Source organism: Caenispirillum bisanense (assembly GCF_900230255.1).
GTDB classification, from domain to species: domain Bacteria; phylum Pseudomonadota; class Alphaproteobacteria; order Rhodospirillales; family Rhodospirillaceae; genus Caenispirillum; species Caenispirillum bisanense_A.
Genome location: NZ_OCNJ01000017.1, coordinates 1 through 55,455, shown reverse-complemented (window position 1 = coordinate 55,455; position 55,455 = coordinate 1). Strand labels below are relative to the sequence as shown.

General features: G+C 70.3%; 50 protein-coding genes and 2 pseudogenes (1 of these 52 only partly in view). 26 read left to right on the top strand and 26 right to left on the bottom strand.

All coding sequences use genetic code 11. From position 1 onward, the window contains the following. From CRP50_RS23250 to CRP50_RS23215, 8 genes are all read right to left on the bottom strand, one after another. Window positions 1-136, bottom strand: partial view of a nickel-dependent hydrogenase large subunit gene (locus tag CRP50_RS23250; protein ID WP_097281597.1) — the 5' end (the start) only. Its footprint begins 1,076 nt before the window's first position; only the first 136 of its 1,212 coding nucleotides appear in the window; its start codon is at window positions 134-136; its stop codon lies off the left edge, out of view. Beyond that, window positions 133-699, bottom strand: coding sequence for a [NiFe]-hydrogenase assembly chaperone HybE (gene hybE, locus CRP50_RS23245; RefSeq protein WP_141415236.1), 567 nt, complete (start codon window positions 697-699; stop codon window positions 133-135). The genes CRP50_RS23250 and hybE overlap by 4 nt, the downstream gene beginning before the upstream one ends. Further along, window positions 696-1,505, bottom strand: coding sequence for a hydrogenase expression/formation C-terminal domain-containing protein (locus CRP50_RS23240; protein ID WP_097281595.1), 810 nt, complete (start codon window positions 1,503-1,505; stop codon window positions 696-698). Before CRP50_RS23240 ends, hybE begins: the two co-directional genes overlap by 4 nt. 75 nt (window positions 1,506-1,580) lie before the next feature. After that, window positions 1,581-1,889, bottom strand: a complete 309-nt coding sequence (locus tag CRP50_RS23235) for a HypC/HybG/HupF family hydrogenase formation chaperone (protein ID WP_097281594.1) — start codon at window positions 1,887-1,889, stop codon at window positions 1,581-1,583. A gap of 11 nt (window positions 1,890-1,900) precedes the next feature. Further along, complete coding sequence (locus tag CRP50_RS23230; RefSeq protein ID WP_097281593.1) at window positions 1,901-2,506, bottom strand: HyaD/HybD family hydrogenase maturation endopeptidase; 606 nt, start codon at window positions 2,504-2,506, stop codon at window positions 1,901-1,903. Then, window positions 2,503-3,225, bottom strand: coding sequence for a Ni/Fe-hydrogenase, b-type cytochrome subunit (cybH, locus tag CRP50_RS23225; protein ID WP_097281592.1), 723 nt, complete (start codon window positions 3,223-3,225; stop codon window positions 2,503-2,505). Before cybH ends, CRP50_RS23230 begins: the two co-directional genes overlap by 4 nt. Window positions 3,226-3,241: 16 nt before the next feature. Next, window positions 3,242-5,032 carry a nickel-dependent hydrogenase large subunit gene (locus CRP50_RS23220; RefSeq protein ID WP_097281591.1) on the bottom strand — a complete coding sequence of 597 codons (1,791 nt, stop codon included), beginning with the start codon at window positions 5,030-5,032 and terminating at the stop codon, window positions 3,242-3,244. A 22-nt stretch (window positions 5,033-5,054) separates the two neighbouring features. Next, the gene (locus CRP50_RS23215; RefSeq protein WP_097281590.1) at window positions 5,055-6,176 is read right to left on the bottom strand and encodes a hydrogenase small subunit; all 1,122 of its coding nucleotides are present in this window, start codon (window positions 6,174-6,176) and stop codon (window positions 5,055-5,057) included. Between the two features lie 479 nt (window positions 6,177-6,655). Between CRP50_RS23215 and CRP50_RS23210 the strand changes: the two genes are divergently transcribed. From CRP50_RS23210 to CRP50_RS23195, 4 genes are all read left to right on the top strand, one after another. Continuing rightward, entirely contained in the window at window positions 6,656-6,964 is a 309-nt protein-coding gene (locus CRP50_RS23210) for a DUF485 domain-containing protein (protein WP_097281589.1), read from the top strand. 1 nt (window position 6,965) lies between these two features. After that, on the top strand, window positions 6,966-8,642 hold the full coding sequence (locus CRP50_RS23205) for a cation acetate symporter (RefSeq protein ID WP_097281588.1): 1,677 nt from the start codon (window positions 6,966-6,968) through the stop codon (window positions 8,640-8,642). Between the two features lie 180 nt (window positions 8,643-8,822). After that, on the top strand, window positions 8,823-10,652 hold the full coding sequence (locus CRP50_RS23200; RefSeq protein WP_097281587.1) for a putative nucleotidyltransferase substrate binding domain-containing protein: 1,830 nt from the start codon (window positions 8,823-8,825) through the stop codon (window positions 10,650-10,652). Then, entirely contained in the window at window positions 10,649-11,287 is a 639-nt protein-coding gene (locus tag CRP50_RS23195) for a 3'-5' exonuclease (RefSeq protein WP_097281586.1), read from the top strand. Before CRP50_RS23200 ends, CRP50_RS23195 begins: the two co-directional genes overlap by 4 nt. Here the strand turns inward: CRP50_RS23195 and CRP50_RS23190 are convergent. Further along, window positions 11,259-11,780, bottom strand: a complete 522-nt coding sequence (locus CRP50_RS23190) for a TIGR02444 family protein (RefSeq protein ID WP_097281585.1) — start codon at window positions 11,778-11,780, stop codon at window positions 11,259-11,261. The genes CRP50_RS23195 and CRP50_RS23190 overlap by 29 nt on opposite strands. A gap of 394 nt (window positions 11,781-12,174) precedes the next feature. Here CRP50_RS23190 and CRP50_RS23185 point away from each other — a divergent pair, with 394 nt between their 5' ends. From CRP50_RS23185 to CRP50_RS23155, 7 genes are all read left to right on the top strand, one after another. After that, entirely contained in the window at window positions 12,175-13,539 is a 1,365-nt protein-coding gene (locus CRP50_RS23185; RefSeq protein ID WP_176525318.1) for an OmpP1/FadL family transporter, read from the top strand. 156 nt (window positions 13,540-13,695) lie between these two features. Beyond that, a complete protein-coding gene (locus tag CRP50_RS23180; protein ID WP_245913663.1) occupies window positions 13,696-15,447 on the top strand; it encodes a long-chain-fatty-acid--CoA ligase in 1,752 nt (583 codons plus the stop codon). A gap of 143 nt (window positions 15,448-15,590) precedes the next feature. Then, entirely contained in the window at window positions 15,591-16,061 is a 471-nt protein-coding gene (locus CRP50_RS23175; protein WP_097281582.1) for a MerR family transcriptional regulator, read from the top strand. A gap of 67 nt (window positions 16,062-16,128) precedes the next feature. Beyond that, on the top strand, window positions 16,129-17,253 hold the full coding sequence (locus CRP50_RS23170) for a thiolase family protein (protein ID WP_097281581.1): 1,125 nt from the start codon (window positions 16,129-16,131) through the stop codon (window positions 17,251-17,253). Window positions 17,254-17,255: 2 nt separating this feature from the next. Next, window positions 17,256-19,586 (top strand): 3-hydroxyacyl-CoA dehydrogenase/enoyl-CoA hydratase family protein, encoded by a 2,331-nt coding sequence (locus CRP50_RS23165; protein WP_097281580.1) that lies wholly within the window; start codon window positions 17,256-17,258, stop codon window positions 19,584-19,586. 34 nt (window positions 19,587-19,620) lie between these two features. Continuing rightward, window positions 19,621-21,405, top strand: coding sequence for an acyl-CoA dehydrogenase C-terminal domain-containing protein (locus tag CRP50_RS23160; RefSeq protein WP_097281579.1), 1,785 nt, complete (start codon window positions 19,621-19,623; stop codon window positions 21,403-21,405). A 248-nt stretch (window positions 21,406-21,653) separates the two neighbouring features. Further along, the gene (locus CRP50_RS23155) at window positions 21,654-22,163 is read left to right on the top strand and encodes a thioesterase family protein (protein WP_097281578.1); all 510 of its coding nucleotides are present in this window, start codon (window positions 21,654-21,656) and stop codon (window positions 22,161-22,163) included. Window positions 22,164-22,372: 209 nt separating this feature from the next. On the opposite strand, the gene CRP50_RS23150 is transcribed toward CRP50_RS23155, so the two are convergent. Further along, the gene (locus tag CRP50_RS23150; protein ID WP_176525317.1) at window positions 22,373-23,008 is read right to left on the bottom strand and encodes a response regulator transcription factor; all 636 of its coding nucleotides are present in this window, start codon (window positions 23,006-23,008) and stop codon (window positions 22,373-22,375) included. A gap of 686 nt (window positions 23,009-23,694) precedes the next feature. Next, window positions 23,695-24,117 carry a hypothetical protein gene (locus CRP50_RS23145; protein ID WP_141415235.1) on the bottom strand — a complete coding sequence of 141 codons (423 nt, stop codon included), beginning with the start codon at window positions 24,115-24,117 and terminating at the stop codon, window positions 23,695-23,697. 278 nt (window positions 24,118-24,395) lie between these two features. Between CRP50_RS23145 and CRP50_RS23140 the strand changes: the two genes are divergently transcribed. The 4 genes from CRP50_RS23140 to CRP50_RS23125 all read left to right on the top strand — a co-directional run bounded on the left by CRP50_RS23140 (window position 24,396) and on the right by CRP50_RS23125 (window position 32,030). Next, window positions 24,396-28,289, top strand: a complete 3,894-nt coding sequence (locus CRP50_RS23140; protein ID WP_097281575.1) for a PAS domain S-box protein — start codon at window positions 24,396-24,398, stop codon at window positions 28,287-28,289. Between the two features lie 50 nt (window positions 28,290-28,339). Then, window positions 28,340-29,773 carry a protein adenylyltransferase SelO gene (locus CRP50_RS23135; protein ID WP_097281574.1) on the top strand — a complete coding sequence of 478 codons (1,434 nt, stop codon included), beginning with the start codon at window positions 28,340-28,342 and terminating at the stop codon, window positions 29,771-29,773. 50 nt (window positions 29,774-29,823) lie between these two features. Beyond that, window positions 29,824-30,753, top strand: a complete 930-nt coding sequence (locus CRP50_RS23130; RefSeq protein WP_097281573.1) for a class I fructose-bisphosphate aldolase — start codon at window positions 29,824-29,826, stop codon at window positions 30,751-30,753. A 149-nt stretch (window positions 30,754-30,902) separates the two neighbouring features. Beyond that, on the top strand, window positions 30,903-32,030 hold the full coding sequence (locus tag CRP50_RS23125) for a sensor histidine kinase (protein ID WP_217992112.1): 1,128 nt from the start codon (window positions 30,903-30,905) through the stop codon (window positions 32,028-32,030). A gap of 13 nt (window positions 32,031-32,043) precedes the next feature. Here the strand turns inward: CRP50_RS23125 and CRP50_RS23120 are convergent, their stop codons facing one another. Further along, window positions 32,044-33,018 carry a threonine dehydratase gene (locus CRP50_RS23120; RefSeq protein ID WP_097281571.1) on the bottom strand — a complete coding sequence of 325 codons (975 nt, stop codon included), beginning with the start codon at window positions 33,016-33,018 and terminating at the stop codon, window positions 32,044-32,046. 91 nt (window positions 33,019-33,109) lie between these two features. Here CRP50_RS23120 and CRP50_RS23115 point away from each other — a divergent pair, with 91 nt between their 5' ends. Further along, a complete protein-coding gene (locus CRP50_RS23115; protein WP_101614055.1) occupies window positions 33,110-34,462 on the top strand; it encodes a PLP-dependent aminotransferase family protein in 1,353 nt (450 codons plus the stop codon). 188 nt (window positions 34,463-34,650) lie between these two features. Further along, window positions 34,651-35,946 carry a hypothetical protein gene (locus CRP50_RS23110; protein WP_097281570.1) on the top strand — a complete coding sequence of 432 codons (1,296 nt, stop codon included), beginning with the start codon at window positions 34,651-34,653 and terminating at the stop codon, window positions 35,944-35,946. Window positions 35,947-36,019: 73 nt separating this feature from the next. On the opposite strand, the gene CRP50_RS23105 is transcribed toward CRP50_RS23110, so the two are convergent. From CRP50_RS23105 to CRP50_RS23095, 3 genes are all read right to left on the bottom strand, one after another. Next, window positions 36,020-36,253, bottom strand: coding sequence for a hypothetical protein (locus CRP50_RS23105; RefSeq protein ID WP_097281569.1), 234 nt, complete (start codon window positions 36,251-36,253; stop codon window positions 36,020-36,022). 60 nt (window positions 36,254-36,313) lie between these two features. Then, window positions 36,314-37,051, bottom strand: coding sequence for a DUF3750 domain-containing protein (locus CRP50_RS23100; protein WP_097281568.1), 738 nt, complete (start codon window positions 37,049-37,051; stop codon window positions 36,314-36,316). A 69-nt stretch (window positions 37,052-37,120) separates the two neighbouring features. Next, on the bottom strand, window positions 37,121-37,384 hold the full coding sequence (locus CRP50_RS23095; RefSeq protein ID WP_097281567.1) for an usg protein: 264 nt from the start codon (window positions 37,382-37,384) through the stop codon (window positions 37,121-37,123). Window positions 37,385-37,657: 273 nt separating this feature from the next. On the opposite strand from CRP50_RS23095, the gene groES reads away from it, so the two are divergent. Both groES and groL read left to right on the top strand, forming a co-directional pair. After that, the gene (groES, locus tag CRP50_RS23090) at window positions 37,658-37,972 is read left to right on the top strand and encodes a co-chaperone GroES (RefSeq protein ID WP_097281566.1); all 315 of its coding nucleotides are present in this window, start codon (window positions 37,658-37,660) and stop codon (window positions 37,970-37,972) included. Between the two features lie 48 nt (window positions 37,973-38,020). Further along, window positions 38,021-39,658, top strand: coding sequence for a chaperonin GroEL (groL, locus tag CRP50_RS23085; protein ID WP_097281565.1), 1,638 nt, complete (start codon window positions 38,021-38,023; stop codon window positions 39,656-39,658). A gap of 425 nt (window positions 39,659-40,083) precedes the next feature. Here the strand turns inward: groL and CRP50_RS23080 are convergent, their stop codons facing one another. The 3 genes from CRP50_RS23080 to arfB form a co-directional block, all read right to left on the bottom strand. Next, window positions 40,084-40,536 (bottom strand): response regulator, encoded by a 453-nt coding sequence (locus CRP50_RS23080; RefSeq protein WP_097281564.1) that lies wholly within the window; start codon window positions 40,534-40,536, stop codon window positions 40,084-40,086. Beyond that, the gene (locus CRP50_RS23075; protein WP_176525316.1) at window positions 40,533-42,536 is read right to left on the bottom strand and encodes a PAS domain S-box protein; all 2,004 of its coding nucleotides are present in this window, start codon (window positions 42,534-42,536) and stop codon (window positions 40,533-40,535) included. Before CRP50_RS23075 ends, CRP50_RS23080 begins: the two co-directional genes overlap by 4 nt. A gap of 137 nt (window positions 42,537-42,673) precedes the next feature. Continuing rightward, on the bottom strand, window positions 42,674-43,093 hold the full coding sequence (gene arfB, locus CRP50_RS23070; protein WP_097281562.1) for an alternative ribosome rescue aminoacyl-tRNA hydrolase ArfB: 420 nt from the start codon (window positions 43,091-43,093) through the stop codon (window positions 42,674-42,676). A gap of 104 nt (window positions 43,094-43,197) precedes the next feature. Between arfB and CRP50_RS23065 the strand changes: the two genes are divergently transcribed. Both CRP50_RS23065 and CRP50_RS23060 read left to right on the top strand, forming a co-directional pair. After that, a complete protein-coding gene (locus tag CRP50_RS23065) occupies window positions 43,198-43,641 on the top strand; it encodes a MaoC family dehydratase (protein ID WP_097281561.1) in 444 nt (147 codons plus the stop codon). A 67-nt stretch (window positions 43,642-43,708) separates the two neighbouring features. Continuing rightward, window positions 43,709-44,629 carry a hypothetical protein gene (locus tag CRP50_RS23060; protein WP_097281560.1) on the top strand — a complete coding sequence of 307 codons (921 nt, stop codon included), beginning with the start codon at window positions 43,709-43,711 and terminating at the stop codon, window positions 44,627-44,629. A gap of 4 nt (window positions 44,630-44,633) precedes the next feature. Here the strand turns inward: CRP50_RS23060 and CRP50_RS23055 are convergent, their stop codons facing one another. Both CRP50_RS23055 and CRP50_RS23050 read right to left on the bottom strand, forming a co-directional pair. Next, entirely contained in the window at window positions 44,634-45,284 is a 651-nt protein-coding gene (locus tag CRP50_RS23055; RefSeq protein ID WP_097281559.1) for a pyridoxamine 5'-phosphate oxidase family protein, read from the bottom strand. A gap of 126 nt (window positions 45,285-45,410) precedes the next feature. Then, window positions 45,411-46,967, bottom strand: coding sequence for a PLP-dependent aminotransferase family protein (locus tag CRP50_RS23050; RefSeq protein WP_097281558.1), 1,557 nt, complete (start codon window positions 46,965-46,967; stop codon window positions 45,411-45,413). A gap of 276 nt (window positions 46,968-47,243) precedes the next feature. Between CRP50_RS23050 and CRP50_RS23045 the strand changes: the two genes are divergently transcribed. Both CRP50_RS23045 and CRP50_RS23040 read left to right on the top strand, forming a co-directional pair. Then, entirely contained in the window at window positions 47,244-47,834 is a 591-nt protein-coding gene (locus tag CRP50_RS23045) for a TetR/AcrR family transcriptional regulator (RefSeq protein WP_176525315.1), read from the top strand. 65 nt (window positions 47,835-47,899) lie between these two features. Next, window positions 47,900-48,523 carry an NAD(P)H-dependent oxidoreductase gene (locus tag CRP50_RS23040; RefSeq protein ID WP_097281556.1) on the top strand — a complete coding sequence of 208 codons (624 nt, stop codon included), beginning with the start codon at window positions 47,900-47,902 and terminating at the stop codon, window positions 48,521-48,523. 1 nt (window position 48,524) lies between these two features. Here the strand turns inward: CRP50_RS23040 and CRP50_RS23035 are convergent, their stop codons facing one another. Further along, on the bottom strand, window positions 48,525-49,028 hold the full coding sequence (locus CRP50_RS23035; RefSeq protein ID WP_097281555.1) for an Lrp/AsnC family transcriptional regulator: 504 nt from the start codon (window positions 49,026-49,028) through the stop codon (window positions 48,525-48,527). Between the two features lie 180 nt (window positions 49,029-49,208). On the opposite strand from CRP50_RS23035, the gene CRP50_RS23030 reads away from it, so the two are divergent. After that, entirely contained in the window at window positions 49,209-50,276 is a 1,068-nt protein-coding gene (locus tag CRP50_RS23030; RefSeq protein WP_097281554.1) for a Glu/Leu/Phe/Val family dehydrogenase, read from the top strand. 39 nt (window positions 50,277-50,315) lie between these two features. Here the strand turns inward: CRP50_RS23030 and CRP50_RS23025 are convergent, their stop codons facing one another. Continuing rightward, window positions 50,316-50,894 (bottom strand): hypothetical protein, encoded by a 579-nt coding sequence (locus tag CRP50_RS23025; RefSeq protein WP_097281553.1) that lies wholly within the window; start codon window positions 50,892-50,894, stop codon window positions 50,316-50,318. Window positions 50,895-51,247: 353 nt separating this feature from the next. Here CRP50_RS23025 and CRP50_RS23020 point away from each other — a divergent pair, with 353 nt between their 5' ends. Together CRP50_RS23020 and CRP50_RS26585 are read left to right on the top strand one after the other, a co-directional pair. After that, complete coding sequence (locus CRP50_RS23020) at window positions 51,248-51,790, top strand: hypothetical protein (protein WP_141415234.1); 543 nt, start codon at window positions 51,248-51,250, stop codon at window positions 51,788-51,790. A gap of 74 nt (window positions 51,791-51,864) precedes the next feature. Beyond that, a pseudogene (locus CRP50_RS26585) lies at window positions 51,865-52,224 on the top strand (GNAT family N-acetyltransferase); the annotation flags it as partial. A gap of 100 nt (window positions 52,225-52,324) precedes the next feature. Here CRP50_RS26585 and CRP50_RS25850 read toward each other — a convergent pair. The 4 genes and pseudogenes from CRP50_RS25850 to CRP50_RS22995 form a co-directional block, all read right to left on the bottom strand. After that, entirely contained in the window at window positions 52,325-52,819 is a 495-nt protein-coding gene (locus CRP50_RS25850; protein ID WP_141415233.1) for a GNAT family N-acetyltransferase, read from the bottom strand. Further along, window positions 52,816-53,487 carry an MBL fold metallo-hydrolase gene (locus tag CRP50_RS23005; protein WP_097281550.1) on the bottom strand — a complete coding sequence of 224 codons (672 nt, stop codon included), beginning with the start codon at window positions 53,485-53,487 and terminating at the stop codon, window positions 52,816-52,818. Before CRP50_RS23005 ends, CRP50_RS25850 begins: the two co-directional genes overlap by 4 nt. 284 nt (window positions 53,488-53,771) lie before the next feature. Then, on the bottom strand, window positions 53,772-55,001 hold the full coding sequence (gene trpB / locus CRP50_RS23000) for a tryptophan synthase subunit beta (protein WP_416045221.1): 1,230 nt from the start codon (window positions 54,999-55,001) through the stop codon (window positions 53,772-53,774). Window positions 55,002-55,136: 135 nt separating this feature from the next. After that, a pseudogene (locus tag CRP50_RS22995) lies at window positions 55,137-55,455 on the bottom strand (IS5-like element ISSen2 family transposase); the annotation flags it as partial.

The following is a 55,455-nucleotide window of genomic DNA, read 5'->3' as shown; positions in this document are numbered from 1 at the left end:
CGAGGGCGTCCTGCACCGGCTTGCCTTCCAGCACGGCGGCGGCGGTGGTGGTACGGTCCGAAAGAATGTCGACCCGCTCGACCCGCTCCGGGCCGAGGCGCAGGCGAACGTCGATGCGTTCGCCGCGCGGTCTCATCGCGGCGTGCGCCCGCGCGGCGTGCGGCTCATGCCGAGGGCGGCGCGCCGACTGAGGTCCGGACCACCCATGGGGGCCGGGCCTTCGGTGCGGCGGCGGCGCGGCTCGGGCGCCGGCGCCTCGGCGGGCGGCGGCGTCAGCAGGTCGCCGAGGGCGAAGCGGGCGGTGATCATGGCGCCGTCGTGGTCGGCGAAGTCCTGCATGGGCGAGAACAGGGAACAGGTCAGCAGCGGGCCGACGCCCTCCAGCCGACCGGCGGTGAAGGTGACGCGACCGCACGGCAGGTCGAGGTCGTGCTTCGCCCCCTCCTCCAGGTCCGCCCAGCCGGAGGCCTCGGCGGGCAGCAGCACCACGTTCATGCACCACGGCGTCACCACGACGCCGAGCAGCGCCTGCCCGAACCCCGCCGCCTCCAGGTCCCACGGCCGGAAGCCGAGCGCTTCCACCCGCAGGGCGGCGTTGTGGACCGGCAGGCCGCGCATTGCGCCCTCCTCCACCCGCCGGTAGGCGTCTTCGAGGGCAACGGAACGCGCGAGAACGACGTCGGGGGACACAGCCGTCACGAGTAATAAGCTCCAAGAATGTCGTGCAGTCGTTCCGCACTGTCGGCCAAATCGTCCTGCGCGGCAAGGGCCGCCGCAGGCACGTCGCCGACTTGGAGAACATGCAGGATCATCTTGTCGTCGGCGTTGAAATACATGAGCCGCCACACATTGCGGATGCCGGTGGACACGATGCGGCAGTTGCCGTAGCCGCGCGACAGGATGTCCACCGGGCCGTCGCCGCCGAGCTGGGTTTCCAGCACCATGAGGTCGACGGGCGTCATGGGCAGCAGGGTCAGGTTCACCTCGTGCCAGCCGCCACCGGCGCGCGGGTCGTCGGCACGGGCGGCGGCGGCGTCGCGCAACTCGCCGAGCACCGGGCGGATGTTCATGGCGCCGCGCGGGATGCGGTCCTCCGCCGGCACGACCACGGCGGCCGGCAGCGGCCGCACCGCCTCGCGCACCACGGCGGGGATGTCGGCGACCTCGAGCCAGCTCGCCGCCGCCGTCTTCACCCGCCACAGGCCGGGCATGACGCTTTCCTGCACACGGGTGCCGTCGGCCAGCTTCACCTGCACCTCGCCCTCGCCGAGCACTTCGTCCACCAGCCGGGCGTCGGCCTCCGGCAGGGCGGAGAGGTCGATGCGCACCGGCGGGTCGGTGTCGATGCGGTGGCCGCGCAGGGCCGCCAGCGCCGCGTCCAGGGCGGCACGGCCCGCCGTCATGGCCGCCAGTTCGGCGTCCGAGAAGCCGCGCGGCCGCTGGTCGCCGTCGGGGTTGGTGGGGCGCAGCGCGAGGAAGGCGTCGCCGAGGCTGGGTCCGATCATGGCTCTGTCTCCTCCGATCCGTCGGCTGTCGACGGTGTTGCTTGTGCTGCGTGCCTCAGGTCCGTTGTCGCGGGCTCAGGCCGAGGCGTCCTTGAGGTGGTCGGGCAGTTCGGGCTCGCGGTCGATCAGGTCGGCGAACAGGTGGTCGATGCCCTCGCCGCGCTGCACCGCCGCCACCGCCTCCAGGGCGTCGGCGACCTGCGCCGCCTCCGCCGCCGTCAGCACCGAGCGGGCGGCGCCGAGGAAGGCGAGCACCCAGCCGCCCAACGGTTGCGGCCCGACGAGGCGCAGGTCCAGGCGCTCGACGTGGCGGCCGTCGCGGCTTTCGCCGAGGGCGGACTCGCCGTCGGCGGCCACCTCCGTCAGTCGCAGCGGGATGCCCATGCACACGACTGTCAGCCTCCGGTGGAGGCGCCGCCGGCCTCGTAGCTGTCGATGTCGAAGCCGTTGCCGACCAGCCCGGTGAGGCGGTCGAGCGGCCGGTCGCGTTCCGTCGCCGGGCGGCCCCAGCGTTCCAGTTCGGCGAGGCCGAGGGCGATGGCCTCGTCCATGCGGGCGCGCACCTGCGGCCGCAGCGATCCGCCCCAGTCGTCCAGCTCCACGGCCTGGATGCCCACCAGCACCATGTCCGACGGCCCGCCGCCCATGAGGGCGGCGGCCGCCAGCACGTCCTGGAAGCCGGTCTGGTGCAGGCTCATCTTGCGGCAGCCCATGAAGCGCGGCACTTCGTCGCCGCGCACCACACGGAGCGTACCAGGGTCGTCGCCCCAGTCGATGGCGTCGAACACCAGCAGGTTCCGCGCCCGCCGCACCCAGGGCTCCAGGTAGAGCCCCTGCGTGCCGCCGTCGAGCACCATGACGCCGGCGGCCATGGCGTAGCGGCGGTGGATTTCCTCCACCACCCGCACGCCGAAGCCTTCGTCGGCCCACAGCAGATTGCCGATGCCGAGGACGAGGGTGTCGTAGGACGGCCCCTCTTCCGCAGCCATGGGCGCGCTCATGGTTGATCGTCCTTGTAGCTGCGCAGGCCGTTGACCATGGTCGAGATCATGGTCTGGCGGCTCATGATGTCTTCGCGGATGGCGGCGTAGACGTGCACCATGACGAAGATCACCAGCACCCACATGCCCACGTGATGCCAGGTGTGGATGCTGTAGGTGTCGCCGAACAGGGCGATCACCCAGCCGAACAGGGCGTACTGCCAGCTGTCCATGCCCGTTCCCTCGGCATAGAGGGCGAAGCCGGTGACGATCATGAAGACGGTCGTCGTCACGAACACGCTGAACATGGCGAAGTGCGCCAGCGGGTTGTGGCCGACGTACTTCTTCGGGTCGCGTTCGAGGAAGGCGTACCACTTGGCCTCGAACACGATTTCCCGCCACCACTGGGCGTCCCACACCGGCACGTAGAAGATCTGCCGGGCGTGGCGGTTGCCGACGAAGGCCCAGTAGATGCGGCCGAGGAACCCGATGGCGAGCACGTAACCGGCGGCGAAGTGCACGAAGCGGATCGTCCCCATCAGGAAGTTGGCGCTCGCCTCGCCGGGCACGCTCGGCAGCGGGCTCGCGATGAACCAGCCGGTGACGGCCAGCACGGTCATGGCGAGCGCATTGACCCAGTGCCACAGGCGCACCGGCGCCTCGTAGACGTAGATGCTGGCCTGCCGCGCGCCGAGGGCTTCGACTTCCTTCAGCGCTTCCTTGCTCGTATAGGCGCTCATGGCGCGGCCCTCCCGGTCAGCGGACGGTGACGGTCACGTCGGAGCCGTCGGGGCTCATGACGTGGGTCGAACAGGCGAGGCAGGGGTCGAAGCTGTGGATGGTGCGCAGGATCTCCAGCGGCAGGTGCGGGTCGTGCATCTGCGTGCCGAGCAGGGAGGCCTCGAAGGCGCCGACGTTGCCGGCCGGGTCGCGCGGGCTGCCGTTCCAGGTGGTCGGCACGACGGCCTGATAGTTGGCGATCTTGCCGTTCTGGATGTGGATCCAGTGGCCGAGCGCGCCGCGCGGCGCCTCGGTGAAGCCCACCCCCTTGGCGTCGGCCTTCCAGGTTTCCGGCTTCCACTTGTCGGTGCTGGCGGTCGCCGTGTCGCCGGCCTTGATGGCGGCGATCAGCTTCAGGTGGAAGTGCTTCAGCTTCTCGGCCGCCCACTGGCATTCCAGACCGCGCGCCGCGGTGCGGCCGAGGGTGGAGAACACCGCCTCCAGCGGCACGTCGAGGTCGCGCAGCAGCTTGTCCACCGGCTCCTTGAACTCGGGGTTGCCCTGGACGTAGCCGAGGACGTAGCGCGCCAGCGGCCCCACCTCCATGGCGTGGCCCTTCCAGCGCGGCGCCTTGAGGAAGCTGTACTTGGAGGACTCGTCGAACTGCTCGATCTTGTCCTTGGTGCCCTTGAAGCCGGGGCCGGGGTCGAAGTTGACCTCGGTCACGCCGTCCCACGGATGCAGGCCCTTGCCCTCGTCGGCGTACTTGTACCAGGAGTGCGACACGAACTCCTGGATCTCCGACGGGTCGCGCAGGTCGACCTCGTGCACCTTGGTCAGGTCGCCGCCGATGATGGCGCCGCGCGGCAGCAGCAGGCTGTCGGCCGAGTAGTCGTTGGCGCGTTCCGGGATGTCGCCGTAGGACAGGATGTTGAGCGACGACAGACCACCGCCGATGGCGCCCCAGTCCTTATAGAAGGAGGCGATGGCCATGAGGTCGGGCAGGTAGACCTGTTCCACGAACTGCAGCGTGCGGTCGATGATGGAGCTGACGAGGTTCAGCCGCTCCATGGTGATCGCCCCCACCGCGCCCGTGGCGTTGACGTTGATGGGCGCCGGCACGCCGCCGACCAGCCAGTTCGGGTGCGGGTTCTTGCCGCCGAAGATGGCGTGGATCTTGACGATTTCCTTCTGGAAGTCGAGCGCTTCCAGGTAATGCGCCACCGCCATCAGGTTGGCCTCGGGCGGCAGCTTGTAGGCCGGGTGACCCCAATAGCCGTTCTTGAACGGGCCGAGCTGGCCGCCGTCGACGAACTTCTTCAGGCGCCCCTGAAGGTCGCGGAAGTAGCCCGGCGAGCTGAGCGGCCAGGCCGAGACGCTCTGCGCCAGTTCCGACGTCGCCTTGGGGTCGGCCGACAGGGCCGAGACCACGTCCACCCAGTCCAGCGCATGCAGGTGGTAGAAGTGCACCAGATGGTCGTGCACGTAGAGCGCCAGCTGCATGATGTTGCGGATGGTGTTGGCGTTCTCGGGGATCTGGATGCCGAGGGCGTCTTCCACCGCGCGCACGCTGGTCAGCGCGTGGGTGCCGGTGCAGACGCCGCAGATGCGCTGCACGAAGGCCCAGGCGTCACGCGGGTCGCGGCCCTTCAGGATCAGTTCGATGCCGCGCCACATGGTGCCGGTGGACACGGCATTGGTGATGACGTTGGCGTCATCGACGTTCACTTCCAGGCGCAGGTGGCCTTCGATGCGGGTCACCGGGTCGACCACCACGCGGCGGCCGGAGGCATCCAGGTTGGCGGCGTTGGGCGTCACCATGGTCATTGCTCTGTCTCCCCCTCGGCGCTCAGGCGTGGTCGCCGGTGCCGGACCCGTCCTGCGGGCGGCGGTCGTGCGTGGTCGGCTTCTGGACGATGCGCTTCACGGCGCTGGCGGCGGCATGGGCGGCGATGCCCGCCCCCACCGCCCCGGCGGCAGCGATGCCGATCTCGTCGGCAGTGCCCTCCACCCCGAAGCCCTCGATGGTCTCCAGGCGCGAGTAGAAGCTGCCCTTGTCCCAGAAATCCTCTTCCGAGCAGCCGAGGCAGCCGTGGCCCGACTTCACCGGCCACGACACGCCCTCGTTCCACTGCACCGAAGAACAGGCGTTGTAGGTGGTCGGACCCTTGCAGCCCATCTTGTAGAGGCAGTAGCCCTTGCGGGCGCCCTCGTCGTCCCATTCCTCGACGAACTGGCCGGCGTCGAAGTGCGGCCGGCGGTAGCACTTGTCGTGGATGCGCTGGCTGTAGAACATCTTCGGCCGGCCCTGGCGGTCGAGTTCGGGCAGCGTGCCGAAGGTGAGCATGTAGGTCACCACGCCCGTCATCACCTCGGCGATGGGCGGGCAGCCGGGCACCTTGATGACCGGCTTGTCGGTGATGACCTTGTGGATGGGGGTGGCCTGCGTCGGGTTCGGCTTGGCCGCCTGCACGCAGCCCCACGAGGCGCAGGAGCCCCAGGCGATGACGGCGCTGGCGCCCGCCGACATGCGCTTCAGCTTGTTGACGAAGGGCTCGCCGCCGGGAATGCAGAACACGCCGTCCTCGGCCAGCGGCGGGTTGCCCTCCACGGCCAGGATGTAGTTGCCGTAGTGCTCCTTCAGCGTCTCGTCGAGGATCGCCTCCGCCTGGTGGCCGGCGGCCGCCATGATGGTGTCGTCGTAATCGAGCGAGATCATGGACAGCAGTACGTCCGCCACCAGCGGATGGGCGGAGCGGATAAAGCTTTCCGTGCAGCAGGTGCATTCCAGGCCGTGCAGCCAGATCACCGGGATGCGCGGCTTGGTCTCCATGGCTTCCGCCATGCGCGCCGCCATGGTCGGGCCGAGCCCGAGGCTGGCCGCCGTGAGACTGCAGAACTTCAGGAAACTGCGACGGGACACGCCGCGGCGACGGATCACGTCGTAGAACGTCTCGAGGCGCTGGCCCATGGCGGCGCTTCCCCCTCTCTTGCTTGCTTGTCGAGTCGCCGGCCCGTGACCGCCCCTGCGACCGCCCTGTTCCGCCCCGCCGCTCCCCCGCGCCGGACCGCATGGCCACGGTTCCACTCACCGCTCATAACACGGCAGGAGGAACTACGCAAAAAATATGTAATATATCCCAGTGGTGAAGTAGGTCTTTACCGCTTCGGGCGGGCCGGGCGGCTACCCGAGCGGGTGGCTCGGGTATTTGCGGCTTTTCGCGGACATATCAGCCACTTCGCCCGCTTTCCCTAGGGAAACGCTCGGTTGCGGCGCGGTTTTTTTGGCTGAGACGCGGCGAATCCGCTTGGAGAATCGGGGTCCGGGGGATACGTTGCACCGCAAAAATAAGAACGCGACCCATGCGTCGCGGACATGGAAGAAACGTCTTGCCATGCACCGCCGGCATGGAGTGCGCGCCTTCGTCTAACGACAAGGGGGCCTCCATAATGAGCGCTGACATCAATGAAAAGGTGAGGCGGAATCCGAAGTTCCAGGAGCTGTGCCAGAAGCGCAGCACCTTCGCCTGGACGCTTTCGGCCGTCATGCTCGCCATCTACTACGGCTTCATCCTCGTGATCGCCTTCGCACCGGCCAGCCTCGGCACGCCGCTGTGGGAAGGGGCCACCACCACGGTCGGCTTCCCCATCGGGGTCGCCATCATCGTCTCCGCCTTCCTGCTCACCGGCGTCTACGTCAAGCGGGCCAACGGCGAATTCGACGACCTGACCCGCCAGATCATCGAGGAGGCGAAGTAAGATGAGCCGTCTTTCCACTCGCGTCCTCGCCGCGTCCGCCGGCGTGGCCGCCGCCGCCCTGCCCGGGCTGGCGCTGGCCGCCGGCGCCATCGAAGGCGCCGTGCAGAAGCAGGCGACCAACTGGGTCGCCATCGTCATGTTCCTGGCCTTCGTGGCCGGCACGCTCGGCATCACCTACTGGGCCGCGCGCCAGACCAAGTCCGCCAAGGACTTCTACACCGCCGGCGGCGGCATCACCGGCTTCCAGAACGGCCTCGCCATCGCCGGCGACTACATGTCGGCGGCGTCGTTCCTCGGCATTTCGGCGCTGGTGTTCGCGTCGGGCTTCGACGGGCTGATCTACTCCATCGGCTTCCTGGTCGGCTGGCCGGTCATCCTGTTCCTGGTGGCCGAGCGGCTGCGCAACCTCGGCAAGTTCACCTTCGCCGACGTCGCCAGCTTCCGCCTGCAGCAGAAGCCCATCCGCACCCTGTCGGCCTGCGGCACGCTGACCGTCGTCGCACTCTACCTGATCGCGCAGATGGTGGGCGCCGGCAAGCTGATCCAGCTGCTGTTCGGCCTCGACTACATGGTCGCCGTCGTCATCGTCGGCGCACTGATGATCGCCTACGTGATGTTCGGCGGCATGCTGGCCACCACCTGGGTGCAGATCATCAAGGCCGTGCTGCTGCTGTCGGGCGCCACCTTCATGGCCGTGATGGTGCTCTACAACTACGGCTTCAGCTTCGAGAAGCTGTTCACCGCCGCCACCGAAGTGCACGCCAAGGGCACCGCCATCATGGCCCCGGGCGGCCTGGTGAAGGACCCGCTGGACGCCATCTCGCTCGGCCTCGCGCTCATGTTCGGCACCGCCGGCCTGCCGCACATCCTGATGCGCTTCTTCACGGTGGCCGACGCCAAGGAAGCCCGCAAGTCGGTGTTCTTCGCCACCGGCTTCATCGGCTACTTCTACATCCTCACCTTCGTCATCGGCTTCGGCGCCATCGTGCTGGTGCTCGGCAACCCCGAGTTCACCACCGCGGCCGGCGCGCTGATCGGCGGCAACAACATGGCGGCCATCCACCTGTCCAAGGCGGTGGGCGGCGACTTCTTCCTCGGCTTCATCTCGGCCGTCGCCTTCGCCACCATCCTCGCGGTGGTCGCCGGCCTGACGCTGTCGGGCGCCTCGGCGGTGTCGCACGACCTCTACGCCATGGTCATCAAGAAGGGCCATGCGACCGACAAGGACGAGATGCGCGTCTCCAAGATGACCACCCTGGTGCTCGGCGTCGTCGCCGTGTTCCTCGGCATCGCCTTCGAGAAGCAGAACATCGCCTTCATGGTCGGCCTCGCCTTCGCCATCGCGGCCTCGGTGAACTTCCCGGTGCTGTTCTACAGCATGTTCTGGAAGAAGCTGACCACCAAGGGCGCCTTCTACGGCGGCTTCCTGGGCCTCGCCACGGCGGTCGCCCTGGTGGTGTTCGGCCCGACCGTGTGGGTCGAGGTGCTGGGCAACGAGAGCCCGATCGTGCCCTGGAAGAACCCGGCCATCTTCTCGATGACCGCCGCCTTCCTCGGCATCTGGATCTTCTCGCTGCTCGACAACTCCAAGCAGGCGGAAGACGAGCGTCGGGCCTTCGACGACCAGTACGTCCGCTCGCAGACCGGCATCGGTGCCGAGGGCGCCTCGGCGCACTGATCCCGACCTCCGGCCCTCCGTCGCCCTACCGGCGGCGGCGGGCCGGATCGCAGTGTCGACGCCCCGAAGGCCCTATGGCTTTCGGGGCATTTTTTTCATGAGCGTTTCGTGATGTGATGCCGCCCGGCCCCGACCGCGGACCAGCCGCGCCGGGCCGCCCCAGGTGATGCGAGCCCCGCCATGCCCAAGCACTTCGACTTCTCCGCCCCGCCCTTCGACCGGCTGCGCCCGCGCGAGCGCGACGCCGTGATGGCGGCACTCGACATCGGCTACTACCGGGGCGGCGACCTGCTCATCGACGCCGACACGAGCCCCGATCACCTGTTCGTGGTCATCAAGGGCCACGTGGCGGAACGCGGCCCAGACGGCGAGATCGTCAACACCTACACCACCAAGGACGCCTTCGACGCCCTGGCGCTGTTGAAGGACGGCGCCGGCAACCGCTTCGAGGCGGCGGAGGAGACCATCTCCTACCTGCTGCCCAAGGTGCTGTTCCTCAAGCTCACCCAGGACAACCCCGAGTTCGAGCGCTTCTGGTTCCAGAGCCTGACGGAGAAGCTGGAAGCCCAGGCGGAAATGCTGTCCACCCGCGGCATGGCCTCGTTCATGATCGCCCGCGTCGAGGAAGCCTACCTGCACCCGCCCATCTTCACCGCCGCCGACACCTCCGTGCGCCTGGCGGCGCGCATGATGAAGGAGAAGCGGGCGACCAGCCTGCTCGTCTCGACGCCGACGGGGCGCGTCGGCGTGCTGTCGGGCACCGACATCCGCGAGGCCATCATCCTCGACGAGCGGCCGCTGGAAACGCCGGTCGGCGACATCTGCACCTACGACCCGGTGACCATCGAGGCCGAGGATTTCCTGTTCAACGCCCAGATCCTGATGACCAAGCACGGCGTCAAGCGCCTGCCGGTGCTGAAGGACGGCGCGGTATTCGGCGTGCTGGAGCTGACCGACCTGCTCAGCTACATGTCGAGCCACAGCCATCTGGTGACCACCCAGGTGGAGCGCGCCGCCACCATCGAGGACCTGAAGCGTGCCAGCGAGGGCATGGTGCCGCTGGTCACCGCCCTGCACGGCTCCGGCGTCAAGATCCGCCACGTGACGGAACTGGTGACGGCGCTCAACCGCAAGATCTTCGCCAAGCTGTTCGACTTCCTCGCCCCGCCGGAGGTGCGCGCCAACAGCTGCCTCATCGTCATGGGCTCGGAAGGCCGCGGTGAGCAGATCCTGCGCACCGACCAGGACAACGCGCTGATCCTGCGCGACGGCCACGGGCTGCGGCCGGAGCTGATCGCCGGGTTCTGCGCCAACTTCAACCGCGCCCTGCTCGCCTTCGGCTACCCGCCCTGCCCCGGCGACATGATGGTCACCAACCAGGCCTGGGTGCGCACCGCCGGCGAGTTCGACGCCGCCATCCACCGCTGGATGACGCAGCCGAGCGAGGAGAGCCACCTCGCGCTCGCCGCCTTCACCGACAGCGCCTACGTGGCCGGCGACGCCTCCCTGCTCGCGCAGGTACGCGCCGGGCTGTTCCGCCGGCTGCAGGACAACCAGGCCTTCTTCAGCCACTTCGCCAAGCCGGTGATGATGTTCGACACGCCCATCGGCCTGTTCCACCAGCTGATCGTCGAGAAGCACGAGCACGCCGGCATGCTCGACATCAAGAAGGGCGGCGTCTTCCCCATCGTCCACGGCGCCCGCGCCCTGGCACTGGAAAAGCACATCGAGGACACCAACACCTTCGACCGCATCACCGAGCTGGCGCGCCTCGGCGTGCTCGACCGCAAGTTCGCCGAGGACCTGTCGGACGCGCTGGCCTTCCTGCTCGACCTGCGCCTGAAGGCCCGGCTGGAGCAGATGGCGCGCGACGCCGAGGGCAGCGACAACTTCGTGCAGACCCGCACCCTGCACAAGCTGCAGCGCGACGTGCTGAAGGACAGCCTGCTGCTGGTGAAGGAATTCAAGAGCCTGCTCGCCCACCACTTCAAGTTGGCCGCCTTCTCATGACCTTCGCCCTGCTGCACGGCCTGAAGACCGCCATCGGCCGCCGCCGGCTGAAGGACCCGGCCTACGGCTTCCTGTTCGAGCCGGATACCAGCGGCGAGCTGGTGTGCTTCGACTGCGAGACGTCCGGCCTCGACCCCACCACCGCCGAGCTGCTGTCCATCGGCGCCGTCGTCATCAAGGACAACCGCGTGCTGGCGAGCCGGCGGCTGGAGCTGATCGTGCGGCCCGAACGGGGCATCGGCGCCGACGCCATCAAGATCAACCGGCTGCGCGAGATGGACGTCGCCGACGGCCTGCCGGTGCGCGAGGCGCTCGACCAGTTCCTGCATTTCATCGGCAGCCGGCCGCTGGTGGGGTACTACCTGGAATTCGACGTCGCCATGGTGAACAAGTACCTGCGGCCGTGGCTCGGCGTCGGCCTGCCCAACCGGCAGACGGACGTCTCGGCGCTGTACTACGACAGCCGGGTGAAGAGCCTCGGCACCCACTACAACGGCAACGTCGACCTGCGCCTCCACAGCATCCTGCAGGCCCTTGCCCTGCCGGAGCGGGAGGCGCACGACGCCTTCAACGACGCCCTGATGACGGCGCTGGTCTACGTCAAGCTCAGCGAGGATGCGAAGCCGCGGGACTGACGGCCGTCACCAGCACCGCCAGCCAGTCCACCTCTTGCGCCGCCGGCCCGCCGGGCAGGGTCGCCAGATAGGCGCGCAAGCCCAGTTCCGCCGCGCGCCGGTCGGGCGGGCCCGCCGCCTCCGCCGGCACCAGGGCCGCCAGCGCCGTCTGCTCGGCGTGCTCGCAGGCCAGTTCCGCTTCCTTCAGGCGCGGGTAGAGCGCCGCCGCCGCCGCATCACCCGCCTCCGCCGCCCGCTTGGCGGCCCGCCGCGCCGCGCGGACCGGGCCGACCACCTGCGCCTGCCAGTCGCGCGACGCCGCCAGCACCGCCGACAGGGTCGACTCCGCCAGCCCCCGCCCCTGCTCCGCCTGCCACAGGACCAGCAGCACCACGTTCACGTCGGCACCGCGGCGGTCCTGCAGCGCCAGGCAGGCCTCCGCCACACCGGGGCGGCCGTAACGGTCGAGGGAGAAGCGCCAGAAGGCGTGGTCGGCGAGCATCGGATTCGGCATGAAGGCTCCGGCGCGGGGAGGCGGTGCCGCCGAAGTGGGGCCGCTGCGGCGTCGACGCAACGGGCATGGCGGCGACACCTCTCCCTGCGGCCTAAGTCGGACGGCTTAGGGCCCAGGCATCATCCACTTTAGCCGCGTGCACCGCACCTCCCGATCAACCCAAGGAAGACGCTCCGTCCTCCGCCTTCCCTATACGTCATGGTGCGGCGCAAAAGCGCTATTTCCCCGGCCACAGCCGCTCGGCGCCCCGTGACGGCGGGCAAATTTGCGGCTTGAGTGACGTATACGTCATGCTAAAACTCTTGACGTGAACTTCGTATCGCTTACTGTGGTCGTCGTTGGGGACGCTGCCGCAGAGCGGCGACCGAAAAGAATGACCGTAGGGAGGACACATATGCGGAACTACGCGGGAGGAGCGCGCCTCGCGCCGGTGGTCGGCCTGATCGCCGCGGTCGGCGTCGTCGCCGACGCCAATGCCTCGGGCTTCCAGCTGAAGGAGCAGAGCGCCGAGGGCCTCGGCAACGCCTTCGCCGGCTCGTCGGCCAAGGCGCAGGATCTGTCGACCATCTTCTTCAACCCGGCCGGCATGACCAGCCTGTCCGGCCACCAGGCGCAGCAGGTGCTGAGCTACATCGCGCCCACCGCCGAGTTCCAGGGCAGCGGGTCCACCAACACCACCTTCGGCGGCCCGGTCAGCGGCACCGGCTACCAGGACGACGCGGCCGAGAACGCCCTCGTGCCGTCGCTGTACCTGATGTACGACTACAGCGACGACCTCAAGTTCGGTCTGGCGGTGAACACGCCCTTCGGCCTCGTCACCGACTACGACTCCGACTGGACCGGCCGCTACCACGCCCTGCGGTCCGACCTGATGACCATCGCCGTGCAGCCGACCATCGCCTACGAGGTGAACGACTGGCTGTCCATCGGCGGCGGCCCCATCTTCCAGTACGCCAATGCCGAGCTGACCAAGGCGGTCGACGCCCGCTCCGCCGTGTTCGGCGGGCTGGTCGCCGGCGGTGCGCCGCTCGCCACCGCCGCCGCGCTCACCGCCGGCATCGGCGACGCGCGCTCCAAGGTCACCGGCGACGACGTCTCGGCGGGTTATTCCGTCGGCGTCATGTTCGAGCCGGTGGAAACCACCCGCATCGGCCTCAGCTACCGCTCGCGCATCATTCACGAGCTGGACGGCGACGTCGAATTCGAGAACCTGCCGACCGCGCTGCGCACCAACCCGGCCTTCCGCAACGGCAAGGGCCGCGCCGAGCTGAACCTGCCGGACAGCGCCTCGCTCGGCATCTACCACGAGTTCTCGCCGCAGTTCGCGGTGATGGGCGAAGTGTCGTGGACCAACTGGTCGCTGTTCCGCGAGCTGTCGGTCTACCGCGAGGGCGACCCCGGCGCGCTCAGCACCACGGTCGAGGACTGGAACGACACCTGGTTCTATTCGCTGGGTGCCACCTACAGCCCCATCGACAAGCTGAAGCTGCAGATCGGCGTCGCCTACGACCAGAGCCCGGTGCCCGACGCCACCCGCACGCCGCGCGTGCCGGACGCCGACCGCACCTGGCTGGCGCTGGGCGTCGGCTACGAGTTCATGCCGGGCATGACGGCGAACCTCGCCTATACCCACATCTGGGTGGACGACGCCTCCATCAACCTCGGCAACGAGGGCGGCGGCCTGCCCGAGCACGCCGTCTCCGGCACCTACAAGAGCGACATCGACATCATTGCCGCTCAGCTGAAGGTGACGTTCTGACCCTCCGACATTACGTCGAGAGTCGGACACTCCGGCTTCCAGGTCCTCCGGGCGTAACCGCCCGGCCTACTCCCTCTCCCCCCGGGCACGGGCGGAGCGTGCGGGGGACCTGGGACACCGGATCGCGAGCCCACAGGTGACACGATGAGCGAGACCATGACGCGACACGCTCACACCGGCGGCGGCACGTCGTCCCCGGCCGCGCCCGACGGCGCCGCCGGCGGCAGCGGCCTCGGGCCAGAACACGCCCGCGGCGCCCCCATCGTCCCGCGCGCCGTCCCGAGCCTGCTCGAAGACAGCGCCCAGCGCTTCCCCGACCGGCCCTACCTCGATTTCCTCGGCAAGAAGTACACCTACGCCGAGGTGCTCGACCTCGTGAACCGCGCCGCGCAGGGCTTCCAGCAGCTCGGCGTCGGCCCCGGCGTGCGGGTCGGGCTGTGCCTGCCCAATTCGCCGTACTTCACCATCTGCTACTTCGCCGTGCTGAAGGCCGGCGGCACGGTGGTGAACTACAACCCGCTCTACGTCGAGCGCGAGCTGGCCTACCAGATCAACGACAGCGGCACCCGCCTGATGGTGACGCTCGACCTCAAGCAGATCTATCCGAAGGTCGCGGCGTGCCTGGAAAGCACCTGCCTCGAGCGTGTGGTCGTCTGCACCATGACCGGCATCCTGCCCGGCGTGAAGAGCCTGCTGTTCAGCGTGCTCAAGCGCAGCGAGATGGCCGACGTACCCGACGACCTGCGCCACATCCCCTTCGACAAGCTGGTCGCCAATGCCGGCAAGCCGGCCCGCGCGCCCATCTCGCCGAAGAGCGACGTGGCGGTGCTGCAGTACACCGGCGGTACCACCGGCGTGCCCAAGGGCGCCATGCTGACGCACGCCAACATCACCGCCAACTGCGAGCAGTTGCGCCGCGCCGTGCCCATGCTGAAGGACGGCGAGGAACGCATGATGGCGGTCCTGCCCTTCTTCCACGTTTTCGCCATGACCGTCGCCCAGAACCTGGCGACGCAGATGGGCGCGGAAATCGTGCTGCTGCCGCGGTTCGAGCTGGGCCAGCTGATGAAGTGCATCAGCCGCAAGCGGCCGACCATGTTCCCCGGCGTGCCGACCATCTACACGGCCATCAACAATGCGCCGGACCTGTCCAAGCACGACATGACCAGCCTCAAGGTCTGCATCTCCGGCGGCGCGCCCCTGCCCGTCGAGGTAAAGAAGCGCTTCGAGGAGCTGACCGGCTGTTCGCTGGTGGAAGGCTACGGCCTGACGGAATCCTCCCCCGTCGCCACCTGCAACCCCATCGGCGGCCTCGTGAAGTCGGGCTCCATCGGCCTGCCGCTGGAGGGGACGGAGGTGGTCATCCGCAACCTGGAAGAGCCCCACGACCCCATGCCCCGCGGCGAGCGCGGCGAGCTGACCATCAAGGGCCCGCAGGTCATGGCCGGCTACTGGAAGCGTCCCGACGAGACCGCCAAGACGCTGCCCGACGGCTGGCTGCGCACCGGCGACGTCGGCTACGTCGACGAGGACGGCTACATCTTCCTGGTCGACCGCATCAAGGACGTCATCATCGCCGGCGGGTTCAACGTCTACCCCCGCGCCATCGAGGAAGCCCTGTACCTGCATCCGGCGGTCGCCGAGTGCATCTGCATCGGCATCCCCGACGACTACCGCGGGCAGGCGCCCAAGTGCTTCGTCACCCTGCGCGACGGCACCGACGCCAGCCCCGCAGAACTGCGCGACTTCCTGCACGACAAGATCTCGCGCATCGAAATCCCGAAGGCCATCGAGATCCGCGACACCCTGCCCAAGACCATGGTCGGCAAGCTGTCGCGCAAGGAACTGGTGGCCGAGGAAGAAGCCGCCCGCAAGGCGGCGTCCGGCGGCAGCGCCGGCGCCTCCTGAGGGCATACGGACCCGACATCGCCTCTTTTTTTTGACCGACGCAAGGTAAGCGAGGACTCCCCATGGCCCACGTGATGACGTATACGTCAATCCAAGGACGTAGCAGTCAGGCCGCGTCCCACAAGGACGGGGGAGTCACTCGCATGACCGATCAGCAGTTCTACACGGTGACGGAGCTGGCGGAGGACCTGGACGTCACACCGCGCGCCATCCGCTTCTACGAGGCCAAGGGCCTTCTGAACCCGAAGCGGGCGGGCGCGACGCGCGTCTACACCCACCGCGACCGCGCCCGTCTCCTGCTCATCCTGCGCGGCAAGCGCCTTGGGTTCAGCCTGGCGGAGATCAAGGAATACCTCGATCTCTACGTGGTCGACACGAGCCAGACGGAACAGATGCGCCTGCTCCGCCGCAAGGTGTGGGAACGGCTGGAGGCCCTGGAAATCCAGCGCCGCGACATCGAGACGACGGTCGAGGAACTGAAGGACATCGAGAAGGTGGTGGTCGACTCCCTGCGCGGCAGGGGCCTCGACCCCGACGCCATTCTCAGGGAACCGGCCCCCAAGGGCCGCCGCCGGCGCAAGGACGCGACGGCGGAAGACGCACTGGAAGAGTGACCCCCGCCGACCGCCCGCCCGCGAGCATCCGGCGGCGGCGGCAAGGAACGAGGACGGAGTGACGCACATGAAGAACGTGGTGATTGCCGGCTATGCCCGCTCGGCCTTCCATCCGGCCGGCAAAGGCGCCCTGACCAAGGTCCGCCCCGACGACATGACCGCCCAGGTGCTGCGCACGCTGGTGGAGCGCACCGGCGTCGACACCGCCGACGTCGAGGACCTCATCGTCGGCTGCGCCTTCCCCGAGGGCGAGCAGGGCCTGAACGTGGCGCGCCTGATCGGCTTCCTGGCCGACCTCAGCCTCAACGTCGCGGGCGTCACCGTCAACCGCTTCTGCGGCTCGTCCATGCAGGCCGTCCACCAGGCGGCGGGCGCCATCCAGATGGACGCCGGCGAGGCCTTCCTGTGCGCCGGCGTGGAAAGCATGACCCGCGTGCCGATCATGGGCTTCAACCCGCTGCCCAACCCCGGCCTCTACAAGGCCATGCCGCAGGCCTACGTGAGCATGGGCGACACGGCCGAGAACGTCGCCCGCAAGTACCAGATCCCGCGCGCCGACCAGGAAGCCTTCGCCGTCGAGAGCCACCGCAAGGCCGCGAAGGCGCAGGCCGAGGGCCGCTTCGAGGCCGAGATCGTGCCGGTCGGCGGCGTCGCCCAGGACGGCTGCATCCGCCCCGACACCACCGCCGAGAGCCTGGCCGGCCTGAAGCCCGCCTTCGACGCCGCGGGCACCGTCACCGCCGGCACCTCCAGCCCGCTGACCGACGGCGCCGCCGCCGTGCTGGTGTGCAGCGAGGACTACGCCAAGGCCCGCGGCCTGCCCGTGCTGGCGCGCATCCGCTCGGTCGCCGTGTCGGGCTGCTCGCCGGACGTCATGGGCCTCGGCCCCATCCTGTCGAGCCAGAAGGCGCTGAAGCGCGCCGGCCTGTCGGTGGCCGACATCGACCTGGTTGAGCTGAACGAAGCCTTCGCCGCCCAGGCGCTGGCCTGCATCCGCGACCTCGGCCTCGACCAGGACAAGATCAACCTGGACGGCGGCGCCATCGCCCTCGGCCATCCGCTGGGCGCCACCGGGGCCCGCATCGTCGGCAAGGCCGCCGCCCTGCTGAAGCGCGAAGGCAAGCAGTTCGCCCTGGTGACCCAGTGCATCGGCGGCGGCCAGGGCATCGCGACCGTGCTGGAGGCCGTGTGACCATGACCGCCATCCAGAAAGTCGCCGTCATCGGCGCTGGCGTCATGGGGGCGGGCATCGCCGCCCATGTCGCCAACGCCGGCATCCCCGTCGTGCTGCTCGACATCGTCCCCGAGGGCGCCGCCTACCGCAACGTCGTCGCCGAAACGGCGGTGCAGAAGATGCTGAAGGCCGACCCCGCGCCCTTCATGCACAAGCGCAACGCCAAGCTGATCCAGACCGGCAACATCGAAGATCACCTCGACCTGCTGGCCGACTGCGACTGGATCGTCGAGGCGGTCATCGAGCGCCTCGACGTCAAGCAGAGCCTCTATCGCAAGCTGGAAGCGGTGCGCAAGGCCGGCAGCGTGGTGTCGTCCAACACCTCCACCATTCCGCTGGAGATGCTGACGGGCGGCCTGTCGGACGCCTTCAAGCGCGACTTCTGCATCACCCACTTCTTCAACCCGCCGCGCTACATGCGCCTGCTGGAGCTGGTCACCAGCCCGCAGACGCGCCCCGAGGCCGCCCAGGCGGTGACCGCGTTCTGCGACCACCGCCTCGGCAAGTCGGTGGTGGTGTGCAAGGACCGGCCGGGCTTCATCGCCAACCGCCTCGGCATCCTGTGGCTGCTGGCCGGCGTGACCGAAGCCCGCCGCCTCGGCCTGACGGTGGAAGAGGCGGATGCCGTCATCGGCCGCCCCTTCGGCATCCCGAAGACCGGCGTGTTCGCGCTCATCGACCTGGTCGGCCTCGACCTCATGCCGCACGTGCTCGGCTCCATGGTCAAGGCGCTGCCGGAAACCGACGCCTTCCACCAGATCGACCGCGACCTGTCGCTGGTCGAAAAGATGATCGCCGAGGGCTACACCGGGCGTAAGGGCAAGGGCGGCTTCTACCGCATCAACAAGGCCGGCGGCGGCAAGGTGAAGGAGGCCATCGACCTCCAGACCGGCGACTACCGCCCGACGCAGAAGGCGCAGCTGGAAAGCCTGGACGCCGCCAAGGCGGGCGGTGCCGCCGCCCTGCTCGCCCACGCCGACAAGGGCGGCCGGTATGCCCGCGCCGTCATGGCCCGCACGCTCGCCTACGCCGCCGCGCTGGTGCCGGAGGCCGCCGACGAGGTGGCCGCCGTCGATGAAGCCATGCGCCTCGGCTACAACTGGAAGCAGGGCCCGTTCGAGCTGATCGACAAGATCGGCACCGAGCGTTTCGTGCAGGTGCTGAAGACCGAGGGCATCCCCGTCCCCGCCCTGCTGGAGACCGCCGCCGGCCGGCCGTTCTACCGCATCGACGGCGCCACGCGCGAACAGCTCGGCCCCGACGGCCAGTATCACGCCATGCGCCGCCCCGACGGCGTGGTGATGCTGGAAGACGTCAAGCGGACCGTCAAGCCGCTGGTGAAGACCGCCTCGGCCTCGCTGTGGGACATCGGCGACGGTGTCGCGTGCCTGGAATTCACGGCTAAGATGAACGCGCTGGACCCCGAGGTGCTGAAAGGCATCGCCAAGTCCATCCCGGTGGTGCAGAGCGGCTTCAAGGCGCTGGTGATCTACAACGAGGGCAGCAACTTCTCGGTCGGCGCCAACCTCGGCCTCGCCCTCTTCGCCGCCAACATCGCGGCGTGGAGCCAGATCGAGGAACTGGTCGAGAAGGGCCAGGAGGTCTACAAGGCGCTCAAGTACGCGCCCTTCCCCGTGGTCGCCGCGCCGTCCGGCATGGCGCTCGGCGGCGGCTGCGAGATCGTGCTGCACGCCGATGCCGTGCAGGCCCATGCCGAGACCTACATCGGCCTGGTCGAGACCGGCGTCGGCCTGATCCCCGGCTGGGGCGGCTGCAAGGAGATGCTCGCCCGCTGGCAGGCCAACCCGAAGGCGCCCAAGGGCCCCATGCCGACGGTCGGCAAGGCCTTCGAGACCATCTCGGTGGCGACCGTCGCCAAGTCGGCGGCGGAGGCCATGGACCACGGCTTCCTGCGCCCGACCGACGGCATCACCATGAACCGCTACCGCCTGCTGGCCGACGCCAAGGCGCGCGCGCTGGCCATGGCGGAGAGCTACCAGCCGCCGCAGCCGGCCACCTTCCGCCTGCCCGGCGAAACCGGCCGCGTGGCGCTGGAGATGGCGGTGAAGGGCTTCCGCAAGCTCGGCAAGGCGACGCCCCACGACGAAGTGGTGGCCGGCAAGCTCGCCTATGTCCTGTCGGGCGGCGACGCCGCCGACGTGACGGTGGAACTGACCGAGGACGACGTGCTGGCGCTGGAGCGTGAAGCCTTCAACGACCTGGTGCGCCACCCCGACACGCTGGCCCGGGTCGAGCACATGCTCGTGACCGGCAAGCCCCTGCGCAACTGAGTCCCCGAGCCGGCGAAGAAGAGGACCAAGACCGATGGCCGTTTATCAGGCTCCCCTGCGCGACATGCGCTTCGTGTTCTACGAGCTGCTCGGCTCGGACAAGGTGGCCGAGCTGCCGCCCTACCAGGAGGTCAGCCCCGACCTGGTCGACGCCGTGCTGGAAGAGGCCGGCAAGGTGTGCGAGGGCGTGCTGTTCCCGCTCAACCGCTCCGGCGACGAGGAAGGCTGCCACTTCGAGAACGGCGTGGTGCGCACGCCCAAGGGCTTCAGGCAAGCTTACGACACCTTCCGCGACGGCGGCTGGACCGGCATGGCCTGCGACCCCGCCTACGGCGGCCAGGGCCTGCCGAGCGTCGTGACCATGCTGGTGGAGGAGATGATCTGCTCCGCCAACATGAGCTTCGGCATGTACCCCGGCCTGTCGCACGGCGCCTACAAGGCCCTGAAGGCCTTCGGCACCGAGGAGCAGAAGGCCCTCTACCTGCCGAAGATCGCCTCCGGTGAGTGGTCGGGCACCATGTGCCTGACCGAGCCGCACTGCGGCACCGACCTCGGCCTCGTGCGCACCAAGGCCGATGCCAACGACGACGGCTCGTTCCGCATCTCGGGTACCAAGATCTTCATCTCGGCCGGCGAGCACGACCTGACCGACAACATCGTCCATCTGGTGCTCGCCCGCCTGCCGGACGCGCCGCCGGGCATCAAGGGCATCTCGCTGTTCGTGGTGCCCAAGTTCCTGCCCAAGGACGACGGCACGCCGGGCGCCCGCAACGGCGTCGCCTGCGGCTCCATCGAGCACAAGATGGGCATCAAGGCGTCGTCCACCTGCGTCATGAACTTCGACGAGGCGACCGGCTGGCTGGTCGGCGAGCCCCACAAGGGCATGCGCGCCATGTTCACCATGATGAACGCCGCCCGCCTGGGCGTCGGCGTGCAGGGCCTCGGCATCATGGAAGCGTCCTACCAGGGCGCCGTCGCCTATGCCCGCGACCGCCTGCAGGGCCGCGCCCTGACCGGCGCCGCCAACCCCGACGCCAAGGCCGACCCCATCCTGGTCCACCCCGACGTGCGCCGCATGCTCCTGACCATGCGCGCCTACACCGAGGGCGGCCGCATGCTGGCGGCCTGGACCAGCCGCGAGCTGGACTACGCCGAGAAGGCCGAGGACCCGGCGCGCAAGGCCGAGGCCGAGGACTTCGTCGCCCTCATGACCCCCATCGTCAAGGCACTGCTCACCGACCTCGGCAGCGAGGTGGCGAACCTGGGCGTGCAGGTCTACGGCGGCCACGGCTACATCCGCGAATGGGGCATGGAACAATACGTCCGCGACGCCCGCATCGCGCAGATCTACGAAGGCACCAACGGCATCCAGGCGCTCGATCTGGTGGGCCGCAAGCTGCCGACCGGCATGGGCCGCCAGCTGCGCCGCTTCTTCCACCCGGTCAGCGCGTACATCGACCGCGCCATGGACGACGACGACCTGTCGGAATTCGTGCTGCCGCTCGCCAAGGCCTTCGTCCGCCTGCAGCAGGCCACCGGCTTCATCGCCCAGAAGGGCATGAGCAATCCCAACGAGGCCGGTGCTGCCGCCACCGACTACCTGCGCCTGTTCGGCCTCGTCGCCATGGGCTACCTGTGGGTGCGTGCGGTGGAAGAGGCCAAGGACAAGACCGACGGCGACGACGGCGCCTTCTACCGCGCCAAGATCGCCACCGCCCGCTTCTACTTCCAGCGCCTGCTGCCGCAGACCGGGGCGCTGTTCGCCGCCCTCATGTCGGGCGCCGGCAGCATGATGGACTTCGAGGACGCGGCTTTTTAAGGCCCTCAGGCGCCGGGCGCGCGCTTCGCGCGCCTGGCTCCCGCGGCAGGGGCCGCGCGGCGCGGTCGCGCCGTGGGAGTTGTTTTGCCCTCAGGCGCCGGGCGCGCGCTCCGCGCGCCTGGCTCCCGCGGCAGGGGCCGCGCGGCGCAGTCGCGCCGTTGAAGAGATCGCGGCCGGTCCCTCGGGGCCGGCCGCCCCTCCACCGCCGTCCGGGACAGGATCACCGATGAAGAGGCTCCCGTAATCCCATGAACCTGTGGCTTCGCCTGCTCAGGATCATCGTCGGTGCCCTGCTCGGACGGCGGCTCGGGATGTTCGACACCTCCGAGCTGCGGTTCCGGGTGTGGCCGCACGATCTCGACCTCAACATCCACATGAACAACGCCCGCTACCTGTCCCTCATGGACCTCGGGCGCGCCGACCTCATCATTCGCACCGGCCTGCACACGGTGATGCTGCGCGAGGGCTGGCAGGCGGTCATCGGCGGCACCACCGTGCGGTTCCGCCGGCCGCTGAAGCCCTTCCAGGCCTGCCGGCTGACCACCCGCCTGCTGTGCTGGGACGACCGCTGGCTCTACATCGAGCACCGCATCACCACCGCCGACGGCACGCTGGCCTGCGCGGCGCTGGTCAAGGCCGTCTTCATCCGAAAGGGTAGTCGCGTCGCCCCGGCCGAGACGGTGGCCCGCATCGGCGTCACCACCCCCTCGCCCGCCGCGCCCGACTGGGTGAAGGTGCCCGAGGTGGTGCCGGAGTAAGCGACCGAGGCCCTGAACGTGAAAGAAGCGGCCCGCCGGAGCGGTGCCGCTTCTTTTCTTTTATCGGTATCCCTCAGTCCGCACAATCGCGCCCTCGGCGATGCCTTTCGACCGCTCCCCCCTTGCGAGGGCTCTCTCGGACCGGCCGAAAAACCTGATGCTATCGTATTACGCCAAATGGCGGAAAACAAGCCCCGACGTGACGGATGTCACACCGCCTGACCGGCCATGCTGACCACCTGCACCGCCTGCACGCGGTTGGAGACGCCGAGCTTGCGGTAGGCGCTGGACAGGCGCTTCTTCACGGTCACTTCCTGCACTGACAGGCGCTGGGCGATTTCCTTGTTGGACAGGCCTTCCACCAGCAGGTTGAGCGCGTCCTGCTCCAGCGGCGACAGCGAGCCACCGACGCCCGACAGACTGGGGCGCGCCGCCTCTTCCTCGCCGCCCTCGGCGAACAGGAAGGACGGGAAGTAGCGTTCGCCCGACAGCACCAGGCGCAGGGCGTTGACCATGGACTCGCCGTTCAGGCTTTTGGGCACGAAGCCCTCGACGCCGGCGCGCATGGTGGACAGCGCCTCGTGGCGGTTGGCGGTGCCGGACAGCACCACCAGGGGCACGTCGGGGAACTGGCGGCGGGCGGCGCGGACGCCGGTGACGCCGTTCATGCCCGGCATGCGGAAATCGAGGATGATGAGAGCCGGCGCCGGTTCCTGGGCGGCACTTTCCAGCGCTTCCTGCAGGGTGTCCGCCTCGTCCACCTTGACCTCCGGGCGGACGCGCTGCACGAAGGGCACCAGGGCCTCCCGCACCAGCCGGTGGTCGTCAGCAAGAACAATGCGCATTGTCACCTCCCCACGTTCGGCGGCCGCCCGGCGACGGCGTCGCCCGTACCATCCGGTGTCCCCGCGATCATAGCAGGATCTTCCAATGGCGTGCATCCTCGGCGGACACGACATGCCGGTTACATAAGTCTACTTGCGGGATATACAATAGTGTCTCCGCCGCTTCCGGTTTATCGGCGCACCGTCAAGCAAAACGGCAGGTTGTGCAGAGAGGCGGCGGCAGGGCGGGCGGCGGGACAGGGGAGAAAGACCCTCCGCCGCCGCGCCGTCGGGAGGCGTGACGGACCGCGTCGCCGGGACCCCACCAGCGCGTCGAATAGGCGGGGGACGCGGTAGCGGCGGCGGAGGGGCGCGACAGCCGCCAGGAGGCCGCGCGCAAGCTCTCGGCCCTGTCGGTATGGGCCGTGGACCTGTGTGGAAACCGGAAACTCTCTGCCGCGGTCGGGCTGCCGTCGCCTGCTCAGGCCGATGCGGCACGACCCGGCAGTCGGGCGGGGGAACGGGTTCGGGGCGGCGGCCCGTACCGCCGGTCGGTTCGCGATACCGGTCGACAGTCAACCGTCGACCGTAGCGGGACGCAGGGCCACCCTGGCGCGCCCCTCCCCCTCGACGGGCGTGTCGGGCGGCCCTGCCACCCCGGCCGGCACGATGGAACCGTGCGCCGGCCACGGCGGGCGGCGCCGCCGTCAGCGGCCGGCGCCGGAACTGTCCTCGGTCGACGGGGTCGATCTGACGCCCACCATGGCGCCGATCACGCCGTTCAACCGTTCGGCGGACCGCAGCGACAGGCGCGAGAGCGCCATCATGTCGAAGGCCGCCGTGACGACGTCGTCGTCGATCAAATCGTCGTCGAGATCGTGGAAGCGATCCCGCACGTCGCGGCGCAAGGGCCGCACGCGGCTCAGCGCTGCCTCCAGTGTCAGTGCGGTGGTGCGGCGCGTCGTCCCGAGCAACTGCTCGGCGGCGACCGCGGCATCCATGACCGCATCGTCGGGCGGTGTTTCCGCCGTATGGCGCCGAAAGGCGCCCTCGTTGCCGTCGTCACCGAACCAGGTGGACCGGCGGGGCGGCTCGTCGGCGCCGCTGCGTTTCGTCCTCCACGTCGTCATGCTCACACGATACCTCAGCCTGTCACTACGACAACCGAACGCGCGGATAGCGGGGGGTGTCGCACGCATCCCGCTTATCTACATGGGTAGTACGCCATCCGGCGAAGACCCTGCAGAGAGAGACGCTTGGCCGTTTGAAATCGTTCGCGCGCCGTCTCATACTCCGCGAGTACCGCTTTTGCCCCCGCGGCGTATGACGCCGCTTTTGTCCCCGCGGCGTATGACGCCGCTTTTGTCCCCGCGACGCACGATGCCGCGCCGCAGACCCGCAGGTGACGATGGCGACCCTCTCCTGGCCGACCGGTGCCGTTCCCGATCGCGCCCCCGCGGACGCGGCGCCGGAGGCTTTCGCCCTCATCGACGGCCGCGGCAGCATCGTCGGCGCCAGCGAGGGGTTCTCGGCCTGCCTCGGCCATCCGGTCGGCGCCGCGGCCCTGGTCGGCCGGTCCATCGACGCCCTGCTGAGCGACGTGCTCGCCCGCCCCGACGCCATCGAGGTCGGCGTGTGGCTGCAGGAAGTGCGCGGCAGCGCCGGCGAGGGTCGCCTGCACCGCACCGCGCCGCTGCGCCTCTACGGGGCCGCGGGGCAGGGCCTCGTCCTCACCGGGCAATGCGCCGCCGGCGCCCGCATCTTCCTGCGGGTGGAGCGGGTGGCGGTGCCCGATCACGCCGCCCCGCCCGACGCCGCCACCGCCGAACCGCCGACCCGAGCCCAAGAGCACACCGAAGCCGAAGCCGGGGGCGAACCCGGCGCCCCGTCGGCCGCGGCCGCAGTTGGCGCACCGCCGCCCACCGCCCCGCCTCCCGCCCCCGAGCCGGGCCGTGTGCCGCCGCTCGGGGCGGTGCTCGACGGGCTGTCCGACACGGTCTTCGTCACCGATCGCTCCGGCCACCTGCTGATCGCCAACGAGGCGTCGCGCGACTTCTTCAGCCGTCCCGTGCGCACGCTGGTCGGCCTGCGCGCCGCCGATCTCGTCCCCCGCGAACTGGGCGCGGCCTTGAGCGAGGCCGACATCGTCGTGCGCGAGACCGGCCAGCCGATGCGCTTCACCCGGGCGCTCAACGTCGCCCTCGGCCATTGGCGCGACTACGAGATCCTGAAGGCGCCGCTGCGCACCGTCGACGGGCTGCTGGTCGGCGTCGTCACCACCGCGCGCGACATCACGGTGCAGGACAGCCAGATCCGTCAGGGGCTGGAACAGGCGCGGCTGCTCGACGCCCTGCTCACCCACATTCCCTACTTCGTGTTCTGGAAGGACCGCGACCTCGTCTACCAGGGCTGCAGCCAGAACTTCGCCGACATCTTCGCCGCCGGCTCGCGCTCGGGCGTCATCGGCGGCACCGACCGCGACGTGCTGCCGCTGGGGGCGGAGGCGGAAACCTTCCGCCGCGGCGACACCGCCGTCATGACCACCGGCACGCCGCTGCTCGACGTTCACCGCATCGTCCACCGCCCCGACGGCCGCCCCATGCACCTGGTGGTGTCGACGGTCGCCCTGCGCGACCGTTCAGGGGCGGTCACCGGCGTCCTGTCCGTCGCCCGCGACGTCACCGCCGCCCGCCGCACGGAGGCCGAGCGCGACCGCCTGTCGCGCATCATGCAGGCGCTGCTGCAATTGCCCGTGGTCATCTTCCAGACCGACGACACCGGCACCATCACCGAGCGCCTGGGGTCGGAGGTCTGCGGCGATCCCGACGTGGTGGGCAAGGACGTCTTCCGCCTGCTGCCGGGTGCCGCCGGGCCCTTGCGCGACGCCCTCACCCAGCGCCGCACGGTGCGGTTCGAGGTCGCCGACGACCGCCGCGGCTGGGCGCTCGACATGGTGTTCGGCCCCGACCGGCCGGGTGGCCGCGGGTACCTCGGCGTCGGCCTCGACGTCACGGAACGCCGCCGGGCGGAGCGTGCCCTGCGCGAGCGCGACCGCCTGCTACGCTCCATCATCGCCACCATCCCGGTGGTCATCTCGGCGGTCGACCGCGACGGCGTGATCGTGCTGTCGGAAGGCCGCGCCCTCGCCCTGCTCGGCCGTCAGCCAGGCAAGGGCGTCGGCACCGCCGCCGACGTCGTGTGGGCGGACCACCCCGAGGTGGTGGAGGCGCTGGAGCGCGCCCGGCGCGGCGAGGACGTGGTGCTCGACCTCGACCTCGGCGAAGCGGCGCTGCAGATGCACCTCCTCCCCATGGCCGACGACGAGGACGACGCCCTCGGCCCGCCGCACGACCGCCGCCGGCCGCGCCCGGCCCTCCTCCTCGCCGTCGACATCACCGAGCGCCGCCGCGCCGAGCGCCTGCTGGAGCGGTCGGAGGACACCTTCCGCTCGGCCTTCATCTACGCCTCCCACGGCATGGCGCTGGCCGATTGCGGCGGGCGGTTGCTGCGCGTCAACCCGACCCTGGCCGAAATCACCGGCTACGACGAGGCGGCGCTGCTCGCCGCCAGCCTCGGCGACCTCGCCGACAGCCAGGATGCCAGCCTGCTGCGCGACCACTTCGGCGCCCTCACCGAAGGCCGCCGCGCCGGCGGCCTGATCGAGGTGCGGCTGCGCCGGCGCGACGGGCTCATGGTGTGGGCGCAACTCGCCGGTGCCGTGGTGCGCGACGCCGACGGGGTGCCGCGGCAGGTCATCGTCCACGTGCAGGACGTCACCGACCGCCGCCGCGCCGAGGCCCGCTTCCGCGCCATGTTCGAGAAGGCGACCATCGGCCTCGCCCTGCTCGACGCCGAGGGCTGCATCGTCACCGCCAACGACGCCCTCTGCCGCATCCTCGGCGACGACAAGAGCGCCCTGCTCGGCCGCCGCGCCGAAGACCTGGTGCCGGTGCCGGCGCTCGGCACCTGGCGGTCGTGGCGCGAGGTGGTGGGCGGCCGCAAGCTCGGCGAGCCGCCGCCGCCGTGGCTGCGCATCGGCCGCCACGCCTTCGCCGACGGCCGGGCCGAGGACGCCACCTCCATCCTCATGGTGGAGGACAGTTCGGAAGTGCGGGCGCTGGAGGACCAGTTGGCCCACCTGTCCAAGCTCACCGCCCTCGGCGAGATGGCGGCGAGCCTGGCGCACGAGATCAACCAGCCGCTCAACACCGCCCGCCTCGTCGCCGAGGCCATCCTCGAAGACCTGCGGCACGACAAGGAGGCGGTGCGCGTGCGCAAGGCGTTCGAGACCATCCACGGCCAGACCCAGCGCATCGCCGAGATCATCCACCACGTCCGCCAGTTCGGCCGCCGCGACGGCGACAAGCCGCGGCCCTTCGACCCGGTGGCCGTCGCCCGCACGGTGGTGAAGCTCTACCGCCACGAGGCGCGCAAGGCCCGTGTGGCGCTGGACGTACAGATGCCCCGCACCGGGCCGCTCATCCTCGGCCATACGGTGCGGTTCGAGCAGATGCTCATCAACCTGCTGTCCAATGCGTTGGATGCCGTCCGCGCCCGCCACGCCGAGGGCGGCCAGGGGCGCATCGGCCTGACCGTGCGGCTGGAGGCGGAGACGCGCACCGTGGTGCTGGCGGTGGTCGACAACGGCGGCGGCATTCCCACCACCGTACGCGAACGTATCTTCGAGCCTTTCTTCACCACCAAGCCGGCCGACAAGGGCACCGGCCTCGGCCTCGCCATCTGCCTGACCATCGCTGCCGAGATGAACGGCCGCATCGACGTGCTGAACCCGCCCGACGGCGCCCGCATCGAGGTGCGCCTGCCGGTGCCGGAAACGCCGCAGAAGCCGGCCCTGCCGCTCGCCCCGCCCTTCCCGCCGCACCACCCGCCGGTGGCCGCCCCGGCGCCCGCCCGCGGCCGGAGCCCGCGGCCGCGCGGCAAGCCGCTCGCCGGCCTGTCGGTGCTGGTGGTCGACGACGAGACGCAGGCGCTGCACGCCGTCGCCCGCTCCCTGCGGTCCCACGGGGTGCATGTGGTGACCGCGCGCAACGGCCGCGACGCCTTCGTGCTGTTCCAGGAGCATCAGCCTGACGCCGTCGTCACCGACCTCACCATGCCCGAGGGCAGCGGCGAGGAACTGGTGGAGCGCATCGCCGAGGCCGCGCCCGGTCAGCCGGTGGTGGTGATGACCGGCCGCCCCGTCGGCCCCGAGCCCTGGCGCGCCCATGTGGCGGAGGTGCTGAGCAAGCCCGTCGGCCTGTCGCAGCTGCGCCAGGTGCTGAAGGACCTGCTGCGGCCGTAAACGGGTCCGCCCTGCTTGATCGCCGTCCGCCGCCTGCCCATGTGCAGCCCATGCCCGTCACCGACCGCTACCGCCCCGACCCGCGCCACGCCGACCTCGACGACCGGTTCTACGACCGGGTGGAGGCGGCGCGCTTCCCGCAGCACACCCTGCGCTTCCGCAACGACCGGGCGGCGGCCCGGGTCGGCCTCGACGGCCTGAGCGACGACGAGTGGATCACCCACTTCGGCCGTTTCGAGCCCCTGCCCGACAACCTGCCGCAGCCGCTGGCGCTGCGCTACCACGGCCACCAGTTCCGCAGCTACAACCCCGACCTGGGCGACGGCCGCGGCTTCCTGTTCGCGCAAGTACGCGAGGACGGGGCACCGGACGGCCGCCTGCTCGACCTCGGCACCAAGGGCAGCGGCACCACGCCGTGGTCGCGCTCCGGCGACGGTCGCCTGACCCTGAAGGGCGGCGTGCGCGAACTGCTGGCGACGGAGCTGCTGCAGGCGCTGGGCGTCGCCACCTCACGCACCTTCAGCCTGATCGAGACCGGCGAGAAGCTGTGGCGCGGCGACGAGCCCTCGCCCACCCGCTCCTCCGTGCTGGTGCGCCTGCAGCACAGCCACATCCGCATCGGCAGCTTCCAGCGCCAGGCCTTCCTGCGCGATGCCGACGCGCTGGCGGCGCTCATGGACCACGTCATCGGCCTGCACATGCCCGACCTCGCGGCCATCGACGACCGCCTGGACCGCACCGCCGCCTTCGTGCAGCGGGTGGCGGAAAACTGCGCCCGCACGGTGGCCCAGTGGATGGCGGCGGGCTTCGTCCACGGCGTACTCAACACCGACAATATCCTGGTGACGGGCGAGAGCTTCGATTACGGCCCGTGGCGCTTCCTGCCGACCCACGACCCGGAGTTCACCGCCGCCTACTTCGACCACGGCGGCCTCTACGCCTACGGCCGCCAGCCCGACACGCTGATGTGGAACCTGACGCGGCTGGCCGAGACGCTGCTGCCCCTGAGCAACCGCGACCGCCTGATCCCGGCGCTGGAGACCTTCCCGCCCGCCTTTTCCCTGGCGCTGGGCGAGGCGGTGACGCGGCGCCTGGGCGTGCAGCCGACGACGCCGGAGGACGACGACGCCCTGGTGCTGGCCCTGTTCGAGGCCATGGGGCGGACGCAGATCCCCTTCGAGCGGCCGTTCTTCGACTGGTACGGCGGCCCCGCCTCCGAGTTCCGGGCGCTGGAGCGCAGCCCGCACGCGGCGCTCTACGCCGGCGAACCCTTCGCCCGCTTCCGGGACCTGATCGCCGGACGGCGGCCGCGCGACGGCGTCGACCTCGATCACCCCTATTTCGCCGATCCCGAGCCCTGCACCCTGCTCATCGACGAGGTGGAGGCCCTGTGGGCGCCCATCGCGAGCGCCGACGACTGGAGCCCGCTGCACGCCAAGGTGGCTGCCATCCGGCGCATGGGCGAGGCGCTCGGCAACGGGTGAGGCGGCCGGCTCGTTCCCGTTCCCGACGGTTGAAATCAGGGACGGAGCCGATGCGTATTTCCCAGAAGGTCAAGAAGATCCTCGCCGCTTACGAGAGCGACAACCCCGGCACCAAGGCGAACCTCGCCCGCATTCTCATGGAGGGCAAGCTGGGCGGCACCGGCCGCATGGTCATCCTGCCCGTCGACCAGGGCTTCGAGCACGGCCCTGCCCGCAGCTTCGGCCCCAACCCCGCCGCCTACGACCCGCACTACCATTATCAGCTGGCGGTGGACGCGGGCCTCAACGCCTACGCCGCGCCGCTGGGCGCCCTGGAGGCCGGGGCGGACGCCTTCGCCGGCGCCATCCCGACCATCCTGAAGATGAACAGCGCCAACAGCCTGCACCCGGAGAAGGACAACCCGACGCAGGCCGTCACCGCCTCGGTGGACGATGCCCTGCGGCTCGGCTGTGCGGCCATCGGCTACACCATCTACCCCGGCAGCGGCCAGTTCTACGACATGCTGGAATCCCTGCGCGACCTCATCGCCGAGGCGAAATCGGTGGGCCTGCCGACGGTGGTGTGGTCCTACCCGCGCGGCGGCTTCGTCTCCAAGGACGGCGAAACCGCCATCGACGTCGATGCCTACGCCGCCCACATGGCCTGCCTCGCCGGCGCCCATGTCGTGAAGGTGAAGCTGCCGACCGACCACCTGGAACAGCCCGAGGCGAAGAAGGTCTACCAGAGCGAAAAGGTCGCCATCGGCACCATGGCCGAGCGCGTCGCCCACATCGTGCAGAGCTGCTTCAACGGCCGGCGCCTGGTGGTGTTCTCGGGCGGCGGCAAGAAGGGGGACGAGGGCATCATGGACGACGCCCGCGCCATCCGCGACGGCGGCGGCAACGGCTCCATCATCGGCCGCAACAGCTTCCAGCGCTCGCGCGAGGATGCGCTGAAGCTGCTGGGCGCGATCGTGGAAGTCTACAAAGACAAGGCGTAAGTACCGACGGGGAAGCGGAAGGGCTCGCCCGCCCCGCTTCCCCTACCACCCAGCCGAGAACGGCTTCGTCGAAATGAGCGTTTACGTTTCGCCACACGACGACAGCAACGGGAAGAGGCTGGGCGAAGACGATGCCGACGCTTGAGGACATGCTCGTCCGTCAGAAGGTGACGGGGGACTTCGGCGAGTTCGCCCTACGCTCCGAAGACCTTCAGGACATCCTCGACAAAGCCTGCCACCTCGTCGGGAATGCCTTGGGCACACGCTACGCCAAGGTTCTGGAGATCGAGGCCGACGGCAAACACCTTCTGGTGCAGGCGGGCGCGGGTTGGCGGCCCGGCATCGTCGGCAAGGTGCGCCTGCCCATGAGCGAGCTGTCGTCGGAAACCTATTCCATTGAGCGCGCCTACCCCGTCATCGTGCAGGACATCGACACCGAAGACCGCTTCATCTTCCCCGACTTCCTGCGCGAGCACGGCGTCGTCTCCATGGTCAACGTGCCGATCATCCTGCCGGGCGGCACCCCGTACGGTCTCCTGCAGGTGGACGACGTCGAGAAACGCGACTTCGGCGAAGAGGACATCGAATTCCTGCGCACCTACGCGGCCATCCTCGGCCCGGTCATCGACCGCCTGCACAAGGCCCACAGCCTGCGCCTCGCCCTGGAGACGAACCGGCGGCTGTTCGGCGAACTGCAGCACCGCGTGAAGAACCACATCTCCATCATCTCGAGCCTGGTCTCCCTGCGGATGCGTCAGGCCGCCACGGACGATGCCCGCGCCGAGCTGGATGGTCTGAACAGCCGCATCGAAACCCTGCGCCTCGTCCACGAGCAGTTGTATGCCGCCGACAAGGCGGAACATGTGTCGATGCGGCCGTTCGTGCTGAAGCTGGTCGAGGTCCTCTGTGACTTCCACGAGAGTGAAACCGGCCGCGTCGACCTGGATTTCGAGGTGGCGGACATGACGCTCGATCCGGACGTTGCCGTGCCTCTCGGCATGATCCTGAACGAGTTCGTCGTCAATAGCCTGAAATACGCCTTCGACGGCGCGGGCGGGTGCATCCGGGTGGCGGTCGCGCGCCAGGACGGCCACGTTCTGCTGCGGGTGTCCGACGACGGCAAGGGCCTGCCCGAGGGCGTCGGCATGGCGACGGCGGGCTCCGGCACCGGCATGACGCTGATCCACGGGCTCGCGCGCCAGATCGAGGCCGCGCCCAGTTGGTCGTCCAGCCCGGCCGGCACCAGCCTGACCCTCGCGGTGCCCTACCGCATGTGACCGGCCGTCGCCATCAGGCCGCCTGCGCTTCCCCCAGCACGCGGGCGTAGACGTCGCGGTCGACGTTGCCGCCCGACAGCACCGCCGCCACCTTGCGCCCGCGCATGGTTTCACGCTCCTGCAGCACCGCCGCCAGCGGCGTGGCACCGGCGCCCTCGGCGATGTTGTGGGTGTCGGTGTAGTAGGCGCGCATGGCCTCGGCGATCTCGGCGTCGGTGACTTCGACGATGCGCGCCGCGCCCGCCCGCACGATGTCGAGCGCCAGCTGCGGCGGCTGGCGCACCGCGACGCCGTCGGCGAAGGTGTCGGCCGGGCAGCCCTCGACGATGTGGCCGGCGGCGAAGGAGCGCGCGAAGGCCGGGGCGCCGGCGGCGGTGACGCCGATCACTTCGGTACGCAGGCCGAGCAGGTCGCGCACGCCGATGACGGCGCAGATGCCCGAGCCCGAGCCGATGGGCACATAGACCGCATCCAGATCCGGCGCCGCCGTGAACAGCTCCAGCGCATAGGTGGCCACACCCGTCACCAGCTCCGGCCCGAAAGCCGGCACCCAGCGCAGCCCGCGCGCCTCGGCGATGCGGGCCGCTTCTGCCCGCGCCGCATCGAAGTCGGCGCCGGCCTCGATCAGCTCCGCCCCCAGCGCCCGCATGGCGGCGTTCTTCTCCCGCCCGTTGCCGTGGGGGACGACGATGGTCACCGGCACGCCCGCCCGCCGCCCGGCATAGGCTAGGCTCTGGCCGTGGTTGCCGCGGGTGGCGGAGACGATGCCGGGGCAGTCGGGATGCTCCCGCTTCAGGCGATCCATGAGCACGAGGCCGCCGCGCACCTTGAAGGCACCCGTCGGCGTGTGGTTCTCGTGCTTCACCCAGACCTCCGCCCCCACACGCTCGGCCAGCAGCGGCCACACAATCTGCGGCGTCGGCGGCACCACCGGGCGGATCAGGGCGGCGGCGGCGTGCAGGTCGGGCAGGCTGAACAGGCTGGGCATGGGAAACTCCGGCAGCATGGGGTGTTGACGGCCAGGGTGACGCGGCGCATTGTCCGGTTCAACGGCTACATTGTCCGGGTGACAAGATTCCATGACCGGCGCCCCCGCTCCCACCGACTGGCTGCCCGACCTGACCGGCCGCAACCGCGTGAAGTATCTGGCCCTGGTGGAAGCCATCGCCGACGCCGTCGCCGCCGGCACCTTGAAGCCCGGCGACCGCCTGCCGACCCACCGCGACCTGGCGTGGCGCCTGAAGGTGAACACCTCCACCATCACCCAGGCCTATCGCGAGGCGGCGCGCCGCCATCTGGTGTCGGGCGAGGTCGGGCGCGGCACCTATGTGCTCGCCGACAGCACCGAGGCCACCCTGTTCGCCCTGCGCGACGCCCCGGAGGCGGCCGACGACCTCATCGACCTGTCCACCAACGTGCCCGCCGCCCTGCCCGGCGACGACCTGGCGGCCGACCTGGCGGCGCTGGTGGCGGAAAGCGGCGCGGCGGCGCTGACCGCCTACCACCCCGCCGCCCTGCTCCGCCGCAGTGCGGTTGCCGGGGCCCGCTGGCTCGCCGACCGCGGCCTGCCGCTGCGCCCGGCCCAGGTGATCCCCTGCGCCGGCGCCCAGCAGGGGCTGCTGGCGGCCCTGCTGGCGCTGGCCGGGCCGGGGGAGACGGTGCTGGTGGAGGACGTGACGTTTCCCGGCATGAAGGCGCTGGCGCGGCAGTTGCGCCTGAAGCTCCACCCCCTGCCCATGGACGCCGAGGGCATCACCGCCGAAGGCCTCGACGCCGCCTGCCGCCTCACCGCGGCGCGGGTGGCGGTGCTGGTGCCGGTGCTGCAGAACCCGACCGCCGCCACCCTCGGCCCGGAGCGGCGCGAGGCCGTGGCGGCGATCGTCCGCCGGCACGGGCTGACGGTGGTGGAGGACGACGTCTACGGCGCCTTCACCGACACGCCGCCCCTCGCCGCCCTGCTGCCGGAGCACGGGGTGGTGGTGACCGGTCTCGCCAAGGTGGGGGCGCCGGGCCTGCGCTTCGGTCTCATCGCCGGGGCGCCGCGCCTGCTCGCCCCCATCGCCGCCGAGGTGCACGCCACCAGTTGGCCGGCGAGCCCCCTGCTGCTGGACCTCGCCTGCCGGTGGTTGGAGGACGGCACGGCGCTTGCCCTGCGCGATCGCCAGAAGGCGGAGATCGCCGAGCGCCGCCGCCTCGCCGAACGGCTGCTTGGCCGCGCCCTGCCCCTGTCGCCGCACCAGTGGCTGGCGACCCGCGGCGACCCCGAGGACGCCGCCGTCACCGCCCGCGCCGCCGGGGTGGAGGTGGTGCCCTCCGGCCTGTTCGCCGTGGGGCGGGAGCGGCCGCAGGCGGTGCGGCTGTCGCTCACCGCCGCCCGCAGCCGGCGCGCGCTTTCCGTCGCGCTGGAAAGGCTGGCGCCGGTGTTGGCGTAGGATCGCCAGCCAGAGCATCGCTCGACGTTTCCGCCACTTTGGAAGTCAAATCAAACAAAGAGGTAGAGTCTTCCCCATGCAGGGAAAGCGTCTATTGTTCCGGTGGTAGGTAAATATTTTGCTGTTCAAAATGAAGGGGGAGGCTGCCAAGGTTTTCGTCGCCCCATGACCAGCTACGGAACAGCCGCATGCCCAAGCCGCAGCCGACGTCCACCCGCACGCCCCTGTTCGACACCGACGGCTTCACCTCCGCCCTGGTGGTCGACGCCGCGCTCGCCTCCGAGATCTCCTACGGCCGCGGCGACCTCGACGCCGCCCTCGACGCCGGCGGCTTCACCAACGTCACCGCCGACATCGGCCTGCCGGCGGAGTACCTGGTGAACGGCTTCTTCGTGAACGGCAATGCCTCGGGCATCGTGCTGGAGAAGGACGGCGTGCTCTACGTCGCCTTCGCCGGCACCAGCGTCGAGAACCCCCTGCCCGACGTGCTCGATTACTGGCAGCTGAACGGCCAGGCCATGATCGACGAATATTACGGCGACGTCTCCGCCATGATGGACGCCGCCATGACCTACGCCGCCGATCCCGAGAGCGGCGTGACCCAGGTGGTCGCCACCGGCCACAGCCTGGGCGGCAGCGCCGTGGACGGTGCCCTGGCGGCCTATGACGCCGTGGAGTACCCGGCGCTGCGCGGCATCACCTTCAACTCGCCGACCTCCGGCCTGCTCGACGACGGGCGCGAGTTGAACGTCGGCTACGAGAACGACTTCATCAACGAGATCATCGGCGACGGCGACGCCGGCAACGCCGTCCACAACCTCTACTACGCCATCCAGCCGGGCGAGCCCATGCCCGACCCGGGCAGCGAAACCAGCTACATCGCCCTGCTGTCCAAGGCCCTGCAGGCCTGGACCTCGCCGGCCCACGACATCGCCCGCTTCCCCGAGGCGCTGGCCGCCCTGACCGAGTCACCCGTCTACGAGCAGGTGTCGCGCGGTGACGTGGTGGTGCTCGACGGCTCGCGCTACGGCGTGTCGCTGGACGCCATGGCCGACCTGTCGCCGGCCTTCGACGCCGCCATGGCCGGCAGCAGCCGCGTCGGCCTGGTCGGCCAGGCGGTGGACGACGTGCTCGGCGGCTCGGCCTACGGCGACGCCATCGACGGCGGGGCCGGCGACGACGTCATCGCCGGGCTGGGCGGCAACGACCTGCTGTGGGGCGGCGAGGGCCTGGATACCTTCCTGTTCACCAGCCGCTTCGGCACGGACGTGGTGAAGGACTACGAGGCGGGCGACATCCTGTCGTTCCAGACCGGCCCGGCCGGCGGCGAATACCTGGCGAGCCTCGCCGCCTTGCAGGCCTGGACCGAAAGCACCAACCAGATCCGCACCAGCTTCACCGACGCCGGCCTCGTCATCGCCTTCGCCGGCGGCAAGGACAAGGTGACGCTGGAAGGCGTCGGCAGTTGGGAGCTGATGGCGTGATGGCCGACGCCGCGGCGGGCTCAGCCTGCCGCGGCCAGGGTCCGGTTGGCATCGCGAACCGTCTCGGCCTCGATCACGGCGTCGTGGTCGAGGCGGTGACGATGGCGCCCGCTCGTCGCACGTCTGCGACTGCGGAAGCAACGGCCGCCTCCAGGCTCTCCGCCTGGCGCGTGAAGTCGACCACTATTCGCCCGCTCTGAAAGGCAACGAGAGCATCGCCGCAGCCGGCATCGTAGAACCGCTGTTCGAAGTCGTCGGCGGCCGGGTCGAGGCCGGAGGCGAAGACTGTGACGTGAAAGGCCTTCATGGTGCTTTCCTGCCAGGTCCGACAGCGAGTGATGCCATAGGCCGCCAGCCACCACAACCCCTACCGCACCCCACCAACCCCCGGCAGCCTGAGGTCGAGCGGCGTCATATCCACCCCCAGCGACAAGCCCAACAGCGTCAGTTCCACCCCCTCCTCCGGCGCCATCAGCAGGGCCGCCCAGCCGCCGGCGGAAATAAGCACGCCGCCGCCGCTGGGGGCGCGGGCGACGGGGGAGTGCCAGGGCAGCCAGTTCTTGCCGATGGCGTTGGCCGGCAGGTCGAGGCCGAGTTCCGGCACCGACCGGCCCACCCAGGCTGCGAAGGTGTTGCTATTGGGGCCGGGGAAGATGCTGTAGCGGCCGTCGTAGGGGTAGCTCTCGACGGCCGCCTCCACGCGGTCGATGAGCGCCTCCACCTCCGCCCCGCCGCGCAGGTCGACCAGCAATTGCGGCCGGGCGCCGAACCATTCGGCGTCGGGCGCCATGCGGTCGCGCACCACGCGGCCGCCGCTCCACCCCGTCACCTCGTATCGCTGCCAGCGGTCGGCGCCCTGGCGCTTGACGGCGATCCACGGGTGGACGCCGAAGATGCCGCGCCAGTTGAAGGCCGGCGCGGCGTAGACCTGGATCACGGCGCGCGGCTCCTCCGCCGCGGCGGGCGCCTGGCCGGTGGGGTTGCGGGTGGCCTGGTGCCAGGCGATGTCGGGCACGCCGCGGCTCACGGCGTTGACGCCGAGCGGCACCAGCATCACCGCGAGCAGCACCAGCACCACCCGCACCGTCTTCCACACCACGCTCATGCCCTGGCCTCTTCCTCCGGTCCTCCCCCGAGAGTGGGGAGCAAAAGCGGCGGAGGAAAGGCGACGGCCTCAGTGCAAGGCGAACTCGGCGGTGGCGAGCCGCATCTCGGCCGGCGAGACGAGGCCCTTGCTCGCCACCTGCACAGAATGCAGCCGCCCTTCCAGGTTCCGCTGCCAGAAGTCGAGGAATCGGCGCAGCACCGGGTAGCCGGGCGCCAGGTCCAGGTCCTGCCAGATGTACTCCTGCAGCAGGGACGGGTGGTCGGGCAGGTGATAGGTGATGCGGGCGGTGGTCAGCCGATAGCCGGTCAACTGTTTGGCGAAAGCGGTCATGGCTCGGGTCTCCGTCAGAGGCGTTCCCTGCGCGGCACTTTCTTGCTCTTCACCCCCTCATGATGCCTGGACGGACACCCGCGAATCAAGATATTCATGTTCAATTTCAATGCTCTAGCAGCACATGGGAGGGAGTGCTGCCAAATTTTTTCATTGACCCTCTTGACGGCCGCGACGGCCTGATTAGATGTACCTCCGCTCGCCGCACCAGCGGGAGCCAGTTCAACCGATAGCAGTCATTTGCTTGAACAAGGAATGACGGAGGCACATGCCATGACGTTTCGGCCGCTCCACGACCGGGTTCTCGTGCGCCGCATCGAGGCCGACGAGAAGACCAAGGGCGGAATCATCATCCCCGACACCGCCAAGGAAAAGCCCCAGCAGGGCGAAGTGGTCGCCGTCGGCCCCGGCGCGCGGGCCGAGGACGGCAGCCTGCAGCCGCTCGACGTGAAGGTCGGCGACCGGGTGCTGTTCGGCAAGTGGTCGGGCACCGAGGTGAAGGTCGACGGCGAGGATCTCCTCATCATGAAGGAGAGCGACATCCTCGGCGTGATCGAAGGCGCCGCCGCCACGGCGAAGGCCGCCTGATCCCCCTCACCCGGAGCCACAGGCAGATTTCTTTCGGAGCATACGACTATGGCCGCTAAGGAAGTGAAGTTCTCGGCGGATGCCCGCGCGCGCCTGCTGCGCGGCGTGGACATCCTGGCCGACGCGGTGAAGGTGACCCTCGGCCCCAAGGGCCGCAACGTGGTCCTCGACAAGTCCTTCGGCGCCCCGCGGGTGACCAAGGACGGCGTTTCGGTCGCCAAAGAGATCGAACTGAAGGACAAGTTCGAGAACATGGGCGCCCAGATGCTGAAGGAAGTGGCGTCCAAGACCGCCGACCTGGCGGGCGACGGCACCACCACCGCCACCGTTCTGGCCCAGGCCATCGTGCGCGAGGGCGCCAAGTCCGTCGCCGCCGGCATGAACCCCATGGACCTCAAGCGCGGCATCGACATGGCGGTCGCCGCCGTCGTCGCCGACGTGAAGGCGCGCTCGCGCAAGGTCGAGACCAACGGCGAGATCGCCCAGGTCGGCACCATTTCCGCCAACGGCGAGCGCGAGATCGGCGAGATCATCGCCAAGGCCATGGAGAAGGTCGGCAACGAGGGCGTCATCACGGTCGAGGAGGCCAAGGGCCTGGAGACCGAGTTGGACGTCGTCGAAGGCATGCAGTTCGACCGCGGCTACCTGTCGCCCTACTTCGTCACCAACGGCGAGAAGATGGTGGCGGAACTGGACAACCCCTACATCCTGATTCACGAGAAGAAGCTGTCCAGCCTGCAGCCGCTGCTGCCGGTGCTGGAAGCCGTGGTGCAGTCGGGCCGTCCGCTGCTCATCATCGCCGAGGACGTGGAAGGCGAAAGCCTCGCCACCCTGGTGGTCAACCGCCTGCGCGGCGGCCTCAAGGTCGCGGCCGTCAAGGCGCCCGGCTTCGGCGACCGCCGCAAGGCCATGCTGCAGGACATCGCCACCCTGACCGGCGGCCAGGTGGTCAGCGAAGAGCTGGGCATCAAGCTCGAGAGCGTGACGCTCGCCATGCTCGGCACGGCCAAGACGGTGACCATCACCAAGGACGACACCACCATCGTCGACGGGGCCGGCGCCAAGGCCGACATCGAGGCGCGCGTGGCGCAGATCAAGGCGCAGATCGAGGAGACCACCTCCGACTACGACCGCGAGAAGCTGCAGGAGCGCCTGGCGAAGCTGGCCGGCGGCGTGGCCGTCATCAAGGTCGGCGGCGCCACCGAGGTGGAGGTGAAGGAGAAGAAGGACCGCGTCGACGACGCCCTGCACGCCACCCGTGCGGCGGTGGAGGAAGGCGTGGTCGCCGGCGGTGGCGTCGCGCTGCTCTACGCCACCAAGGCGCTGGAGAGCCTGACGCCGGCCAACGACGACCAGAAGGTCGGCATCGAGATCGTCCGCCGCGCCCTGCAGGCGCCGGTGCGTCAGATCGCGCTGAACGCCGGCCACGACGGCGCGGTGGTCGCCGGCAAGCTGCTGGAGTCGAGCGACACCAACTGGGGCTTCGACGCCCAGACCGGCACCTACGTCGACCTGGTGAAGGCGGGCATCATCGACCCGACCAAGGTGGTCCGTACCGCGCTGCAGGACGCCGCCTCGGTCGCCGGCCTGATGATCACCACCGAAGCCATGGTGGCCGAAAAGGCCGAACCCAAGTCCGCCGGCCCCGCCATGCCCGGCGGCGGCATGGGCGACATGGACTTCTGATCGGCCGGTTCCCGCGTCTGAACAAGGAGGGCCGCCTGGCGAGGGGCGGCCCTTTCTGGTGGGGCTGGTGGTGTTCTGGGCGAACCACCAGACACCAAGGCACCAAGGGGACCGTGCCCGGGCGTCGGGTCCTACGGCCCCCCTGCCGGCAGTCGTGGAGGACGGCGCCGGCGGCAACCGCCGGTGACGCCGTGGATGGCCGGGTCGAGCCCGGCCATGACAATTTCTTACGCTTTATCAAACCCTTGTCATGCCCGGACTTGATCCGGGCATCTACGGCTCCCCTGCCGCCACCCGTGGAGGACGGAGCCCAACGCCAACCGCCAGTGGCCGTAGTTGGCCGGGGCCGGCCATGACCAATTAACGTTTTACATCAACCACCTGTCATACCCGAGCCTGTCGGCGGGCGCGAAGCCCCAGTCCCCCTAATCCTCCGCCACCGGCGGAACGTGGGCGACGTCGGTCAGCCAGAAGTCCATCAACGAGGCCATCTTCTTGGTCAGGTCGTCCATGTCCACCGGCTTGGTCACATAGGCGTTGGCATAGGCCTGGTAGCTGGCGCGCACGTCGGCCTCGCTTTCCGAGGTGGTCAGCACCACCACGGGGATCTGCTTCAGGGCCGGGTCGGCCTTGATGGCGGCGAGCGTCGCGCGGCCGTCGCGGCGCGGCATGTTGAGGTCGAGCAAGACCAGATGCGGCCGAGGCGCCGCCTGATAGGGCGGGTGGCGGCGCAGGTAGGCGAGCGCCTCGTCACCGTCGCGCACCCATTCCATGGTCAGCGACCTGCCGATCTCCGAGAAGGCTTCACGGGTCAGGCGGGCGTCGGCCTCGTTGTCCTCCACCAGAAGCACGACGGCATTGGCGATGGGCAGCCTCATGCGGGCAGATCCTCCAGGGTGGTGCGGCCGGATGGGGCGGCGGCGGCGGCGCCGGGCGGGCGGACGCCGAGCGGCAGGGTGAAACGGATGGCGGTGCCGCTGAGGCCGTCGCTCTCGGCCCAGATGCGGCCGCCGTGGCGTTCGACGATGCGGCGGCTGATGGCGAGGCCGATGCCGGTGCCGGCGTACTGCGCCTGGGTGTGCAGGCGACGGAACAGCACGAACAGGCCCTTGGCCTGCTCCGGGGGAATGCCGATGCCGTTGTCGAGCACGTGAACCTCCCAGGCTTCCGACCGGCGGGCGGCGCCGACGACGATGCGGGGCGGCCGGTCCGGGTGGCGGAACTTCAATCCATTGGCGACCAGATGAGCGAACACCATCTCCATCTGCCGCCGTGAACAGCATACCACCGGCAGCGGCCCCACCACCACATCGGCGCCGGCCTCGGTGATCTCGCGGTGCAGGGCGTCGCGCACGTCGGCGACCACCGCCGCCAGGTCGACGTCGGCGGGGGCCATGGGAGCGGCGTCCACCTGGCTGTAGTCCATGAGGTCGCGGAACATGGCCTTCATGTGCTCCGACCCACCGACCATGTAGTCGATGTAACTGTCGGCCTCGGCATCCAGGCGGTCGCCGTAGCGCTTGCGCAGCAGCTGGGCGAAGCCGCTGATGGCGCGCAGCGGCTCTTGCAGGTCGTGGGCGACGATGGAGGCGAAGTGCTGCAGCTCGCGGTTGGAGCGGCGCAGCTCGTCCACCATGCTGCGCAGGCGTCGTTCCGTCTCCTTGCGCTCGGAGATGTCCTCCTTCACCGCCACGTAGTGGGTGACGCGGCCGAGTTCGTCGCGCACCGGGGCGATGGAAGCCTGTTCCCACCACAGCGAGCCGTCCTTGCGGCGGTTAAGGAACTCGCCGTGCCAGACGCGCCCGGCTTCGAGCGTGCGCCACATCTCGGCGTACTCGGCCGGCGAGGTGCGGCCTGTGCGCAGGAAGTCGAGGGTGCGGCCCAGCACCTCCTGCGGCAGCCAGCCCGAGGTTTCGGTGAAGCGCGGGTTGACGTAGGTCAGCCGGCCGTCGGTGTCGGTGATGACGACGCTCGCCGCCGACTGCTCGACGGCGCTCGACAGCCGCCGCGCCTCGGCCACCGCGTCGCGCCGCTCGACGCCGCCGGCCGCCAGCAGCAGCCCCATGAGCGTGACCGTGCCAATGAACAGCAGCAGCGGCACCAGGGTGCCCTCGCCCGCCCCGCCGAAGGCCGCCGCCGTCGCCGCGGCGAGGCCGGTCGCCGCCGCGCCGCCGACGCCGAAGCGCAGGGCGCTCCAGATGAGGAAGGGCACCAGCAGCCAGACCGCGCCGCCCAGTTCTTGACCCAGCGGCAGCCGCCCGTCGGCGCTCGCCGCCGCCACCACGGCCGTCAGGGCCAGCAGCAGGATGCCTTCCGGCCCGCGCCGCCACGGCACAGGCGTACGCCGCAGCTCCGGCAGGGCGAGCAGCAGCGGCGTCACGCAGATGATGCCGATGGCGTCCCCCACCGTCCAGCCGACCGCGATGCGCAGGAAGACATCCGGCGGGAATCCGTCGCGCAGCATGAGAAGGCCGGCGCCCAGTGCGCCAGCCGCCACGCCGCCGACCATGGCCGCCACCAGCAGCGCCAGCACCTGACGCAGGCTCCCGATGGGCCGCACCGGACCGCCGAGGCGGCGCATGACCAACCAGGCGACCGCCGTCCCGGCCGTCGCCGCCGCTCCCGCGATCAACGGGGCGCCGTGCTCCGACAGCGGCAGCCAGGCTGCCAGGTGCCCGAGGGCCGGCACCACCAGCAGGCGCGGACCGAACAGCAGCACCGCCGCCAGCGCCACCCCGGCCGCCGGCCACAGGGGCACGACCGCGCCCTGCACCTTGGCGGCGCCGAGAGCCGCCACTGCGGCAACGGCATAGACCCCGGTTCCGGCTGCCACCGCGAGGGCGAGCTGGAGCGGCGTCTTGAGGCGGTCGGCGGTCACGCGTTCCCTCTCCCGCAGCCGTTGCGACCACCGGGGCTCACGCGCGGCGGACGACGGCGGACGATGTCGACAGTTCAACTGTCCGCCAATTCCGGCGCAGGGACAAGTAGACCCACCGCTCAAGGTGGCCCGCGACTTTAGTCGGTAGAGACCCGCCCGCGGCCCTGCTTGATGGAGCCGCGATGCTTCTTGCCGGTGACGCGGCGCTCCTTGCTGGCCTTGGTGGGCCGCGTCGGGCGGCGCTTGCGCGGCACGTGCAGGGCCTGGCGCACCAGCTCGGCCAGGCGCTCGCGGGCGTCGGCGCGGTTGCGCTCCTGGCTGCGGTGACTGCGGGCGTCGATGACGATGACGCCGTCAGACGTCGCCCGGCTGCCGGCCAGAGCGATGAGGCGGGCGCGCACCGGCTCGGCCAGGGCGTGCGTGTTGGCGGCGTCGAACCGCAGCTGCACGGCGGTGGCGACCTTGTTGACGTTCTGCCCGCCGGGGCCGGAGGCGCGGATGAAGCTTTCCTCCAGTTCGTCCTCGGGCAGCGAGATATGCGACGTGACGATCAGCATGATGGGACGGAAGACTATGCGCGCACAGTGGCTCTGTCCATGACGACGCGGCGGGCCGTAAGCTCGGGCTCGGACCGCTCCACCACCACGAGGCCGCCCCGACCATGCTCACCTTCGCCGACTTCCAGCCGGGGCAGAGCTTCGCGCTCGGCCGCCGCAGCCTTTCCGCCGCCGAGATCAAGGCCTTCGCCGCCGACTACGACCCGCAGCCCTTCCACACCGACGAAACGGCCGCCGCCGCCTCGGCCTTCGAAGGATTGTGCGCCAGCGGCTGGCAAACCGCCGGCGTGTTCATGCGGCTGTTCGTCGACGGCCTGCTCCACCGCACCGCCAGCATGGGCTCGCCCGGAGTCGATGCCCTGCGCTGGCTGGCACCGGTGCGCCCGGACCAGGACCTGGAGGGCCGGGCGACGGTGGAGGCGGTGAAGCCGTCGCGCTCGCGCCCCGACCGCGGCTTCGTGACCTTCCGGTGCGAGCTGCTGGACGCCGCCACCGGCACCGTCGTCTTCACCATGACGGCACCTCTCATGATCGGTACCGGAGGATGAACATTTTCGGCCTCCGGCTGTTTCCTCCCCGCCCCAAGCATAACGACAGACCCCGGAGGAGGATTTCATGGAGCGGACGCTGCTCGAGGATTACGCCCGCCTGACCACCCGCATGGCGCTGGGCGGCCTGCATATGGGCGCCTGCGCCGTCGACGCGCTCAGCTGCGACGTCGCCGGCCTGACCGCCGAGGAACAGGCCGCCCTCGGCATGATGGACGTGACGGCCGGCGCGATCCTGGTGGTGGCGCCCGGCGGGTCCGACCGCGGCATCCGCACGGTGCCCCATGCCGGCGCCTATGCCGAGGCCTTCGGCGGCTCGCTCGACACCCTGGTGGTGGCCGACGGCGCCTCCGCCCTGGCGGCGGCCGCCCTGGCACGGGCGGTGGCCGACGCGGTGGAGAAGCCGGTGGCGGCCCTGGTGCCCGGTTTCGGCCTGGCCGAAATGGCGGCCGACGAGATGGGCGGACGCCTCGCCTTCGGCTTCGCCGGCGACATGATGCGCTTCACCCGCGCCATGATGTCGGCCGCCGCACCGCATCTGGTGGAGCCGGGCGACGAGCCGCTGGCGCCCGACATGATCGCCACCCTGCTCGACCGCGACCAGAGCGGCCTGCGCCTGCTGGTCGGCCACGGCCGCGGCGCCTTCGCCATCGCCGAGGCGCTGGATCGCCTGCCGGAGCGCCGCCGCCGCCTCACCGTCGTCAGCCTGGGTGCCCAGGCGCCGCTGCCCGACGACATGGAAGCCTATCAGGTGATCGGCGCGCTGGACGCCCTCGGCTGGCTCAACGCCTGCTCGGAAAAGGGCCGCCGGGTGGTGCCGGGGGCCGGCCACCACCTCAACCGCTGGGTTCCGGGCGCCCTGCCGGTGACCGAAACCCTGCGCGAGATCCTCGGCAGCCGGCCGTCGGCGAGCGTCACGCCCATGGACCGCGGCAAGGCGAAGACCGCCGAGCCCGGCCCCACGGCCGGCACCAAGGCCGCCGACTGATCGGTCACGCCCCCTGCGGCATGCCCGCCGTGATGCCCGGCGCCAGCGCGGCGTCGGGCTCCGGCGTGCCGGCGGTGAGCCGCAGGGGCAGCACGCCCGCCCAGACCGGATGATCCATGTCCTCGGCATCGTCCTTGGGCGGGCCGGAGCGCGCCTTCAGCGCCACCTCGTCGAGGGCCAAGCCGACTACCGCCGTCGCCGCCAGTTCCTTGGCGTTGGGCCAGCGGGCCGCCTGCGCCCGCCCGGGCACCAGCTTGTCGCTGAGCGGCGCCAGGATGCGCGCCTTCTCCTCCGGGTCCTCCACCGCCACGCAGCGGCCGTAGGCCATGACCGAGCGGTAGTTCATGGAGTGGTTGAAGGCCGAGCGCGCCAGCACCAGCCCGTCGAGCAGCGCCACGGTGATGCACACCGGCGCGCCCGAGGCCATCACCTTCATCAGCCGGCTCGCCTTGGCGCCGTGGACGTAGAGCGTGTCGTCGACCCGCCAGGGGATGGTCGGAACGACGTGCGGCTGCCCGTCCTCGTCGACGAAGCCGACGTGGCAGACCAGCGCCTCGTCGATGACGGCGTGAACGGCGGCGCGGTCATAGGACATGCGGTCGCGGCGGCGGCCGGTGGTGCGGTCGGTGCGGGCATAGGTTTCGGTGGCGGACATGGCGGGCTCCCCTCCTCCTGTGGACTGTGGAAAACGGCATCGGCCGCCGTGCGGGGTGCACGACGGCCGACGCGGTTGGTCGACAGGTCCAGGATGCCGGAGGAAGTGGCCCCTCGGCAGGCCCGTTTACTCGGCGGCGACGGTGCCACCGATACGCCGCGGCGCGAGGCTCGAAACGGCCCGGAAGGCAGGCTCTATGGCCTGTGCGAGCTGGCGCACGCGCAGGTTCATGGCCCGGGCATCCACCGCGGCGAAGCCGAGAAGGAGGCCATTGTCCACGGTGCCACCGAGATACATCTGCGACAGCGGCGTCACCGCCATGCCCGCCGCCCCGGCCCGTTCCACCAGGTCGAGGTCGGACACGCCGCCCTGCACCCGCCCGATGAGCTGCAGGCCGCCGGCCGCCGGCTGCATGTCGAGCATGCCCGCCATGTGGGTGCGCCCGGCCTCCAGCATGGCTTCCTGCCGCTCGGCATAGAGCGACCGCATGCGGCGGATGTGGGCGGTGAAGTGGCCTTCCTCCATGAAGTCGGCCACCACCGCCTGGTTGAACACCGGCAGCGGACCGGAGGCGACGGCGCGGGCCCGCACCACCTCGCCCACCAGATGCTCCGGCACCACCAGGTAGCCGAGGCGCAGGTCGGGGAACAGCACCTTGGAGAAGGTGCCGATGTAGAAGACCCGGCGGCCGCCGTCGAGGCCCTGCAGCGCTGTCAGCGGGCGGCCGCAGTAGCGGTACTCGCTGTCGTAGTCGTCCTCGATGATCCAGGCGTCGTTGCGCCGGGCCCAGTCGAGCAGGGCCAATCGGCGGGCCACACTCATGACCGGGCCGGTCGGGTATTGCCGCGACGGGGTGATGTAGGCGAGCCGGGCGTGGGGCGCGACGCGCTCGCCGGTGGCCACGTCCAGGCCCTCGTCGTCCACCGGCACCGGCACGATGTCCAGGCCGGCGGCGCGGAAGGCGCCGCGCGCACCCAGGTAGCCCGGATCCTCGATCCACGCCTTGTCGCCGGGGTCGGCCAGGATGCGGGCGCAGAGGTCGAGCGCCGCCTGGGCACCGGCGGTGATGATGATCTGGTCGGGCGAGCACACCACGCCGCGCGCCGTGGCGAGGTAGCCGGCGACGGCACGGCGCAGCGGCTCGTAGCCGGCGGCGGGGCCGTAGTTGCCGATGGCCGTCTCGCGCAGGCGCAGCCGCTTGGACACCAGCCGCTGCCACAGGGCGTGCGGGAAGGCGTCGAGCGCCGGCGTGCCGGGGCGGAAGTAGCCGACATGGCGGGCGTGCTGTTCCAGGATGCGGGCGTTGGCCATCACCGCGCCGCGCCGCGACAGGCCCGGCCCGCCGACGTCCGGCACCACCGGGGCGGCGGCCTTCGGGTTGTCGGCGCAGGCCTCGACCAGGGTCTCGCAGATGCAGTCGGTGACGTAGGACCCCGACCCGACGCGGCCCTCGATGAAGCCTTCGGCGTAGAGCTGGTCGAAGGCGGCCGCGACCGTGTTGCGCGACACGCCCAGCTCCTGCGCCAGCACGCGGGTGGACGGCAGGCGCGACCCCGCCGGCAACTGGCCGCCCAGGATGGCGCGGCGAATGTGCAGGTAGACCTGGCGGTAGAGCGGCGGGGCTTCCGGCCCGTCCTGAAGATTGACGGGACCAATGACCGCCCCCGAAGGCGCCTTGCCCATGGACTGGACTCCTCGTACTCGACGATTCGGCTCGGAATTGGCCTCAGCTTACCGGTGTCAAATGGCGCGGCCTAAGGTCCATTCATGGGTCCATGATGAGGCCACTTCGACGGCGGAGCCAGTGCCGATCCGCGACCCCTGACCTGCCGGCCGGCGAGGCGTAACCGCTTCGGATAGGGCCACCGACTGGCAGCCCTGCACGACCGGCCCTGGATCGACGGCGGCGAATGGGGCACCTTGTGGGGCCACCACCCGAGCACGAGGATGCGGTATCCCATGGTCTCCAAGCGCCTGTCCCGCGACGATCGACGCGCGCAATTGCTGGCCGTCGCGCTCGATGTCGTCCGCGACGAAGGCGTCGACGCCCTCACCCTCGCCCGGGTGGCGGAGCGGGCGGGCGTGAGCAAGCCCATCGCCTACGACCATTTCGTCACCCGCACCGGGCTGCTGGCAGCCATCTACCTGGATTACGACCAGCGCCAGACCACCGCGCTGGAAACCGCCCTCGCCCGCGGCGGCACGACGCTGGATCGCGTCGCCGACATTCTGGCGAACGCCTGCGTCGAATGCGCCCTCGACGCCGGGCCGGAAGTGCTGGCCGTCACCGCCGCCCTGGAAGGCAGCGCCGAGATGGAGGCCATGCTGCAATCCTGCCGGGCCAACCTGATGACGGTGTTCGGGCGCGCGCTGGAGCCCTTCGGCCTGCGGCCGGGCGCTGCCTTCACCGCCGCCTTCACCGCCGTGCTGGCGTCGCTGGAAGCCTTGTCGCGGGCGGTCTGCGCCGGGTCGATCAGCCGCGACACCGCCACCGCGACACTGAAGACCATCATCCTGGCCGTCGCCGCGGCTCCGCCTCCCGACGCTTGACATCCCCGCCCGGCGGCATAACCTACACTCCGTAACTTACTGATCGTAGCTTACGGAGAAGCGCCATGCCTGCCCTCATCGTCACCGCCAATCCCGACCCCAACTCGCTCACCGCCGCCGTCGCCCGCGCCATCGCCGACGGCGCCCGCCGCGCCGGCTCCGACGCCACCGTCGCCGACCTCACCGCCGAAGGCTTCGACCCGCGCTATGGCGCCGCCGACCGCGCCGCGTTCCTGCAGGGGCAGTCCGTGCCGGCCGACGTCGCCCGCGAACAGGCCCGCATCGATGCCGCCGACGCGCTGGTGCTGGTGTTCCCCGTCTACTGGTGGTCCATGCCGGCCATCCTGAAGGGCTGGATCGACCGCGTCTTCACCCGCGACTGGGCCTATTCCGACACCACCGGCAAGGTGATCGGCCTGTTGCGCGACCGCCCGGTCCACCTGGTCGCCCTCGCCGCCGCCGACCAGGACGCCTTCGACCGCCACGGCCATTCGGCCGCCATCGACAGCTCGCTCGCCCGCGGCATCTTCGGGTACTGCGGCCTGACGGCGGAAACGACCATTCTCTACGGCGTCGAGAACGGCGACGCCGCCCTCATCGCCGACCACCTGCGGCACGCCGGCGCCCTCGGCGAATCGTTGGCCGCCACCGCCACCTCCTCCGCCCGCGCAGCCGTGCCGGCGCAGTGAGCTATTCCTCCCGCGTCTCCCCCGGCGGCGGCAGGGGGAGGCCGGCGAGGGGCTTGATCTGGTCCAGGATGATGGACGACCGCAGGTTGCCGACGTTGGGCAGGGCCATGAGGCGATGCATGACGATCTGGCTGAAGCTGCGCAGATCCGGCGCCGCCACCCGCAGCAGATAATCGGCGTCGCCCGTGGTGAGCGCGCATTCCAGCACCTCCGGCAGGTCGAGCACCGCCCGCTGGAAGGCCTGTACCGCCTCCTCCCCATGTTCCTTCAGCGACACCGTCACCAGCGCGATGACGTCGAGCCCGACGGCCGCCGGCTCGATGCGGGCGTGATAGCCCAGCAGCAGCCCCGCCTGCTCCAGCCGCGCGATGCGCCGGGAACACTGCGACGGCGACAAGGCCACGCGCTCCGACAGGGCGACGTTGGAGATCCTGGCGTCCTCCTGCAAAGCCGCCAGGATCTTGATGTCATAGCCGTCCAGCGCCTCGATGCTCGTTTTCTTCATCTTCCTGTCCCGTCGTGCACGGTTCGATCACAGAGGTGGCGTCTTCGCCGCCCATACGCAAGGACTCGTCACATCGCTTGCGATACACTGTCAGGAAACAAAAATGAATAACAGGCACGAGCGGCGGAACGCGGGGCAACCTCCCGGCGTCGCCACCCAAAGAACCGGAGGAACAACGTCATGGTTTTCGAGCATCCCCATTTCGACGATCACGAGCGTGTGGTGTTCGTGCGCGACGCCGACAGCGGCCTGCGCGCCATCATCGCCGTGCACAACACCGTTCTCGGCCCCACGATCGGCGGCTGCCGCGTGCGCGCCTACGCCAGCGGCGACGAGGCCCTGACCGACGTGCTGAAGCTGTCGCGCGGCATGACCTACAAGGCCGCCATGGCCGACCTGCCCTTCGGCGGCGCCAAGTCGGTCATCATCTGCGACCCGAAGAAGAAGACGCGGGAGATGCTGCTGGCCATGGGCCGCGCCATCAACCAACTCGGCGGTCTCTACACCACCGCCGAGGACATGGGCATGGAAGAGGACGACCTGCGCACCATGCGCCGCGCCACGCCGCACGTCACCGGCCTGCCGGAAGACGGCCTCGGCACCAGCCCCGGCCCGCTCACCGCGCTCGGCGTCTACCACGGCCTGCGCGCCGCCGCCCGCCATCGCCTGGGCAAGAACAGCCTGGCCGACGTGCACGTCGCCGTGCAGGGCGCCGGCCACGTCGGCGGTCCGCTGATCGAGCAGCTGGTACGCGACGGCGCCCGCATCACCGTCGCCGACATGGACCGCGCGCTGGTGGAGAAGATGCAGCAGGCCTTCGGCGCAGAGGTGGTCGAGCCCGACGCCATCTACGACGTCCAGGCCGACATCTTCGCGCCCTGCGCCATCGGCGGCACGCTGAACGCCCGCACGGTGCCGCGCCTGAAGACCAAGGTCGTCGCCGGCAGCGCCAACAACCAGCTGGGCGACGACGAAGCGGGCCGCCTGATGCACGACAAGGGTATCCTCTACGCCCCCGACTACGTCATCAACGCCGGCGGCCTCATCAAGGTGAGCCTGGACGTCATGGCCCTGCGCCACGGCCGCACCCTCGGCCGCGACGCCGTGGAAGCCAAGGTCGTGCGCATCGAGGACCGCACCGCCGAGCTGTTCTCGCTGGCCGAGAAGCGCGGCCTGCGGCCCGAGGACGCCGCCGACGAAATGGCGCGCGAGCGCGTCGCCCGCGGCAAGGAAGCCTGGGCGGCGTAGGCCGCGACAAGTCGGGAAGAAGAGGCGCCGCCCCGCCCCTCAGCGGGCGGCGCCGATGGCCCGCACGGCCGGCAGGCGGCGCTGCACCGGCACGCCGCCGCAGGCCTCGATGGCGAGCGCCACGTCCTCGCTGCGGCAGGCGAGCGCGCCGACGGGCAGCGTCACCTCGCGCCCGCGATTGCGCCGGAGGCCGAGCGGGAAGCACGCGACGCGACGCCACAGGGGCCGGCTGTCGAACCGCTCCGGCCGGTCGACGGCCAGGGCGAAGGTGGCGGCGATGCCGCGGCCGCGCGCCTGCACGGCCCGCACCTGCGCCCAGGGAATGCGGCGGCCCCAGCGGCGGTCGAGGATGCCGTGCTCGTCGATGGTCAGCACCGGGCCGGCGCGCAAAAGAAAACGGGCCGCCGTGATGGCCAGCCCGCCGAACAGGAGAATGCCGAACAAGCCCGCCGAGGCGGTGCCCATGTCGGCGGCGGTGGTGTCGAGCACGACCTGCGCCGCCTCGCCCTCGCGCACGAACACCAGCAGGAACAGCGCCGCCGCGGCGGCCGTGCCGACCACGCTGAGGACGGCGAAGACCGACAGTTTCCGTCGGTCGTAGGGAAAGGTGTAGACCATTGCTCCGCGCCCCTCTCCGCCACCATGCTGCAGTGCATTCATCGTCGGCAGGTAGACCATATCCTTTGGGATCGTACGACTCTTTTTTGACGCCGCCCGCGACCTCCGGAGGGGGTGGCGCCGCAAGTCCTTCTTCTCCAAAGGGCTTAGCCACGGCGGGTTTGGGCCGGCGGCGCGCGGGGCGACCCGGGCGCCGGGGGCTTTTCGCCCTGCGGTGGGAAGGTGATGCCGCGGTGCGGCGAATCGGCTATAGTAGGCGTTGCATTTCCGACCGTGCAGTCGCGCCGCCGTCACCCCACGTAGAGAGGGGGACGCTGCGGCGGCCCCGGCGCTGCGGTGGAGAGACGATGACCATGCGCACGATCCTTCTCACGACGGCCGCCGTGGCGGCGATGGCCCTGGCGCTGGCGCCCCTCCCGGCGGCGGCGGCGGACGAGTCGGTGCCGGCCGCCACGACGCTCGGCGGCCTGCCGCTCGGCCCGCTGCCGCCGCCGGACGGGTCGCTGCCGCTGTCGGCGGTGTCGGCGCCGCCGCTCATGCTGTCGCTGCAGGCGCCCGAGGATGCCCGCCTGCCGCTCGCCACCGGCAGCCTGACGCCGGTGCATCCGGGCGGTGCGCCCGGCTTGGCCGACGACGAGACGCGCACCCTCGGCACCCGCCTCACCCTCGGCCAGCCCCTGGGCTTCGACGCGCTGGGCGGCGCCGTCGACTGGCAGGCCGCCGCCACGGTCGAGCCCGGCCCGCAAGGCGAGGCTTACGGCCTGTCGCTGTCCATCGGCTCCATCGCCGGCGGCGGGCCGCTGCCGCCGTCGGACCTGCGCATGGGCCTGACCTATGGTACCGCCCCCGATACCGGAGAACAGGGCGTGGTCCTGGACTTCAGCTATCGCTTTTAGCCTGATTGCGAGTAGGACTTTCCTCGCTTACCCTGCGCGCCGGGTGTAGCGGGCATGCGGCCGAGGGGGGACTCATGAAGGTTCGCGACGGCACCGATGCGGACGGCGGGCAAGTGGCCGGCCTGGTCCATCACATCAGCGGCGAATTCGCCGGCTGCGACCTCTTCGACCGGGCGCTGCGCGACGATCTGCGAGCGCCGGGATCCACCTTCGCCGCCCTGCGCGGCGGGTTCTGGGTGGCGGAGGACGACCGCGCCGGCGGCCTCGCGGGCTGCGTCGCGCTGGCCGCCACCGACCGCCCCGACACCTTCGAGCTGCGCCACCTCTACGTGCTGCCGCAATGCCGCGGCACCGGCGTCGCGGTGCGCCTGCTGGCGCTCGCCGTGCGCCACGCCCGCGAGGCCGGAGCACACCGCATCGAGCTGTGGGCCGACACGCGGCTGCGGTCCGGTCAGCGGTTCTGGGAGCGCCACGGTTTCGTCCGCCTGCCCGGCACCCGGCCGGCCGGCAACGGCGAGGAAGTGCGCTACGCCCTCATGCTGGATCGCGCCTGTCCGCCGGGATCAGCGCTTTCACCATCCCGATCATGGCGAAATCCCAGCGCCCCGGCGGCGCCTCTCCGCTGTCGCGCCAGCCATGGGCCGCGTAGAAGGCCCGGGCCCTTGCATTAGGCGCGGCCACGTCGAGCCGCGCCCGGGCGTGCCCGCGGGCCGCGATCTCCCGCTCCCCCACGCTCAGCAGCAGCCGGCCGAGGCCGCGCCCTTGCGCCGGCGGATCGACGAACAGCTCGCGCAGCAGATTGCCGCTGGTCCACACCACGCCGAGCGGCACCGCCTCCGCCCCCTGCTCCACGGCGATCCAGGCGCCGGCGAAGGCGACGTCGGCGCCGACCAGCGCCGCCGTGCCGTCGCGCGCCGCCAGCCGCCGCACCTCGGGGCTGAAGGGGGCATAGGCGGCGAGGATGCCGCGCGCCACCAGGGCGCGCACCGCATCGGCATCCTCCGGCCGCACGGCCCGCAGGCCGATCACATCGTCTCCGCCATCACGCCCCACCAGCGCCGCGCCTCGCGCGCCGTCCAATAGGGGCCGTGGCCGGAGAACAGCAGCGTCTCGCCGGGCACCGCCGCGACGAAGCGGCCGATGGAGGCGACCAGCGTCGCCTGGTCGCCGCCGGGGAAGTCGGTGCGGCCCACGCCGCCCTTGAACAGGGTGTCGCCGGTGAAGGCGAAGCCGGGGAAGACGAAGCAGACGCCGCCCGGCGTATGCCCCGGCGTCGCCACCACCTGCACCTCCGTACCCGCCGCCCGCTGCGCCGTCTCGCCGCCGAACCAGGTGAGCGCCGGTACCGCCAGCGGCCGGCCGAGCAGCGCCCTGCCCCACTCCGCCGCCGCATCGAGCACCGGCCGCTCGTTCTCGTGCGCGATCACCGGCGCCCCGGTCAGTGCCGCCGTCGCCTCGAGCCCGGCGATGTGGTCGGGGTGGCCGTGGGTGAGCAGCACGGCGTCCACCGTCTGCGCCCCGCCGTTGGCCGCCAGCCGCGCCGCGATCCGCTCCGCCGCGTCGCCCGGATCGACCACCGCCTGGGCGCCGGAGGGCACGTGCTTCACGACGTAGCAGTTCTGGTAATAGGGCGGATCGGAGACCACCACGTGGATCTCGTAGTCACCGACGACGACGGGGCTCTCGAACGGCTGCATGGGCTCCTCCGGCTGCGAGCCGGCATGGTGGCGGCGGGGCGGGTTGGGGTCAAGATCCAGGCGGTCGGGGAGGGTTTGGGGGAACCACCAAGACACCAAGACACCAAGGTCGCCGCGGCTTGTTCCGGCGCGCGGGGCCGTGGCGACCGTCACCGCGTGCTCCGAGAGAGCATCACTCTGGTGGCGCCGCGCCACCGCCGTGCGGACCGGATACAGGTGCCCCGGCTTGCACGACCTCTTGGTGTCTTGGTGTCTTGGTGGTGAAAAAGCCCCCTCCCCCAGCCTCACCCGAACAGGTCGCGATCCCGCCCGTCGCCGAAGGTGTCGACCACGTAGTCGATGTCCTTGTCGCCGCGGCCCGACAGGTTGACCAGGATGCACTCGCCGGCCGGGCGCTGTTTCGCCAGCTTCATGGCGTGGGCCACCGCGTGGGCGCTTTCCAGCGCCGGGATGATGCCCTCATGGCGCGACAGGGCGTAGAAGGCGTTCAGCGTCTCGGCATCGGAGGCGGCGGCGTACTGCACCCGGCCGCTCTCGTGCAGGAAGCTGTGCTCAGGCCCGACGCCCGGATAGTCGAGGCCCGAGGCGATGGAGTGCACCGGCGCCGGGTTGCCCTCGGCATCCTTCAGCATGAGGCAGCGGAAGCCGTGGATGACGCCTTCCTCGCCGTAGGTGATGGTGGCGGCGTGCTGGCCGAGTTCCGTGCCCGTGCCGTGCGGCTCGACCCCGTGCAGGGCGACGGCGGGCTCGTCGATGAAGCCGGCGAAGATGCCCATGGCGTTGGAGCCGCCGCCGACGCAGGCCACAACGTGATCGGGCAGGCGGCCGTCGGTGATCTCGGCGAACTGCTCGCGCGCCTCGACGCCGATCACCGACTGGAAGTCGCGCACCATCATGGGGAACGGGTGCGGCCCGACCACCGAGCCGATGGCGTAGAGCGTGGTTTCCGGGTCCTTCAGGTAGGACACGAAGGCGCTGTCCACCGCCTCCTTCAGGGTGCGGCCGCCGAACCCGACGGGCACCACGGTGGCGCCGAGCAGCTTCATGCGCACGACGTTGGGGTGTTCCTTGGCGATGTCCACCTCGCCCATGTGGATCTCGCACTCCATGCCGAAGTAGGCCGCCGCCGTCGCCAGCGCCACGCCGTGCTGGCCGGCGCCCGTCTCGGCGATGAGCTTCTTCTTGCCCATGTGCTTGGCGAGCAGCGCCTCGCCCATGCAGTGGTTGAGCTTGTGGGCGCCGGTGTGGTTGAGGTCCTCGCGCTTGAGGTAGATGCGCGCGCCGTTCAGCCGCTCCGACAGGTTTGCGGCGTAGGAGACGGGGGTGGGCCGGCCCTGGAAGTGCTTGCGGATGTGGCGCAGCTCATTGACGAACTGCGCCGACCGCGAGATGCGCAGGTAGGCGTCGGTGACCGCCTGCATGTGCGGCACCAGCTCGGGCGGAATGAAACTGCCGCCGAACTTCCCGAAGAACCCCTCGGCATCGGGGTACGTGCGCAGATGACTCATGGGGATGCCCCTCCCGTGGGTGCGGTTGTTGGTGGTGGGGCGGGAGGGTAGCGGAGGTTGGGGTGGGGTGGGAAGGGGGTGGCGTGGGGGAGCAGTTGATCGGCCGCCCCTCCCTAGCCAAAGATCCACTAGGCTCCAGACTCATAACCAGTAGCTGACGAAGGCGGCGATCTGGACGGCGGCGAGGAAGTTGACGGCCAAGCGGTCATATCTCGTGGCGATGCGGCGGAAGTCCTTCAGCCGGCCGAACATGCGCTCGATGGCGTTGCGGTCGCGGTAGAGGAAGGGCGAAAAGCAGTTCTTCCAGCGCCTGTTGGCCTTGGGCGGGATGTTCGGGGCGGCTCCCTGGTTCTCGATGATCTGCCGCACGCGGTCTGTGTCGTAGCCCTTGTCGGCATGGACGATGACCTCCGCCGGCAGCGCCTCAAGAAGAGGTTCGCCGCCGCGACAGTCGGAGGCG

What these genes read in the sequence shown, in the direction of transcription:
- CRP50_RS23170 (WP_097281581.1), top strand. Translation starts at nt 16,129, where the DNA reads ATGAAGAACGTGGTGATTGCCGGCTATGCCCGCTCGGCCTTCCATCCG.
- CRP50_RS23190 (WP_097281585.1), bottom strand. Translation starts at nt 11,780, where the DNA reads ATGCCGAATCCGATGCTCGCCGACCACGCCTTCTGGCGCTTCTCCCTC.
- CRP50_RS23235 (WP_097281594.1), bottom strand. Translation starts at nt 1,889, where the DNA reads ATGGGCATCCCGCTGCGACTGACGGAGGTGGCCGCCGACGGCGAGTCC.
- CRP50_RS23030 (WP_097281554.1), top strand. Translation starts at nt 49,209, where the DNA reads ATGGTTTTCGAGCATCCCCATTTCGACGATCACGAGCGTGTGGTGTTC.
- CRP50_RS23025 (WP_097281553.1), bottom strand. Translation starts at nt 50,894, where the DNA reads ATGGTCTACACCTTTCCCTACGACCGACGGAAACTGTCGGTCTTCGCC.
- arfB (WP_097281562.1), bottom strand. Translation starts at nt 43,093, where the DNA reads ATGCTGATCGTCACGTCGCATATCTCGCTGCCCGAGGACGAACTGGAG.
- groES (WP_097281566.1), top strand. Translation starts at nt 37,658, where the DNA reads ATGACGTTTCGGCCGCTCCACGACCGGGTTCTCGTGCGCCGCATCGAG.
- CRP50_RS23145 (WP_141415235.1), bottom strand. Translation starts at nt 24,117, where the DNA reads ATGACGACGTGGAGGACGAAACGCAGCGGCGCCGACGAGCCGCCCCGC.
- CRP50_RS23110 (WP_097281570.1), top strand. Translation starts at nt 34,651, where the DNA reads ATGCCCAAGCCGCAGCCGACGTCCACCCGCACGCCCCTGTTCGACACC.
- CRP50_RS23130 (WP_097281573.1), top strand. Translation starts at nt 29,824, where the DNA reads ATGCGTATTTCCCAGAAGGTCAAGAAGATCCTCGCCGCTTACGAGAGC.
- CRP50_RS23180 (WP_245913663.1), top strand. Translation starts at nt 13,696, where the DNA reads ATGACGCGACACGCTCACACCGGCGGCGGCACGTCGTCCCCGGCCGCG.
- groL (WP_097281565.1), top strand. Translation starts at nt 38,021, where the DNA reads ATGGCCGCTAAGGAAGTGAAGTTCTCGGCGGATGCCCGCGCGCGCCTG.
- CRP50_RS23155 (WP_097281578.1), top strand. Translation starts at nt 21,654, where the DNA reads ATGAACCTGTGGCTTCGCCTGCTCAGGATCATCGTCGGTGCCCTGCTC.
- CRP50_RS23120 (WP_097281571.1), bottom strand. Translation starts at nt 33,018, where the DNA reads ATGCCCAGCCTGTTCAGCCTGCCCGACCTGCACGCCGCCGCCGCCCTG.
- CRP50_RS23215 (WP_097281590.1), bottom strand. Translation starts at nt 6,176, where the DNA reads ATGGGCCAGCGCCTCGAGACGTTCTACGACGTGATCCGTCGCCGCGGC.
- CRP50_RS23220 (WP_097281591.1), bottom strand. Translation starts at nt 5,032, where the DNA reads ATGACCATGGTGACGCCCAACGCCGCCAACCTGGATGCCTCCGGCCGC.
- CRP50_RS23115 (WP_101614055.1), top strand. Translation starts at nt 33,110, where the DNA reads ATGACCGGCGCCCCCGCTCCCACCGACTGGCTGCCCGACCTGACCGGC.
- CRP50_RS23050 (WP_097281558.1), bottom strand. Translation starts at nt 46,967, where the DNA reads ATGGGCAAGGCGCCTTCGGGGGCGGTCATTGGTCCCGTCAATCTTCAG.
- CRP50_RS23100 (WP_097281568.1), bottom strand. Translation starts at nt 37,051, where the DNA reads ATGAGCGTGGTGTGGAAGACGGTGCGGGTGGTGCTGGTGCTGCTCGCG.
- CRP50_RS23175 (WP_097281582.1), top strand. Translation starts at nt 15,591, where the DNA reads ATGACCGATCAGCAGTTCTACACGGTGACGGAGCTGGCGGAGGACCTG.
- CRP50_RS23195 (WP_097281586.1), top strand. Translation starts at nt 10,649, where the DNA reads ATGACCTTCGCCCTGCTGCACGGCCTGAAGACCGCCATCGGCCGCCGC.
- CRP50_RS23240 (WP_097281595.1), bottom strand. Translation starts at nt 1,505, where the DNA reads ATGATCGGACCCAGCCTCGGCGACGCCTTCCTCGCGCTGCGCCCCACC.
- CRP50_RS23210 (WP_097281589.1), top strand. Translation starts at nt 6,656, where the DNA reads ATGAGCGCTGACATCAATGAAAAGGTGAGGCGGAATCCGAAGTTCCAG.
- CRP50_RS23020 (WP_141415234.1), top strand. Translation starts at nt 51,248, where the DNA reads ATGCGCACGATCCTTCTCACGACGGCCGCCGTGGCGGCGATGGCCCTG.
- cybH (WP_097281592.1), bottom strand. Translation starts at nt 3,225, where the DNA reads ATGAGCGCCTATACGAGCAAGGAAGCGCTGAAGGAAGTCGAAGCCCTC.
- CRP50_RS23205 (WP_097281588.1), top strand. Translation starts at nt 6,966, where the DNA reads ATGAGCCGTCTTTCCACTCGCGTCCTCGCCGCGTCCGCCGGCGTGGCC.
- CRP50_RS23140 (WP_097281575.1), top strand. Translation starts at nt 24,396, where the DNA reads ATGGCGACCCTCTCCTGGCCGACCGGTGCCGTTCCCGATCGCGCCCCC.
- CRP50_RS23040 (WP_097281556.1), top strand. Translation starts at nt 47,900, where the DNA reads ATGCCTGCCCTCATCGTCACCGCCAATCCCGACCCCAACTCGCTCACC.
- CRP50_RS23150 (WP_176525317.1), bottom strand. Translation starts at nt 23,008, where the DNA reads ATGCGCATTGTTCTTGCTGACGACCACCGGCTGGTGCGGGAGGCCCTG.
- CRP50_RS23005 (WP_097281550.1), bottom strand. Translation starts at nt 53,487, where the DNA reads ATGCAGCCGTTCGAGAGCCCCGTCGTCGTCGGTGACTACGAGATCCAC.
- CRP50_RS23055 (WP_097281559.1), bottom strand. Translation starts at nt 45,284, where the DNA reads ATGTCCGCCACCGAAACCTATGCCCGCACCGACCGCACCACCGGCCGC.
- CRP50_RS23125 (WP_217992112.1), top strand. Translation starts at nt 30,903, where the DNA reads ATGCTCGTCCGTCAGAAGGTGACGGGGGACTTCGGCGAGTTCGCCCTA.
- CRP50_RS23160 (WP_097281579.1), top strand. Translation starts at nt 19,621, where the DNA reads ATGGCCGTTTATCAGGCTCCCCTGCGCGACATGCGCTTCGTGTTCTAC.
- CRP50_RS23060 (WP_097281560.1), top strand. Translation starts at nt 43,709, where the DNA reads ATGGAGCGGACGCTGCTCGAGGATTACGCCCGCCTGACCACCCGCATG.
- CRP50_RS23035 (WP_097281555.1), bottom strand. Translation starts at nt 49,028, where the DNA reads ATGAAGAAAACGAGCATCGAGGCGCTGGACGGCTATGACATCAAGATC.
- CRP50_RS23095 (WP_097281567.1), bottom strand. Translation starts at nt 37,384, where the DNA reads ATGACCGCTTTCGCCAAACAGTTGACCGGCTATCGGCTGACCACCGCC.
- CRP50_RS23105 (WP_097281569.1), bottom strand. Translation starts at nt 36,253, where the DNA reads ATGAAGGCCTTTCACGTCACAGTCTTCGCCTCCGGCCTCGACCCGGCC.
- CRP50_RS23165 (WP_097281580.1), top strand. Translation starts at nt 17,256, where the DNA reads ATGACCGCCATCCAGAAAGTCGCCGTCATCGGCGCTGGCGTCATGGGG.
- CRP50_RS23065 (WP_097281561.1), top strand. Translation starts at nt 43,198, where the DNA reads ATGCTCACCTTCGCCGACTTCCAGCCGGGGCAGAGCTTCGCGCTCGGC.
- CRP50_RS23080 (WP_097281564.1), bottom strand. Translation starts at nt 40,536, where the DNA reads ATGAGGCTGCCCATCGCCAATGCCGTCGTGCTTCTGGTGGAGGACAAC.
- CRP50_RS23135 (WP_097281574.1), top strand. Translation starts at nt 28,340, where the DNA reads ATGCCCGTCACCGACCGCTACCGCCCCGACCCGCGCCACGCCGACCTC.
- CRP50_RS23200 (WP_097281587.1), top strand. Translation starts at nt 8,823, where the DNA reads ATGCCCAAGCACTTCGACTTCTCCGCCCCGCCCTTCGACCGGCTGCGC.
- CRP50_RS23185 (WP_176525318.1), top strand. Translation starts at nt 12,175, where the DNA reads ATGCGGAACTACGCGGGAGGAGCGCGCCTCGCGCCGGTGGTCGGCCTG.
- CRP50_RS23045 (WP_176525315.1), top strand. Translation starts at nt 47,244, where the DNA reads ATGGTCTCCAAGCGCCTGTCCCGCGACGATCGACGCGCGCAATTGCTG.
- CRP50_RS23230 (WP_097281593.1), bottom strand. Translation starts at nt 2,506, where the DNA reads ATGAGCGCGCCCATGGCTGCGGAAGAGGGGCCGTCCTACGACACCCTC.